We start from the raw sequence: 43,678 nt of genomic DNA, 5'->3' as shown, positions 1-43,678 counted from the left end.
AGCGTAAGCTAGTAAGACCCCTTGAAGAACACGAGGTTGATAGGTCAGGGGTGTAAGTATGGTAACATATTAAGCTGACTGATACTAATAGGTCGAGGGCTTAACCAATAGAGAAATACAAGAATAATTTGAATATATATATGCAATTTTCAGAGAATAATTTCTGAATAATAATCCGCGATAGCTCAATGGTGGAGCACTCGGCTGTTAACCGATAGGTTGGAGGTTCAAGTCCTCTTCGCGGAGCCATTTTTTCGTATTTATTAAGTAATAGATTTTCTATTGCTTTTTTTTTGTCAAAATTAATCGTAAATTGTAAAACACTATGGGTAGAGTCGAGTAGAAAAGTGATGTATAATTTTACTATAAGTTAGTAAATTAGATTAATAGAAAGGTAGCTATAATAATATGAAGCATAGTAAAAAAAAGTGACTGCTAAAATTAAAATCATCATTGTAGCTTATGTAGTAATAATTACCTGCATAGTTATTGAGTCTACAGGCATATTTTGGGAAAAAAGATATAATAATAATACTATTACGACTGGTACTACTGCAGAATTAACTCAAGAGGATAATGAAACAAAGGAACCAGAAAATCCTAACTTAGATAATAGTGGATACTTATCTTTAGCTGATGATCCAAATGCAGAAGATGCATTAAAAGTTAATGCAAGTACAGAAGGATTAATTAAAAAAACTTTGAATTATCCAGTAAGAACGGATTGTAAGAAAGTAGCTTATTTGACCTTTGATGATGGTCCATCATCTAGTAATACACCCGCGATATTAGATGTTTTAAACAACTATGGGATTAAGGCTACATTTTTTGTTGTGGGTAAAGAAATAAACAGCGGAGAAGATGCACAGAGATTTCTGAAAAGAACGGTCAAAGAAGGGCATGCGATAGGAAATCACACTTATGCACATGACTATAGCTATTTATATCCAAATAGAATTATAAATCTTAGCAACTTTATGGCAGATATAGAAAAGACAAATGAAAGCTTAAGAAATGTTTTAGGAAAGGACTTTTCAACCAGAGTAATTAGGTTTCCAGGAGGTTATTGGTCTTGGGAAGGAAGAACTGAAGTGCGACCTACAATAGATGAAAAAGGATATGCAATTATTGATTGGAATGCCTTATCTGGAGATGCAGAATCCAGTATACCTAAAAATGCAGATCAATTAGTAGCAAGAACAAGACAAACCATAGATGATTTGGGACCTAATGCAGATAGCATAGTATGTTTAATGCATGATACTTATGGTAAAGAGGAAACAGTTAATGCGTTACCACGTATTATTGAATTATTTAAAGAGAAAGGTTTTGAATTTAAGAGTATAAAATGATAAGCTCTTATTAACATATTGGTATATAAATTAAACTGTAAAGGAGATAAAGGATGATTTCAAGAAAAATGGCAGAGGCTATTTTAACTAAATGTTTAGTTACAGGTGGAGATTTTGCAGAGATATTTGAGGAAGATAGTATTAGTAATTCTATAGGAATTATTGATAATAAAGTAGAAAATGCTCTAGGAGGACGAACATACGGTGTTGGTATAAGAATTTTTAAAGGATTTAAAAGCATTTATGCCTATACTAATGATAATACTTTAAGTAGCTTAATGGATACTGCTTATAAAGCTGCACTCGCATTAGGAGAGCTTAAAGAGGCGAAAAATATTATATTAAATAATACAGTTCAGTTCAAAAATATTCATAAAATAGAACATTATCCCAATGCAATAGGCTTCGATAAAAAGATCGGAATTATGAAGATTGCTTATAAAAATGCAAAGGAATTTAATTCAGATATATCGCAAGTGAGTGTATCCTATATGGATAAGGATCAGAAAGTTCTTATAGCAAATACTGAAGGTATTTATACAGAGGATAGACGAGTTCGAACAAGATTAGCAATAAGTGCAGTAGCTTCAAAGGAAAATGAAAATCAAACAGGGTTTGAAGGACCAGGAGCATATAAAGGTTTTGAATTATTCAATGATATAGATCCAGCTTATTATGGAAAAGAAGCAGCAAGAACAGCTTATACAATGCTTCATGCTAAGAATTGTCCCGCTGGTAAGATGACTGTTGCTATAGATAATGGCTTTGGTGGAGTTATATTTCATGAAGCGTGTGGACATTCCTTAGAGGCTACATCAGTAGCAAAAGGAAATTCAGTATTTGCAGATAAATTAGGACAACAAATAGCATCGTCAAAGGTTACGGCAATAGATGATGGGACTATAGCAAATTCCTGGGGATCAATAAATATTGATGATGAAGGCAATCCAGCGAAGAAGAATGTTTTAATTGAGAATGGAATATTAAAAGCTTATATGGTAGATAAGCTTAATGGTCGTAGGATGGGTATGGAACCAACCGGAAATTCTCGTAGACAAAGCTATAAATTTGCTCCTACGTCAAGAATGACTAATACTTACATTGCGAATGGTAAGGATACTAAGGAACAAATAATTGCCTCTATTCCAGATGGACTTTATGCAAAAAAAATGGGCGGAGGTTCAGTTAATCCAGTAACAGGTGAATTTAATTTTGCAGTTTCGGAAGGGTATCTTGTGAAGAATGGAGTAATTCAAGAACCAGTTAGAGGAGCATGTTTAATTGGTAAGGGTAGTGAAGTATTAATGAATATTGATATGGTTAGTGATAATTTAGGTCAGGCACAAGGGATGTGTGGGTCATCTTCAGGAAGTATTCCTGTTAATGTTGGGCAACCTACAATAAGAGTGAAAGAAATTACTGTTGGTGGAAGATAGGAGGAGTAATATGGAATTTATAGAATTTAAGAAATTATTATTTAAGAAAGCCTTAGCTAAAGGCTTTGATGAATGTGAAATTTATTATAGTAATAGAGAAAGTCTTAGCATAACAGTGTATGATCAAGAAGTTGAAAAATATAGTTTGAATAAGACATTTGGACTTTCCTTTAGAGGGAAGATAAAAGGGAAAATGGGATATTCTTATACAGAGGTAATGGATGAAGAGGCTGTGGATATGCTTATAGAAAATTCTATAGGAGGTGCTATGGCTATAGAAAGTGAAGATGTTCAATTTATTTATAAAGGTGATAAGGAGTATAGCAAGGTTAGCTCCTATTCAGATAAGTTAGAGAATTTAGATTCACAAGCATTAATTAAGCTTGCATTAGATATGGAAAGAGAGTCTAAATCTTATTCAGATAAGGTTGTGAATATAGGTGGATGCAGTATATCATATGGTAATTCTAATTATGGTATTTATAATACTAATGGGCTTGAGTTAACGAACAAGAGTAATCTTATTTCTGCCTATGTGGTTCCTATAATAGAGGTTAATGGAGAAAAATATGATGGATGTGGATATACAACAGCTAATTGTATAGATGACGTAGATCCTAAAGCCATTGCAAAATATGGAGTAGAAGAAGCCTTATCAAAAGTAGGTGGAAAGAGTATTCCATCTGGAAAGTATAAAACATTAATATATAATGAGGCCATGGTTTCATTATTGGGAGCTTTTGCAGGAATTTTTGATGCAGACGCATCTCAGAAGGGGTTATCTCTACTAAAAGGTAAAGAAGGACAAAGAATAGCAGCAGATATAGTAACATTAGTGGATAATCCTCTTTTAGAGAATGGATTAGCTTCAACACCTTTTGATGATGAGGGAGTTGCAACATTTAAGAAAGAAATTATTTCAAAAGGAAAACTTACAACATTATTCCATAACCTAAAGACTGCCCATAAGGCTGGAATTAAAACTACTGGAAATGGATTTAAATCTTCATATGCATCACCTGTAAGTATAGATCCTACTAACTTTTATATTGAAAAAGGAAATAAAAGTTTAAAAGAACTTACAGAATATATTGGTAAGGGACTAATGGTTGTTGAATTCGCAGGACTACATTCAGGTGCAAATTCTATAACAGGAGATTTTTCTATTGCTGCAAAAGGATTTTACATTGAGGATGGAAAGAAATCCTATCCTGTTGAACAAATAACTGTAGCAGGAAATTATTTTGAGCTTCTAAAAACAATAGAGGAAATTGGAGATGATTTAAAATTCCCAATGAGTAGTATAGGATCACCTTCTTTAGTTGTTAAAGAATTGATGGTGGCAGGTAAGTAGAAATTAAAAATCCCGTAGTAATTTATAATTACTACGGGATTTTATTATTTATCTTTATTAAAATAATCTGATCTTATCATTTTATCTGATAGCTGAAGAATATTTCCAAGTTGTTTATTATCTTCAGAAGTTAAATTTTCTCCTTTAATTGTTCCGTTTGTAGTAATAGCATAACTCTTAGCTGTATTTAAAAGATTTCTACCAAGAACAGTATTTTCATATTCACTATTATCTATACCTAGCATATAAAGCATTGTTGGCATTATATCTATTTGTCCTCCTATAGTATCAAAGGTCTTTCCAGAGGTTAAGCTCTTATCATATATTAAGAAAGGTACGTTTGCCTCACCAGTATCATCATACCAGTCTTCCTTTACGGTTAACTTATCAATACTACTATTATAATATTTATGAACACCAGCATGATCTCCAGTAATAACTACTACTGAGTTATCTAAAATACCTTCTTTATCCAGTAATTCTAGAAAAAGACCAATTTGAGCATCTGTATAATGAATACTTTCAAAGTATCCACCAAGCTCATTTGCATCAAGCTCTGGAGCTAAAGACAATTTCCTTAAGTCATCAGGTAAATCAAAGGGACCATGGCTTGTAAGAGTAATAGTATGAGCATAAAAAGGTGAATCTAAATCTTTAAGCATAGGAACCACTTGTTCAAAGTAGCTTTTATCACTAATTCCCATACCTATCTGATCAGAGGTATCAAAAGCGAAGGAATCAAGAAAGGTTTTAAAGCCTATTCCACCCTTAAGAGCATTTGCATAATTCCAGAATGAACCTTTATCTGGATGGATAGAAATTGGATCATAACCATTTGTTTCGAGTATTAATGGCATTGAGTTATAAGTTGAATTAGGATATCTAAAGAAGGTACTTCCACGTTTAACTGGAAGTAATGAGGTATTAATCATTAAATCAGTATCTGAGCTTGTGCCTTCATTAACTTGCTCATATATATTAGGAAAATATAAACCTTTTTCAATTAAATTATCCATTACTGGAGTGATCTTGTGTCCGTTTATTTCTTTACCAATTAGGAAACTTTCTAGAGATTCTACTTGAATTACAATAAGGTTTTTGCCCTTTGAAACTGAAGCATATTCATTATTAGGAATATCTTTTTCCTTCCATTTATAATAATCATCAATGGAATTCTTATCTTCATTAGTTAAAGTATAAGGGCGTGAATTTTTATAGACTGTATAAAGATCCATAATATGATATCCAACTGGAGAAAAATATTTTGCTGTATTAGTTGGGTCATAATCATCAAATAAATATGCGTTTTTCACGTCTTCATTATTAAGGATATATAAATTAAAGGGTACATAGGCTATAAAAATGATTGGGAGAAAAAGAGTTAATAAAAATGATCTTATAGCTCTTTTTGGAGTTTCTTTATAGCTATTCCTTGTAAAAAACACATATATACCAAGGATGATTAAGTCTATGAAAAACAAGATATCATAGAAGCTTAACATGGAGAGTACTGTTCCACCAAGATTATCTAGGTTGGCTGTTTGAGTTATTATCATAACAGACGGAACAGTTAAAAATCCTCTAAAGTACATAGCATCAAGCAGTGTCAATAGAGTTAGAAATATATCAATTGAAAATAAATAAATTATTCTTCCTCTTCCTTTAAATAATAGTCCAAAACTTAAAAATATTAAGGCAAAGGCTAAATAATATAACAAGAAAGAACTTGAGTTTGAAAAACCAAGTATTAGATCAAAGCTGTAAGGATCTTTGTTTTGTATAACACTTTGAAGAAAGATTCCTTTTAAAATAATTCCTACTAGCGGAATTAAAAATAATCCGAGTTTTATATAAGTATGTTTAGATATAGATTTAAAGTAGTCTTTAAATCTATTAAGTATTTTGTGCATCGAGACACCTCTTTCTAATATAGTCTGTATAGAATACATTATAAGTTAAAATTGTAATCAAAGGTATAAAAACTTTAATAAAAACTATTAAAGTTGCTAGACTATTTCCTTTGATAAAAGTTTCTTGTAAGTGAGATCAATGCCTAAGGCACCTAAGGGCGCTGTTATTAAAATAGCTGTTACAGCCGCAGTTAGAACTATTTGCCCACAACTTAAGCCCATAGCTAAAGGTAGTGCACCAATTGCAGCTTGAACAGTTGCTTTTGGCATATAAGCAATCATACAAAAGGTGCGTTCCTTAGAGTTTAATTTAGTTTTTATTAATGAAGAAAACACACCTGCCATTCTAAATACCAGACATCCTAAAATTAATAAAACAACTATTATTCCTGAGGAAAGAGCATATTTTATATCCACAGTAGCACCAACAAGGACGAATAGAAAAATCTCAGCACCAACCCACAGCTTTGAAAATTTCATTGATATACGATTAGCAAGATTTGGGTAGGTTTTAAGAAGGGTAGCTCCCATACTCATTACAGCTAATAAACCTGAAATTGGAATTATACCCTTTAATAAAGTTTCTAAGGTAATAAATAAGAAAGATACACTAAGAATAATAATTACCTTCATGGAATCCCTAAGGTGAAGATGTTTAAATAGGTAAAATAATATAAGACCTAATAAAATACCTAAAAGTAGTCCAAGAATAATTGAAATAGGTATTTGTAGTAAACTCATCACTGAGAAATCACCACCAGTTGCAAGACCGGTGAATGAAGTAAACAAGACAATAACAAATATATCATCAACAGAAGCACCGGCCATAATTAGTTGAGGTATACTTTGAGCTTTCCCATAACCAGTTTCCATTAGCTTTAACATTTTTGGAACAATAACAGCAGGGGATACTGCAGCAATAACTGTCCCCATAATGGCTGCATCTAGTATAGATATACCTAGTAGTTTAGGCGCAAGAAGTACAAATCCAGCTATTTCAAATAAAGCTGGAACAAAGCACATTAAAATTGCAGGCCTTCCAACCTTTTTTAGATCCTTAATATCTAATGCTAGACCAGCACGGGTTAATATTATTACAAGGGCAATTTGACGTAAGTCAGGAGAAATTGTCAGTATATTAGCATCCAATAAATTAAGGGCATAAGGACCTAAAATAATACCTGTAAATAACATTCCTAAAAGACTGGGTAACTTTAAGCTATTAAATATAGATCCCATCACAAGGCCTAGTAGAAATATAAGAGCTAAACTTGTTAACATATAAAAACCTCCTAGTAAAAATAAAAAAACTGATGATTCTGCAATAAAAATCGCAGAAGTCATCAGCTGTAATAAGCAGTTTAGACAATAGTCATGGGAGAACTTCATTCCCAAAAATCTAAGTAAGTATATCATTAAGGAAAGATTGTTGTCAATTTAAATTTATATAAGTTAATATGATATAATTCATGTAAGAACCTAAAGAATATATAGGAGGCATAAAATATGAATCAATATGATTTGATTGTTGTAGGTGGTGGAATTGCTGGAATGACAGCAACTTTAGCTGCTTTAGATAATGGAATGAAAAATATATTAATTTTAGAAAGAGAAGAGCTCATTGGCGGAGTACTTAATCAATGTATTCATAATGAATTTGGAGAAAAGCTTTTAAAGGTTAGGCTAACAGGCCCAGAATATATTAGCTTTATTGAGGATAGAATTAAAGAACATTTAATAGATATTAAAGTAGATTCTACTGTATTAAATATTTCTAAGGATAAAATAATAACATATGTTTCTCCAATTGATGGAGTTACTGCAGTTCAGGGTAAGGCTATTATTTTATCAACTGGTTGTAGAGAAAGGTACACAGGAAACATTGCTATTCCAACAAATAGTTTTACAGGAATATATACCATAGGAAATGCTCATAGAATAATAACTAGGGAAGGATATATGCCGGGTAAAAACCCTGTTTTAGTAGCAAATAGCAAGTGGGGACTTATTGTGGCTAGACGACTTAGTATAGAGGGCGCTAAAATTAGATCCTTACTATTAGATGAAAATGAGAATTTTATATTTGGTGAAGAAAATGAAAATATTATAAAAGGATTTGATATACCTATTATTAGGAATAGCCATGTTATAGAAGTTTTTGGAAATGAAAGAATAGAAGGTGTTAAAATATTAACTGGGGATACTGGCAATGTTACCTCAATTTCTTGTGATTCTTTGATATTATCTGTAGGTTATTTTCCAGAAGTGGAAATGATTAAGGACCTGAATATTAAAATGAATCCCGATACAAAAGCACCAATGATAGAGAATTATGAAACATCTTTAGAAGGCATATTTGCATGTGGAAACCTTATATATGGAATTAAAGCTTTAAATGAGAGAGATATTGATGGTGTGGAGGCAGGAAAAAGAGCAGCCCAATATTTAAAAACTATTGTCTAACAACTTTTAAGAATTCCTTTAACATTAAAGCGTGCCCTAATTCATTTAGGTGAATACCATCAATATATATGTTTTTATCTAAATTATTATTAGTCAAGACATAAAAATCAACATAATCAAGAGAGTATTTAGTACATAATTTAATCAATTCAGTTCGTAGAAGTGGAAGTGAGTCTTCACAATGTGTATATAGAGTAGATGGCATGAAAATCTTCTCAGCTGTCTCTTTTACTACAAAAGGTGGTATTCCTATATAAGTAGTGCATTTCGATTCTTTTATCATCTCCTCTATATTAGACACAATTGAAGAGACCGTCCTTCCGCAGAGTAGGTCGTTTGTTCCTCCCATTATAAAAAGCTCATAAGGAATATTTAAGGAAACATCTATATAGAATCTATTAAGCATGGAAGCTGTTGTGTCACCATTAATTCCTTTGTTAAGTATAGGAATATGAAGGAAAGAGGATAAACAATTTGCCCAAGAATCCTTAAAATCAACACCATATCCAGATACTAAACTATCACCAAATAAAATAAAAGTTTTGTTCATAGTAACCTCCTAAAAAAGTTTCTTGAAACAATTTCTGCATATAAGAGTTTTTCCTTTATCCCCTGAAATAAAATCATCAGGAGGTAAGATTTTTTTACATATACTACAGCAATTAGGGCTTAATGAATTATTATTAGGTAAAATTTCTTTGTTTTTAGAAACAAGAGATTTTTTTATTGGTGTGTAAAGTCTTTTTTCTCCTATATTTTCAATCTTTTCTATAGAATAGGAAATTGAATACGTGCTTTCTCCAAAAAGCTCTAATTCAAATCTGGGATTTTCTTTATCATAAAATTCCTCCACCATTATTTTTCTTATTTGAGCATCATTTATGATTAATCCACTTTTTTCTATACCATCGAAGATGCTTTTAGTTATGTTAATAGTATCTGGATGACGTTTTTCACTTTTATAATAAACCTTAAGAATGGCTATTAGGCTTTCAGCTAAAACTATATCAGGATTTTGAGACCGTGCAATATAAGCAATCTCTTGCTCATATAAAGCAAATTTATCATGATATTTCCCTGAATTAGAAGGGAGTATTGCTCTACCTTGAGAATTATGTAGTTTAAAATTGGATTTAGTAATAGGTGAACCTAAGACTATAACCTTAGCATATGAAGACATTTTAAAACTCTCCTTAATATATAAACATATTTTTCTAAAAAAACTAACAAAAAAAGATGAATAAAAACTATAATATACTTATAATGAATTATAGAGTACATAATATAAAATATACTCTATAATAAAACTATGTACAAGGTAATGAATTTATATAGAAAGTAATATACAGTATAATACGTATGAATTTATAATATAGAAAAGTTGAGGGATATAATTATGAAAAGTAAATTAATATTAGCTATAGAATCAAGTTGTGATGAAACTTCGGCGGCAGTTGTTAAAGATGGAAGAGAAGTTTTTTCCAATATAATTGCATCGCAAATAGATACTCATACAAAGTTTGGCGGGGTAGTACCAGAGATAGCATCAAGAATGCATATTGAAGCTATTGATGCAGTTGTTAAAGAAGCACTAAATGTGGCACACGTTACATTAGATGATATAGATGCAATAGGGGTAACATATGGTCCAGGTTTGGTTGGAGCTTTATTAGTAGGCCTTGAATATGCTAAGGGCTTAGCATTTGCTGCAAAGAAACCTTTAATTGGAGTTAATCATATAGAAGGACATATATGTGCAAATTATATAGAGCACAAGGAACTTGAGCCACCATTTGTTTCATTGGTAGTATCTGGAGGCCATACATATATTGTTCATGTCAAGGAACATGGAGCCTATGAGGTATTAGGACAAACAAGAGATGATGCAGCAGGAGAAGCCTTTGATAAGGTTGCAAGAGCACTAGGTCTTGGATATCCAGGCGGCCCTAAAATAGATAAACTAGCAAAGGAAGGAAATCCAGAAGCTATTGCATTTCCAAGGGCTAAATTTCATGAGGATACCTTGGATTTTTCATTTAGTGGAGTTAAATCTGCAGTACTAAATTATTTAAATAAAAGTAGTATGCAAAATATTGAAGTAAATAAGGCAGATGTAGCAGCCTCTTTTCAAAGAGCAATTACTGATGTGTTACGGGATAATGTATTTTTAACTTGTGAAAATAAAAATTTAAAGAAGATAGCTATAGCTGGTGGAGTTGCATCAAATTCTGCTTTAAGAAAGGTTCTTATGGATGAAGGCGATAAAAGAGGAATAGAAATATTATTTCCAGAATCTATATTATGCACGGATAATGCAGCGATGATTGGTTCAGCCGCATATTTTGAGCTGTTGAAAAATAATATTTATGATTTAGCTTTAAATGCAAAACCTAATTTAAAATTAGGTGAAAGGTAGGGCTAGAATGAATCTGATACCACATTCGAATGGACTGAAAAAAATAAAAATGAAGAAAGAAAAAACAAAAAGCCAAAGGCTTAAAAATATTGCAAATATAATTGTTGGATTTTTTTTGTTAAGTTTTTTATTTCAAACTGTAAGTAATTTTATAGGAAATGAAAAAATAGAGTCTAGATTAAATTATGCGAAAATTGATAATAAGAAAATGGAATATGAGGTAAGTGGTTCTGGAGATTATACAATAATATTTGATGGGTCTATTGGAGCTAACCTTTATGAATGGAGTGAAACTACTAAAAGCGTTGAAAAGGAGCTTGGAGTAAAAACTTTTGTATATAATAGAAATGGATATGGATTTAATGAAAATGCAGAAATGAAAACCCCTAATGAACAAGCTCAAGATTTAAAAATACTATTAAGGAAGGCAGGAGTTTCGGGAAATCTCATTCTAGTAGGTGAGGAATATGGAAGTTTGGTTATGACGAATTTTGCCAAGTTATATCCAGAATCAATAAGTGGTTTAATGCTAATAAAACCTTTTTCTGAGGATATTATAAAGGATGAGGAGTTTAAAGATAGCATCAAGGGTAAGTATTATAAAAGTAAGGTTGAAAGCATGGGTGCATCAGTAGGCTTAACAACCTTAATGGATAAGTTGAATCTGGCAATTAGTGTAGATGGGTTTGAAGAAAATTTACCTAGGGGAGCAGATGAAGAATTTAGTATACAAAAAAATCAAAAACGATATAGACAAGCAATAAATAATGAATTAGAAGCTTTGTATAAATATAATGAGGAAAGTCAAGTGGAGGGGCTTGTAGCTGGAAAACCATTATATATTATATCAAATGATGGAGCTGATCCATTGTCTAAGCTTGGAAGTTTGGAAAATACCAACATATATGTAACTGAATCTGATAAGGTGGTAATGTCATTGACTGATACTGAGTCAGTTTTTACTGGTATTAGCTATATTGTGAGGGAAGCAAAAAAAATAGAAAGAAAAAATAATAAGTAAAATTCATTAGGAAATTTTTTTGTGACATATACTTGACACAAAAACTGAGTATACTTTTAACTATAGAGTAGATAAGAGTAGCAGGAGGTAAATATGTATAACGATCCAAACAACAATAACAATAATCTAAATAACGATCCTAATAACAATGTGAATCAATACAATAATATGGATACAAATAATAACGTGAACGGAAATAATCCTAATAGGTATAATAATTTGGTTAACCATGATAATTTTGATGAAAAACCGAAAGAGAAGAAAAAGATTATTAAAATCATGGGAGTGATAGCAATTATGTTGATTATTGCTCTAAGTGGTGGAATAATAGGAGGAATTGCTACCTATAAGTTTATGAGTCAAGATGGTAAATTAGTTGAGGATAATAGTTCTTATGTAGCACCTGAATTTACTAGTAGTACGGATGGGTCTCTAACTATTTCAGAAGCTTTTGAAAAAGTAAAACCTGCAGTAGTTACAATATATACAAAAAGCACCAATGCTAATGGTCAAGCTTCAGGTGAAGGTATGGGTTCTGGATTTATAATTAATGAAGATGGATATGTTATAACTAATTACCATGTTATTAGTAATACAACAGAGCTTACAGTTCAGTTGAGCAATGGGGCCGAGGTAGTAGCCGAGGTAGTTAATTATGATGCTGAGCAGGATGTTGCCATGCTTAAGCTTGCGGAGGGAACTGAAATTCCTGGAGTTGCAGAACTTGGAGATTCAGATGCTTTATATGCAGGTCAAGATGTTATTGCAATTGGAACTCCTTTATACAAAGATTTAGCACAAACTCTTACTAAGGGAATAGTTAGTGCAGCAAATAGAACATTAACAACATCAAGTGGTGGAACTACTGTAAATGTTATTCAAACAGATGCAGCAATCAACCCAGGAAATAGTGGAGGCCCATTAGTAAACACCAATGGAGAAGTTATAGGAATTAATTCTAGTAAGCTTGGATCTACAGCGGATTCAGAAACAAGCATAGAAGGAATAGGATTTGCAATTCCTATTAATGAGGTAAAGGATAGACTTGAATCATTATCAAAACCTCTTTTAACAATTGGAATAAATATAATAGAATATGATGAAGTAGCTGCAAAAAAATACAATACATCAGAGGGTCTTTCTGTACAATCGGTTATAGCTGCTTCACCAGCTGAAAATGCAGGGATTAAACCTGGAGATATAATAATTAAGTTTAATGGAACTAGAGTAAAAACTGCAGATGAATTAAGTAAGGCGAAGGCTAGTATTAATTCAGGAGATTCTGTTAAGATAGTGGTTGAAAGAAGTGGTAATGAAGTGACTCTAGATTTACAACTTACTGCAAGTTAACCTTTATTATAGTATAATGAGATTAACTATTTCCGGCAGGAGGTTAATATGAATAAATTAGAGCAAGTTTATATAGAGCTAAGTAAATTAAATAAAGAAGTCAATAGAGGAGTAAATGCATCTGAATTAAGTAATTATATGAATTTGGATAGAGCTAATATTTCTAGATACTTAAATTGTTTATATAAAGGTGGTAGAGTAGATAAAATAGAGGGTAGGCCCGTTATCTACTCTATTTCTATTGTAGAGACAAATAAAAATATACAAAACAAAGAAACTAAAATTGTAGGTGATAGCTTCGATCAAATGTTAGGATCAAGATTAAGTTTACAAGTACCTATACAACAAGCTAAAGCAGCTATATTATATCCTCCACATGGATTACACACATTAATTTTAGGAGAAACTGGGGTTGGGAAGTCAATGTTTGCAGAATTAATGTACCTATTTGCCAAGGAATCTAAAGTGATAAAGGATAATGCACCTTTTATAAGATTTAATTGTGCTGATTATGCTGATAATCCTCAGTTGGTTATAGCTCAGATTTTCGGAGTGAAAAAAGGCGCCTTTACAGGAGCGGACAATGATAAGGATGGATTATTAAAGAAGGCAAATGGGGGAATAATATTTTTAGATGAAGTTCATAGGCTTTCGCCTCAAGCTCAGGAAATGTTATTTACATATATAGATAAAGGGTCCTTTAGAGCATTAGGGGATACGGAAAAGCTTATACATGTTGATGCACAAATAATTACTGCTACAACAGAAGATCCACAATCATTTATGCTTAGGACATTTACAAGAAGAATTCCTATGACAATAACATTACCTACTTTAAAAAATAGAACTATAGAGGAAAGATATTATCTGTTAGAGCAGTTTATAAAGGTAGAGTCAATAAGATTAACAAAGAGCATTTATTTTAATAAAAATGCGCTAATATCATTTCTTTTATATGATTGCCCCAATAATATAGGGCAATTAAAAAGCGATATACAGTTAGCCTGTGCAAAGGCGTTTTTAAATTATAAAGCAAATGGTAAAGATTTTATATTAATTGAACAATCGGATTTACATCAGAGGGTAAAAAAGGGGTTAATGGCTCTTCAACAATATAGGTCTGAAGTAGAGAGTCTATTATCTAATATGGGAGATGTACTAAGGTTTTCATATAAGGATGATAAAAATGTTTTTAATATGATAAAGGAATCTGAGACTGTAAAGGGAGAATATTTTTATGATATCATTGAAAGAAAGCTAGAGGAGTTAAAGAAAAAAGGGTTAGAAGAAAAAGAAATAAATGATATTTTAAATATAGATATAGAAAAATATTTTAAAAGATATATTAGAGATTTGCCAGGAGAATATAGAAAAGAAGAAATATTGAAAATAGTAGATATAGCAATTCTTGACACTGTTGAAGAAATTTTAGCCTTAGCTGCTAAAAAATTGAACAGAAAATATGATGAGAAGGTATATTTTGGATTAGCCCTTCACCTCCAAGGAAGTTTAGAAAGAATAAGTGAAGGAAACAAAATATATCATCCAAAGCTTAATTTTATTAGAGTTCAATATGCAGATGAATTTTTAATAGCTATGGAAGCTGCTAAAATGATTTACGAAAATTTTGGAACACAGGTACCTTTAGATGAAATAGGCTATTTAACTATGTTTATTTCTGCAAAAGCTTATGAAAAAGATGAAAAAAAATTAGGTAAGGTCAGAGTAGTGGTACTTATGCATGGCCATACAACAGCATCAAGTATGGTTGAGGTAGCAAACTCACTAATAGGAGAAGAATGTGCAATTCCTTTAGATATGCCTTTAAGTATGAAAGCTGAAGAGATGTATGAAATAGCTAAGAAAAAGGTTCAAGAGATAGATTCAGGAAAAGGTGTACTGCTATTAGTGGATATGGGATCACTAACAAATTTTGCGGATATGATTAAGGAAGAAATAGGTATTGAAGTGAAATATATAGATATGACAAGTACATTATTAGTAATTGAAGCTGGAAGAAAATCTTTAAATGGGAAAGATCTTGATGATATATATAAAGATTGTATTAATTTAAGCCAAAATGGAATTCAAGGTAAAAAAGTTTTAAATGAAATAAAAGGAAGTATTATAATAACAGCTTGCTTTACTGGAGAAGGATCTGCAGAGAGAATAAAACAAATATTGAAACAGAGGTTAATAAATAAAGATAATATTAAGATAGTGCCCCTTAATATTTTAGATAAAAAAGATTTCTCTGAAAAAGTAAATATGCTCAAAAATGATTATAACGTTGTAGCAATTGTAGGAACTGTATTTGTTGAGAGTGATAATATACCATTCATTCCAGCTCCAGATATTTTAGCGGGAGATGGAATAAAGAGTTTAGATGAATTAATACACAGGGAAGAGGATTATAATAAAATATCTAAATCAATAGATAATCAAATGAAGGATATGGATGGAATAAACCTTGTTGTGTTAATTAGAGAATCTATTTGTGAGATGGAAGAAAGGTTAGAAACTAATGTTCCCCATGAAGTTAAAGTGGGAATAGTAATTCATTTATGCTTCTTGATAGAGAAGATGGTAAATGGAGGCAAAGAAATTAATTTCGAAAAATTGAATGAATATAGAGGAATGCATAGTAAGGAATTTATTATGGTTAAACAAAGTTTAAGAAAGCTTGAATTAAATTATAATATAAACATTAAAGACAATCAATTGGCCTTTATTGTACGGATGGTAACAGAGAATAGTGTAACTGTGCAACCTATAGATACTGTGTAAGAGAAGCTGTGTAATTTAAATTACACGGCTTTTTATATATAAAAAAGCACTATAAAGCTAGTAGCAGTAAGGACTAAGAAAAAAATCTTATGTAAACATTTTTATATTGAAAATTGGCATGATAATTGCTTATACATATAGTATAAAAGTAATTTCAAATTTTGATGTTCATTATTTAAGGAGGAATTTATTATGTTGTGCAGCTGGTATGTCAACAAGTTTATTAGTAACAAAAATGCTTGCAGCAGCTAAAATAGAAGGTGTTGAGGTTTCTATTACGGCGATGAGTGAAGCTGATGTTAAAAACCACGAAAGTGAAATGGATGCATTATTACTAGGACCACAAGTAAGATATTTACTTGCAAAGATGAAGGGTAAATATGAACCAATGGGAATTCCTGTAGATCTTATACCTACAGTTGACTATGGAACAATGAATGGACCTAAAGTACTAGCTCAAGCATTGGCATTGGCTAAAAAGTAGTTTTAAAGGTAAAAGGATTTTTTTGAATATTTAGTTCAGAAATAAAATAGAAATACTTAAAAAGGGAGATTTAATAATGGAAGAACAAATAATGTCACTAATAATCCATAGCGGAGAAGCAAGAAGTTATTCTATGGAAGCTATTGCAGCAGCTAAAGAAGGGAATATAGAAGAAGCAGATTCTTTAATAGTTAAGGCTGATGAAGAATTAGGAGTGGCTCATAATACTCAAACAAGCTTAATTCAAGCAGAAGCTGGTGGAGAAAAGATAGAAATGTCTTTACTAATGGTTCATGCACAAGATCATTTTATGACATCAATGACTTTAAAGGATTTAGCAAAAGAAATAATAGAGATACACGCAAAATTCTTAGTGTAAATACAAAGAACTGTGTAACTGTGCAGGGAATATTTATTGTGTAAGAAGAACTGTGTAGCTATAATTACATAGTGGATCATTTAAAAAATCATTGCGAAGTTAGTATCGGCAGTGGTTGGTGAAAAAAAGAATGTAAACATTTCATTCTGAATAATTGGCATGATAATTGCTTATATATAATAGTGCGAAAGTAAATTAAATTTAATTTAAGAAAAGTATTTTAAGGAGGAATTTATTATGACAAAAATTATATTATGTTGTTCAGCTGGTATGTCAACTAGTTTATTGGTAACAAAGATGCAGAAGGCTGCAGTAGCACAGGGTGTTGAGACTTCTATTCAAGCAATGAGTGAAGCAGATGTTAAAAATCACGAAAGTGAAATGGATGTATTATTATTAGGACCACAAGTAAGATTCTTACTTAAGAAGATGAAAGAAAAATATGAGCCAATGGGAATTCCTGTAGATGTTATTCCTACAGTTGATTACGGTACAATGAATGGACCTAAGGTTTTAGCTCAAGCAATAGCAATGGCTAAAAAATAGTTTCTAAGGATAAAGAAATTTTATTGCATACTTAGTTTTAAAAATAAAATAGGTATACTTAAAAGGGAGAATTAATTATGGAAGAACAAATAATGTCACTAATAATCCATAGCGGTGAGGCAAGAAGTTATTCTATGGAAGCTATTGCAGCAGCTAAGGAAGGGAATATAGAGGAAGCTAATTCATTAATAGTTAAGGCAGATGAAGAATTAGGAGTAGCTCATAACACTCAAACGAGCTTAATTCAAGCTGAAGCTGGTGGAGAAAAGATAGAAATGTCTTTACTAATGGTCCATGCACAAGATCATTTTATGACATCAATGACTTTGAAGGACTTAGCAAAAGAATTAATAGAGATACACGCAAAATTTTAGTGTAAATTTAGAAATAAACTCTAATGGTTTTCCATTAGAGTTTATTTGTTTATACGTGCAATTTATCAAAGGAGCAAATATATATGGAATATATAATAGGAGTAGATGGAGGCGGAACTAAGACAGAAGCTGTTGCTTATGATCTTAAAGGGATGGAAGTGGGAAAGGCCCTAACAGGCTTTGGTAATCTTGTTAATGGAAAAGAAGAAGCATTAACAAATATTATGAAAGCTATTGATAAATTAGTATATTCATTAGGTATAGATGGATTAAGGGGTTTGTATTTAGGTCTTGCAGGAACTGAAGTTGGAAATAATGGGGGAATAGTTCGAGATAGACTTAAAAATAAGTTTAAAATAGATCCTATTATTATGAACGATGGAGACTTGGCTCTAAAAGCTTTGTTAAAGGGTGAAGAAGGTATATTAGTGATCGCTGGTACTGGCTCAAATGTATTTGGAATAAAAGGTAATTGTAAAGGAAGATGCGGTGGATGGGGTCACCTTCTTGGAGATGAAGGAAGTGCATATAAAATAGCAATACAAGCATTTAAAAGAATGATTTATGAAGAGGATTATGGAATTTTAAAAAGTGAATTATCTAAGGCTGTATTGAATCATTTTCATGCTAATAATGTAAATGATATCATGGAATTCATTTATACATCTACTAAGGATGAAATCGCAAAAATAGCTAGTGTTGTATCTATTGCTGCAGAAATGGGTGAAGAATTAGCTAAGTCTATTTTAGAAAAAGAAGGGATAAATCTTGCTAAGGCCACAGAAAGAGTATTTAATAAATTATTATTTGAAGAATGTAAAATAGGGTTGGTAGGTGGAGTTATCCGAAAATCAAAATTTGTTAGAGTGGCTTTTGAAGGATATTTAATTGAAAATATTAAAGTTACAGAATTCGTAGATGATGATATATCTCCATCTAAGGGAGCGTACTACATATATATTAATGAAAATAAATAAAAATATGGAGGTATACTATGAAAAAGGGCATTAACTATGAATCCGTTAATTCCATCAGAAAAGATGGCAAAGATATTATTAGATGAATTATTAGAAGCTCATAAGGAATATTTGCCACAGTTTAACTAAGATTTTAATTATAAGGGGTACTTTTACTTCATATTAGAATAGCAAAGTATGTTCTTGTATTATATAATCATATATAATACAAGAAATATTGGAGGAAAATACTATGAAGTATAAAAATAAGTTAGTAATTGCAATGGTAGCAATTGTAATTATATCTGTTGCTATAGTGAATGTAGTTGATTTAAATAAAGACTATACCCTGCGAGGAACCATAAATATATGGGCAAATGAGAATAGTTATGATTATTTAGAGGAAACTGCAGAAAAATTTATGGATAAAAATGAAAAAGCAGTTATTAATGTGGTTAAAGTAAATAATTATAAAAATAATTTGGAAGATGCTATAACTAGCGGGGACTTCCCAGATATAGTTCAGTTAAATAGCCAATATTTACGAGAATTTGAAGAAAAATATAAGGATTCAACAGCAATAGAACAAAACATAAGTATTATAGATAATTATTCAAGTAGCTTTAGCAAATCAAGAATTGAAGAAATTAATAAAGATGATAAGATAATTGGAATTCCTTTTACATCAAGACCTTTGGTATTGTATTTAAGAGAGGATATGCTTAAAACTTTTGGATATACTTATGAAGATATTTCTACTTGGGATCAGCTTATTAAGATGGGACAAGATGTGTTTGAAAAAAGTGGTGGTAAGATTAAAGTATTGAACGCAGTAGGGAAGGATTATGAGGACCTAGTTTCATTACTTGTTATGCAGGCTATGGAAGAAACTGAGAATGAAGATGAAATAAAGACGATAATTAATGAAAAGCTTAATGAATTAATCAGTAAGAATATTTTAAATAAAGATGAAAATGGAGAATTTCTTTCACGAATATCTTCTATAAATGGAATGGCAGAACTTAAAACTATTGAAGTTGAATGTGAATGGACAACAAATAATGCTCCGGCAAAAATTTTAGGAAGTAATAGATTTTATGTTTCAGAAGGAGATAACTTAGTTGCTATAAAAGAAGATAAAAAAACTACTGCTCTTAAGAATGAATTTATTGAATTTATATCCACTAATGGTAAAGAGGATATAGACAATATTAAAAATGGGAAGTTTTTCTTAAGCTTTCTATCGATTTACAATAGTAAAGAAATAGAGGAGAATGTTAATAATTTTAAGGGAAATAGTCCATTAGTAGTAATGGCTAATATAGCACAAAAAGCACCAAGTATAAATGATTATGATATGTATTTTAAAATCTGTGATGAGTATAGATAAGGGCAGATTTAAAATAGTAAAAGGACACACTAAAAGGGGATTGCCATAAGGTTTTGGCAGTCCCTTTTTTGAGTCTTGAATTAAGGAAAGAAAATCATTTATTATCAAGTATGGATTTGTACGCGCTTAGTGTTTTCTCAGCTGTAAGCCTCCAAGAAAATTCTAAACTTTTTTTATAGCCTATTTCTGCGAGTTCATCTTTAATTGAGGAATTATTTAAAACTTTAAGAAGAGCGTCTTTTAATTGGTCTGTATTAAAAGGATCAATTAAAATTGCAGCATTAGTTGTCACTTCAGGTATTGAAGTTGAATTTGAAGTTATTACGGGCGTCCTACAGCTCATTGCTTCTAGGGGAGGAAGACCAAACCCTTCATATAAAGAAGGATAAACAAAGGCCTCAGATCCGCTATATAAGATGGGAAGTATATTATCTTCTAAATAGCCTGTGAAGATAACTTTATTGCCTATACCCATGGAAAGTACAAGCTCCTTTAAGGATTGTCCCTCATAATCTAAAGAGCCTGTAATTAGAAGTTTATGAGGGATTTTAAGATCCTTTTCAATTGCAGCAAAGGATAAAATAAGATCTCGTACATTTTTCCTAGAGCTAAATCCACCAATATATAAAATATAAGGATTGTCAAATTTAAAGTTGTTTTTTATATAACTCCTGCAATAATCCTTAGAGATGGGTTTAAAGTTAGTATTTGCAGCTAAGGGAGTAACAAAGATTCTATCGGCAGGAAATCTTGGGAAGAATCTTAAGATATCTTTCTTAGAATACTCAGAGACCGTAATTATACCCTTTGCAGAGTCCATTATTGCAGGCATTTCTTTTAAAAATCTATTTAAATATCCTATCCCTACAGTTTCTGGCATTATATATGGAATCAAATCATGTATAGTTACTACAACATTTAAATCCCAGTTAAAGGGGAACCCAATGCCGTTTTGTGGAATATGATAGAGATCCACTTTCTTTTCCTCCATTATAGTAGGAATGTAATTATTTTCATAAAAACCTCCATATCTTCCAGAGGTGTGAATCAGTTCAGTGTTAGATCTATTAAATTCTTTAAATTCATTGCCAGTCCAAACGAGCTCAAAATAAGTTTCAATATTATTTTCTATCAAATTTAGAACTAGATTTTTTGTGTAGGTTCCTATACCAGAGCCAGCGTGAAGATTTACGCTTCTTGAATCTATGCCCAATTTCATAAGGAAAAGCACCCCTAAAAGATTTATATACAATAGCATACTATTTTTATAAGAAAGTGTGAATGGAATCACAAAAAAAGAGTAAGTACATATAATGGAATAAATTAATTTTGAGACGGAGTGTGTTATGGAAGACAGAAATATTAAAAAATTAGTTAGTGAAAATTATCACTTGGATATTAAATCAATTGAGAAAGTTAAAAATACTTATAAGGTAAATGCAAAAGAAGGAATGTATTGTATAAAGGTTATTAAATATGAATTTTCTCATTTTTATTTTATATTATCAACTATATTACATTTGCAAAAAAGAGGTTTTGATAAGATACCAGAGATTCTAAAATCAAAAAAAGGAGAATATTATATAGAGTTCTTTGGAAAGTATGCGTATATAACAAAATGGATTTCGGCCAGAGAGAGCAATTTCGATAATCCTATGGAACTTAATAAAGTATCACAAAAACTTGCAGAACTACATCAATGCAGTGAGGGATTTTCTTTAACAAAGAATATGAAACCGAGAATAGGTTGGTTTTCTTGGATAGAGGTATTTAACACTAGAAAAAATGAGATATTAGATTTCAAGAACAGAATAAATCAGAAGGCGTATAAATCTGAATTCGATAATCTATACCTAAGTTGCATAGAAGAAGAAATTGAGAGGGCGGATAGAAGTATACAAGGACTACAAGATTCAAATTATATAGAGATTATGAAGAAAGAAATGCTGAAGAGGGGCTTTTGTCATCATGATTATGCAAACCACAATATTTTATTTGATAAAAATGAGAAAATATATGTAATTGATTTTGATTATTGCATTATGGATTCTCATATACATGATTTATCTTCTTTACTGATTAGAGCCATGAAAAATGGAAAATGGAGTGTGAAAAAAGGAGAGAATATAATAAATAATTATTCTGCAATAAAGAATGTTCAACAGGAAGAATTAAGTTTGATGAAGGAATTTATGAGATATCCACAGATGTTTTGGCAGCTTGGTATACAGATGTATTGGGAACAACAGCCTTGGAAAGAGGAATTCTTTTTAAACAGACTTAGTAAATATGTGGAGGATAGGGAAGAAAGAGAAACCTTTATTGAAGGATTTTTCCCTGAATAAGGAGGCGGTACTATTAATAATTCAACTTTAAATGATTATCTACTAGAGAAAAATGTAATTATTAAAGGAGAATATTTCAGAAGTAATCCAAGTTATACTGAGGAGGCTACTTTAGAACAAATTAAATTGATTAGTGATGTTCATTCAATTTTGAGTGGGTATCATTATAATGGTAGTTTTAGAATTAATAGTACTATAGGGAAAAGAGTAGAATCTATAAAAGTGTATATAAAGAGATTAAAAAAGGATTTAGAGTGGAGACAAAAAAAGGAATTTTCAAATTCTATGGACAGGTTTTTATTAAGTAAAGGTGGAAATATTATTAAGCAAGGGGAAAGGGCTCTTGAAGAAATCGGAGGGATAGATTACCTAGGTTTGATTAAAAGAAGCATGAAGCAAAATGAGATATGCCTAGGAAGGACCGATCAAGGAAACTTAAGAAAAAATAATGGAATTGAAATAGGGAATATAAAAGGCCTTAGCTATAATCTAATTGAAGAGGATATATATGAATATTTAAAAAAAATAAGAAGGCGTGTAATTAGTCCTAATGAAGAGGCTTATATAGAAAGATATATAATTGAAAAAAAATTAGAAAATAATAGTAAAGAGTATATTAAACTACTATTAGAAATACCCTATGATTCCCTAAGGCAATGGTTAAGGTATTCTGAGGGAAAAAGAAATATGGCTCCAGATGATTATTTTAAAAATATTGAAGAGATATCAAAATATGAAAATAAGGTTATGAAACAGGGAGGCAAAAATGAATAAGCTTAGGTATCCGGAAAAAAAATATCTTTCTACCTATGAACTTACTTCAACCTTTTTTAAAACATTAGGGGTTAAAGTTGTTGATATTATTCCTTTAAGAAAAGTTTTTGTATTAAAGACAGATAAGGGGAATAAAATACTGAAAAAGGTCGATTATGATGGAGAAAGATTAAATTTTATTAATTTATGTGTAGAGAATATCAGTAAAAAGTTTCCCAATATAATTTCCTTTAATACATTTTCTGATGGAAAAAAGTATAAGATGTGGAAGGGAAATTGTTATGTTCTTATGGATTTAATAGAAGGGAGAGAAGCTACTTTTACGAATCCAATAGAATTTAAAATGTGTGGAGAATTATTAGCTAAAGCACATTTAGCGTCCCTGGAATTCGCTGGTGAGAAAAATATTAAAAGCAAAATTGATAAAAGTTTAGTTATAAAATACAGAGAAGCTTTGAAAAATATAGAAGAAGAAGAAATTTTAGTAAAGAGTTTTAGATTTACAAATGAATTTGACTCTTTATTTATTCATGAGTCACAGGGATATATAAAAGAAATAAAAGAAGCCATAAAATTATTAGCCCTTAGTAAGTATAGTGACTATAGGGAAGCTGGAAAGAATATAGTTGTATGTCATAATGATTTAGCAGAGCACAACTTTCTATTTTCAAGTAATGAAATGTACTTAATTGATTTTGATTACTGTTCAATAGATTTAAGAATAATGGATTTAGCAGATCTACTTTTAAATGGAATAAAAAATGTTGCTTTTGATTTTAGTAAGGCTTTAGACGTTATTGATGGTTATAATAAAATTTACCCATTGGAGAATGAAGAATACAAATTACTTTATATATTATTATTATTTCCTAGGGAATTTTGTGGAATGGTAACCTCTTATTATCATAAACAAAAAAGCTGGGAAGAGGAAGTTTTTATAAATAGGCTAAAAATGAAAATCATGAATGAGGATTTTAGGAGAGAATTTTTAGAAAAGTATAGAATAAAATTTAATATTAGCTAAAACTTTATAACTTCTTAACTTTTTAAATTCAAGAAAGTTAAGAAGTTATAATTTATTTTACCATGGTTTTATAAGCCTTAATAGTTTTTAATGCAGTATCATCCCAAGAAAAGTTCAAACTTCTAATCAAACCTTTTTTAATCATATTTAGCATTAGCAAGCTGTCGTTTAATACTCTTTCAATAGCATAGCTTAATTCATCTACATTATAAGGGTCTATTAATAAAGCAGAATCATAGCATACTTCTGGAAGAGAGGTTAAATTAGATGCGATTACAGGAGTACCACAGGCCATAGCTTCAAGAGGGGGAAGACCAAAACCTTCGTAAAATGAAGGGAAAACTAATACTTCTGCGCCATTGTAGAAAGTGGGTAAATCCTCTAAAGGAATAAAGTCTGTAAAAATCACATCGTCTGATAAATTAAGGTCATCAGCTCTTTTTTTATATTTTTCATAGGACAGCCCCTTCTTACCGGTAATGACTAATTTACAGTTTTTTCTACTGCAAGAAGGGATTAAAGAGAAGGCTTCTATTAATCCTAAAATATTTTTTCTTGGACTAAATCCTCCAACATAAAGTACAAAATTATTTTCTATGCCATATTTTTCTTTTAGTATATTTTTGCATACAAATTTACTCATAGGTTGATATATACTTTCAGCAGCAAGGGGAGTTACATATATTTTATCCTTAGGAAAACTAAATTCACGAGCGATATCTTGTTTTGAAAATTCAGATACTGTTATAATCCCCTCGCAGTCTTTTAATAATTTTGGCAGCTCATTATTAAAAATACGCAAATATTTATCACTTACTGTTTCAGGCATTCTTAGAGGAATTATATCATGCAATGTAATAGCTTTAAGGCAATTTATATTTTCTGAAAGCCCAACACCATTTTGAGGAACGTGATAAAGCTCCATATTATGATTGTCAAGTATATTAGGAACGCTTACTTCATCCCAAAAATTTTCCTTCAGGGTAGATTTAACAGGCTCTATATTAAAATTTGGTTTTAAGTTGTCAAGCGAAGAATTTTCAGGTAGAAAAATAAGATAATTATTAGTAGAGTCAACTGAATTCAAACTTGATATTAGCTGATGAGTATAAGTTCCTATACCAGTTCCTCTATACCATTTAGCGGCTCTGCCGTCTATGCCAATTTTCATGATGTATCCTTTCTTATTACTCTTTATTCATTATATTAAATTCCCTCAACTTTTGTTAATAAAAGAAATACTCTTTACATATAAATATAAAAGAGGTGAGGAAGATGATGAGGGAATTCGAAATAGAAAGACAATTTGATATTAAAATCGAGGTATTAAAGGCCAATAAAGGAGTTTATTATTTAAAGACCAATAAAGGTGAGAGATGTTTAAAAAAAATAAACTATGGACCTCAAAAACTATTATTTGTATATGGAGCTAAGGAACATCTTATTAAAAATGGGTTCGATAGGGTTGATAGATATTTTTTAAATACAGAAGGAGAACCGTATGCATTGGTAAATGAGGACTTATACACCCTTTCAGAATGGCTAGAGGGAAGGGAATGTGATTTTCATAATATTGAAGAAGTAAAAATTGCAGCAAAAACCTTAGCAATAATGCATGAAGCATCCAAGGGATATGATCCCCCAGATAACTCGAAATTAAAAACTGACTTAGGAAGATGGACACATCTTATGGCTAAAAGAATTAAGTCATTAGATAAAATGAGAGATATGATAAGAAAAAAAAGTGTTAAAAGTGATTTCGATATGATATATCTAACATCCATGGAATTTTATAAAGATATAGGCAAAAAAGCTCTTACGACTTTAGAAGGCTCAAACTATTATGAGTTATGTGCAGCGGCAGATCAGGAAAAGAGTTTTTGCCATCATGATTACACATATCATAATATTGTGCTTAATAAAAATAATGATGTTCATGTAATTGATTTTGATTATTGTAAAAGAGAGGTTAGAACCTTCGACATATCTAACTTTATGATTAAAGTACTTAAAAGAGTAGATTGGAATATGGATTTTGCAAAAGCAATAGTGCAATCTTATAATTCTGTATCTATTTTAAGTAATGAGGAAATGGAGGTCTTATACGCTTATTTGCAATTTCCACAAAGATATTGGAGGCTTGCTAATAGATATTATTACAATGAGGTAAATTGGGGACAAGGTACATTTGCAACTAAACTTCAAGGAATGATTAATGAACAGGAAAAATTCTTAAAGCTTCTTGGAGATTTCAAAGAAGAATATAAATTATAGGTAAAAGGTGCTCAATAGGAGCATCTTTTTGTCTTTAATCATATAATAGAGAACAGTACTTAATAATGAGAGGAACTTATGGAAATTGGGGACTTAGTAGTTAGAAAATCTTATAATAAAGATATTACATTTAAAATTTTAGATATTAGAGAGGAAAATAACAGGAAAATATATATATTGAAAGGAATTAGTATAAGGATAATTGCAGATTCTTCAAGTGATGACCTTGAAAGTGTAAATGACGACTATGTAGGAGATCAGGAAAAGATTTTAAATAGCAGGGTTAAGAAGGCAATAAAGAATGCAATTATTTTAAGAGGAGATGTTCTTACACGGGTAAGTAAGTCTACCAAAATTACGCCAAGGAAGGAGCTTATGTTTGGAAGGCCTGGTAGGATACTCCATGTAGATGGAGATAGTGAGTACATGGACACTTGCCTTAAGGTGTATAAGCAGTTATCTTTAGATGCTATAGGTAAGGCTATACCGGAGAAACTACAAGCAAGCGTAATAGTTGATTTAGTTAGGGAATTTAAGCCGGATATAGTTGTCCTTACTGGTCATGATGGGGTACTGAAAAATACAAAGGATTATTTAGATTTAGAATGTTATAGAAATTCTAAGTATTACATTGATTCAGTTAAAGCCCTGAGAGATTATAATGCAAGCTACGACGAATTAGTAATATTTGCTGGAGCATGCCAAAGTTGTTATGAATGTATGCTTGATGCTGGTGCCAATTTTGCCTCGAGCCCAAGTAGAGTTCTTATCCATTGCCTTGATCCAGTTTTTGTATGTGAAAAAATCGCATACACTAGAATAGATCAAGTGGTGTCTATAACTGATGTTATTGAAAACACTATAACAGGAATTAAAGGGATAGGTGGACTTCAAACTAGAGGAAAGTATAGAGAAGGGTACCCTAAGTCATCTTATTTATAAGTGAAAGTCCAAAAGGTGATGCTCCAAAATTGATTTTATATTTGGATACTTGAACTTACCCAGCGAGTTCATACGAGTCGGGTTTCCTTTAAAATAAAGAGCTATTCTTTTTAGAATTGGGCTCTTTATTTCAGTATTAAAAAAATTATTTATTTCCAATGAATAAAATTGGATAAATATAAATATTACTAAATGTAAGACTTATTTAGGAGATATATATGGCTAGTTTTAAAGACTGTAGTTTATATTTTGAAGATTCACCTAATTTTTTAGTTGAATATAGAGGGAATTTAAAAGAAGAAATAGATAAGATATCATATGCTTGTGGGGATATAATAACAAGTACTATTGGAGTTATAAGCACGCCATATCAATATTTAAATCAACTTGTACGTAATGTACCCTCCATTATTTATATTAATCCAAGAGGTATGTATGTATTACAAGATATTTCTCCGTCAAATGTAGATTATATAAATAATACAAAAATTAATCCATATTTAAATCTAACTGGATCTGGGGTACTAATAGGTATGGTTGATACTGGAATAGATTATCTTAATGAAGAGTTTAAAAGAGAAGATGGTACATCTAGAATAATGAATATATGGGATCAAACAATTCAGGTAGGGAAAGATAAATCTGTATATATTGGAGATACTTATTCTAATGAAGAGATTAATAATGCAATTAATGCATATAAAAACGGTGGAAATCCTTATGAAATTGTACCTTCAAAAGATGATATAGGACATGGTACTAAAATAGCCGGAGTTATTGGTGCTAGAGGATATAATGGGCAATTTCAAGGAGTTGCACATGATAGTGATTATGTAGTTGTAAAACTTTTTGAATCTATTAACTTTAGAAATAGATTAAAGGCCAATGGGATTGAATATAATCCTGTTTATAATGATTCTGAAGTTTTGGCTGGGATAGAGTATTTAAAAAATTATTCTATAAAAGCTAAAAGACCTATGGTTATATATATAGGGGTTGGGACTACTGAGGGAAGTCATGATGGTAAAAGTGTGATGTCAAAGTATTTAACCTCTATATCAGGTGGTAGAGGTATTGTTATAGTGGCGGGAGTCGGTAATGAAGGAGCGGCGGAAGGACATGCTTCTGGATATATAGAAAATTTAGGGGATATAGCTACAGTTGAATTAAAGATTCCAAGGGAAATAAAATATTTTTCTTTTAATATATGGGTGCAAAAACCTAATAGAGCTACTTTAAATGTTATATCACCAACAGGAGAGGAATCTAAGTTTATTAAGATAGTAAGAAATAGGTTAGCACGAACTGAATTTGTTTTTTTGAATACAACAATGGAGGTTTCATATTTTTCTCCAGAACATTTTACTGGTCATGAGGTTATAAGTATAAATTTCAATGATATAAAACCTGGGATATGGAAATTTCAATTAAGAGGGGATTATGTAACGAATGGTAGATATGACATATGGCTCCAACCTAAAATTACATTGCCAGAGGAAACAAAATTTCTTGAATCAGATCCTTTTATAACTTTAACAATTCCATCTACAGCAAGAAAAGTAGCTACAGTAGCATATTGCGGAAATGAAAATGCTATATTAGCTTCTTCAGGCAAGGGTTCTAAGGCTGCTGATACTCTAGATAATCCTGATTTCACTATTTTAGGAATAAATATCTTAACAACTCAAGTTGGAGGGGGAGTAACAACTGTCTCAGGTAGTTCTGCAGCAACTGGAATAGCAACTGGAGTCTGCGCCCTTTTATTGCAGTGGGGGATTGTTAATGGAAATGATAAAACTATGAATTCTATAAGGGTGATAATTTATTTAATACATGGAGCAGATAGAAGTAATCCTTCGTATAGATTTCCTAATAAAGGGATTGGCTATGGATTCTTGGATTTGTTAGGGACATTTAATGTTATTAATAGAAGCTATAGAGAAAATAGAAATATTGATAAAAATTATACTGAATATTATTGTAATAATTTATTTGTAAGAATTCCAAGGGACAATATGGAGGATTGTAAATGAGCGAAATTTTAGCTAATGAAAATATTTTTAAAGACGTAAATTATCATCAGTATTTAGTTGAATACGAGGGTGATATCCTGGGAGAGAGTTTAAACGCATCAGATTATTATGTGACAATAATTAATGATAGATATGCAATAATATCATTACAAAAAGATTTGGATATTAATCTTAACGATCCATATTTTAAATTTATTATATATATTAAACCTGCAGAATTATATACACTTGAAGACGTTTCACCTATTGAAGCTTCCAAAGTTGGCTTTTTACAGTTAGATCTACCTCTAAATTTAACTGGAAAAGGAGTTGATGTAGCAGTTGTTGATACAGGGATTGATTATCTAAATGAGGAATTTATGGATAATAGTAAAATTACCAGAATTGAATGCATCTGGGACCAAACGATAATTTCACCTGAGAAAGATGAACTTATTTATGTCCCATATGGCACTGTATATAGAAAAGATAAAATAGATAATGCAATAAAAGTTAATAGAGCAGGTGGGTCACCTTATGAAATTGTTCCAAGTAAGGATCAAATCGGACATGGAACGGGTATGGCTGGAATAATTGGTGCTACTGGAAAAAATCCAGCACTAAAAGGAATATGTCCTGAATGTAATTTCGTGGTAGTAAAATTAATGGAAGATATATCTTATCGGGCTCGGTTTGATACTAAAATGCCTATTTTCAATATAACATCAATTTTTTCCGCACTTGAATTTTTGTATCGATATGCATTAAACAGTAAAAACCCAATGGTTATATATTTACCTCTTGGAACTACTATGGGAAATCATAAAGGAACTGGGATTTTAGAAGACTTCATAGAATTAATCTCTGCAAGTAGTGGGATAGTAGTCGTTACAGGTGTTGGTAATGAAAGAGATTCAGGAGGTCATACTTCGGGAATAATAGATGGAGTAAATGGTTTTGCTGCTATGGAAATAGTGGTATCCCCTGAGCAAAAATCTTTGTGGGTCGATACTTGGATTTCGGTACCCGATATAATGTCATTAGATATAATATCTCCTTCTGGTGAGAATACAGGTATAATACCACTTGTAATTAATATAACTAATAATTATACATTTATATTCGAAAAAACATCAATAAAAGTAGATTACTATTTTCCAGAAGAAAATACTGGAGATGAATTTATACGTGTGAGATTCTATAATTTAAAGCCAGGTATATGGACTTTTAGATTAACTTCAAATGCATATTTAAGGGGTATATTTAACTCTTGGTTGCCTCAAAAGGGAATTGCTGTTGGTAATACTAGATTTAGTGCAACTGATTCTTATGGGACTATAACAAGTCCAGCTAGTTCAAATAATGTGATTTCAGTAGCAGCCTATAATCAAAATAATAATAATGTTCTTAGCTATTCTGGGATGGGATTTAGAGAAAAATATACTGATAAAAGGAAATTTTCTGACATGATAGATGTTGCGGCTGGGGGAGTAAATGCATTAACTGTATTTCCTAACAATAAAACAGCTATTTTCAATGGAACCAGTGTCGCTGCAGCCGTGGCAGCGGGAGCTTGTGCTATGTTATTTGAATGGGGAATTGTTCAAGGTAATGATCCTTTTATGTATGCTCAAACCGTAAAAGCTTATATTGCAAAGGGTACAACAAGAAGAATTGGAGATATATATCCTAATCCACGATGGGGATATGGAATTTTAAATATTCTTAAAATGTTTCAGAACATTGAATGATATAAACCTTGAAAAGACTGAAGTAATATTATTTAAAGAGTATTTAAATTGTAATAAGAAAACAAAGAATTAAGTTTATTGAATAAAAGAGAGAATATTTACTAATAATATAAAAGTAAATTATTATTATGTTTATTATAAAAATATATTGACAAGTATAAGGTAAAAATGATAAAATTAAAATTTATGTTGACAAATAAGCATATTCAATATATAATAAAATTAGGAAAGAGGGTGTTATAATGGAAAAAGTAAAAACAATTGCAACAATAAAGAGAGATATCGAAAGACATCTAGGAGAGAAGGTTACATTAAGAGCTAATGGAGGCCGTAAAAAGATTCTTGTAAATGATGGAGTCTTAGAAAGTGCTTATCCAAGTATTTTTGTAATCAGATTAGAGAATGACACCCAGAGGACCGTGACTTATAGCTACTCAGACGTTTTAACAAAGACAGTACAACTAGTCTTTCCTAGTTAGATATAAAACTTCGAGAAAATCGAAGTTTTCTTTTTTTGCGCAAAAATAAGCAAAAAAAAAGAAAGATGGTGGGTTCCATCTTTCAACTATGGTATAAAAGGGTATTGAGAATTTATGAGAGGTTATATGGTCAATAACCAATTACTATGATACGACAAATTAACAATATTGTCAACATGTTATATTAAAAAAGTTCAAAAAATTCACAAGTTAAAAAATAATATTTATTTTCTATAGAATTCTAAAAATTATTGGTATAAAAGATAGGGTAGTTTTATATAAATAAATAATAGGAATTTTATGGGAGGTTTATATGTCAAAGATCGATGTGGTAAAAGAAAACTTACAATTTCAGCAATTATTAAGAGAAAATAGTTCAACAGCTATTCTTAAAGAGGAATATTTAATACCAGATACTCATCCAGATGTTGAAGTCATTTTATCGGTGGAAGCAAGACCTATAATAACTAATAAGGAGATTATTGGTGACAAGGTAATTCTTGAAGGTAGAGTGGAGTATAATGTTTTATATATCCCGAGGGAAGATAATATGATAGTGAATTCAGTAAATTATAGTGAAAAGTTCACTAATTCTTTAGATCTTGATGAAGGAGAACATAAAGTAGTATGCGAGGTTGAGTGTAAAGTTGAACATATTGATGCAACAATCATGAATGAAAGGAAGATTGCGATACAAGGTGTTATTAACTTGAATTGGGAGCTTTATAAAACTACAGAATTTGATTTCGTAAAGGATATTGAAGCAACAGAAGGTATAGAAATATTAAAAAGAATAGAATCAATAAACAGACTTGCAGCTAATAAGGAAGTTGAGTTTATTGGAAAATCCATGCTAAGAATTGGAATGGATAAACCACAGGTTTCAAAGATTTTAAAATGCTCATTGGGTCTTCGTAAGAAAGAAGTGAAAGTTGCAGAGGACAAGATATATTTAGGATGTTATTGTAAATTAAACATTCTTTATTTAGGGGATGAATCTAAGGATATTATATCAATGGAAGATGATGTTTATCTTTCTAAAGAAGAAGAGATACCAGGAATATTCGCAGATATGATTCCATCTATATCTTATGAAATTAAAAATAGTGATATAAGTATAGAAGAGGATGATTTAGGAGAAGCGAGGATAATTAATACTGAATTCTTAGTGAGAGCTATAGTAAAAGTGTTTTCTGATGAAAATATTGATATAATTAAAGATGCCTATTCACCAAAATTCCCTATTGAACTAGTAAAAAACAATTATGAAATTGGGGTCATGCTTGGAACTCAGGCCTCTGAAAATATAGTTAAAGATAGTATATATTTAAAAGAAGCAAATATTAAGCCGGAAAAAATAATAACAGCTTCAGGAAATACTATAGTAACAGAAAAAAATATTTCAAATGATAGAATTACAATAGAGGGTATAATAAAAGTAAATGTAATTTATAAAACATCAGATGATAATATAGGATTTGGACATGTTGAAGGAGATATACCATTTACCATTACTTTGGATATGCCAGGTGCTAAAGAAGGAATGAAGGCAATAGTTAAGTGTTTATTAGAAGGAATAGATGCTAATATTGAAGCAAATACTATTGCAATAAAAGCTACTCTTTCAATTTCGTCAAAGGTCTTCTATGAAATAACTAAAGAATTCATTTCGGATGTCATTGAAAGTGAGGGCGAGGGGCAAAAGAAAAAGGCTAGCATAATTATTTATGTTATGGGTAAGGAGGATACCCTATGGGGGCTAGCTAAAAAGTATAATACTACAGTAAATGATTTATTGAAAATAAATAATATAGAAAACCTAGATAACGTAGTAGAAGGGGAGAAGTTAATTATTCCTGGTAGAGCTATTTTTTAGTTTTTATTAATGAGAGTTAGATTATTTTTAATCTAACTCTTTTTTTTATGTCAACAAAAATGAATAATTACCTATATATTTGGAGAAAATAAAGAATAAATGATTTGAGGTGATTATATGACTGTGAAGCTAAATGGGAATCTTATTATAATTGGAGGAGCTGAGGACAAAGAAGGAAAAAAGAAAATACTTGCAAAAGTATGTGATTTCATAGATAAAGAGAAAGACACAATACTAGTTGCAACAGTTGCGACGGAGTATCCTAAGGAATCGGCTAGTAAATATAATAAAGCCTTTATGGAATTAGGAGTTAGTAATATTAATATATTAGACATCAGTAAAAGAGAGGATGCTTTTAATAAAGAAAATATAGAATTAATTAAGAATGCAGCATTGATATTCTTCACGGGAGGAGATCAACTTAGGATAACTAGTCTGTTAGGAGGCACCCCTATATATGACGAGATTAAGGAGGCTGCTACAAGGGGAATATACATAGTTGGAACATCGGCAGGTGCATCAGTAATGAGTGACACTATGATTATAGAAGGTAATGATGAAGATGCACCTAGAAAATGTACGTTGAAGATGTCTCCAGGAATAGGGCTTATTGAAAATGTTATTATAGATCAACATTTTGATCAAAGAGGGAGAATTGGTAGACTTTTAACTGGTATCGCACAAAACCCTCAGATTCTTGGAATAGGAATTGATGAAAATACGGCTATAATTGCAAATAAAGGCGGGGTAATAGAGGTTATTGGAGAAGGGGCAGTATACTTTATAGATGGAAGTAAGATATCTTACACAAATGTTTCAGAACAACATTCAGATGAAGTTTTAAGTATATATGATGTTAGACTTCATGTTTTAAAGGAAGGAAATAAATTTAGTCTTATAAGAAAGGCACCTTTTGAGGAGGAAAAATCAGAAAATGAAGATTTTAAACCAAATAATATATGAAGGTAAAAATATATACTCCCATAAAAAATGTATAAAAGTAGAGTTAGATTTGTGTGGATATTCAGAAATTCCAAGTAAAGATATTAAAGGTTTTAATGATGAGTTAATAGCAATTATTCCAGAGCTAAAAAAGCATAGATGTGGAATAGATGAGGAGGGTGGATTTGTTACAAGGCTAAAAGAAGGGACTTATTTAGCTCATATTTGTGAACATAGCATTATAGCTATACAAAATAGAGTAGGTATAGATGTTGCTTATGGAAAAGCAAGAGAAATAAAAGATGATAAGTATTATATTATCTTTGAATATGAGTATAGAGTTATAGGAATAGAAGCGGCTAGGCTTGCGGTAGACTTAATAAATGCATTGATTTATAATGAGAAAATTAATTTTTTAGGAAGGGTCAAAAACCTAGAAGAAATTCTTAGCAAGGAATCAATTGGGCCTAGTACAAAGGCTATTAAAGTAGCGGCAGGAAGGCATGGAATGCCTGTATTCCAACTGGAAGATAGTGGATTTTATCAAATAGGATATGGAAAACAAGGCAGAATTATAGAAGCTACTATAGGAGCACAAACTAGTTGTGTGTCAGCAGATATTGCCTCTGATAAGGAGTTAACTAAAGCTCTTCTTATTAATCAGAATATTCCAGTTCCTCAGGGAGCAAAGGTATGTAATGTGATTTCTCTGCTAAAAGAGGGTGAGAAAATAGGTTATCCTTTGGTACTTAAGCCTAGATATGGCTGCAAGGGAGAAGGGGTTATACTTAATATTTCATCTGAAAAGGAGCTTATAAAGGCATATAATAATATGAAAAGTAAGTATAAGGATTTATTAATTGAAGAATATATTGAAGGAAATGATTACAGAGTTTGTATAGTTGCTAATAGTGTGGTGGCGGTATCTCTAAGAAAACCTCCTTATGTTATTGGGGATGGAAAACATGCTTTAAAGGAACTTATAAGAGAACTGAACAATGATTCTATTAGAGGCTATGATCATGAGAGTCCTTTGACCAAAGTTAAAATAGATGATGAATTATTGAATTTTTTAAGCAAGCAGGAATTGAGCTTAAATAATATTATTTTAAGAGGAGAAAAAGTAGTTTTAAGGCAAAATGCAAATTTATCAACAGGTGCTATAGCTATAGATTGCACTAATGATATATCAGAAGAAAATAAGCAAATATGCATAAGGGTAGCAAAAACTATTGGATTAGATATATGTGGAATAGATATTAAGACTAGAGATATTAATGAGCCACTATCTAAAAATGGAGTTGTTATTGAAGTTAATGCAGCTCCAGGTATTAGAATGCATCTTCATCCATTTAAAGGAAGAATGCAAGATGTTGGGGAAGCAATATTAAATTTACAGTATAATGGTAAACCTAAAAACATCCCAGTCATATCAATTACAGGAACTAATGGAAAGACAACTACAACCAGACTTATTTCACATGTTTTCAGACAAATGGGATATAACGTTGGTATGACTTCTACTGATGGAATATATATTGATGGTCAGTGTATAGATAGTGGAGATGATACTGGCTATTGTAGTGCAAAGACTGTTTTATTAAATAAGGAAGTAGAGGTAGCTGTATTAGAAACTGCTAGGGGTGGATTGATAAAAAAAGGCTTAGCATATGATTTGGCGGATATAGCAGTAATAACAAATATAACTGAAGATCATATAGGAATTGATGGTATCAATAATTTAGAGGAACTTGCATTTGTAAAGGTTTTAGTTGGAGAGGCTGTTAAGGAAGATGGATATGTAGTTTTAAATGCAGACGATGAATGGAGCATAAAAATTATTAGTAGGATTAATGCGAAAAAGATTTTCTTTTCACAGAGTAAAGATAATGAACTCATAGAAAAAAATAGAATTCAAGGGGGCATTGCTGTATATTTAGATAAGAATGCTTTGTGGGTAACTAATGCGAATAAAGAATACAAAATTTTAGATGTGAAAAATATTCCTATAGCGTTAGGAGGAAAACTAAAATTCAATTTGGAAAATGTTATGGCAGCTTGTGGTGCGCTTGTGGCGGCGAAGATTGATTATTGCATGATTGCTAAAAGTGTTAAGAGTTTTAAACTTAATGAACAATTTAATTCTGGAAGATTTAATATATATAGTGTTGATGGAGTTGAAGTTATTTTGGATTATGGCCATAATATAGGAGGATATAAGAGTGTGCTTAAATCTCTTTCAGCAATGAAAAAAGAAAGAATTATTGGAGTAATAGGGGTGCCTGGAGATCGAAGAGATAAGGATATATGTGAAGTGGGGTCTATGTGCGGAAGGCTAATGGATGAGATTATAATCAAGGAAGATATAGATAAAAGAGGACGTAAAAATGGGGAAGTTGCAGCTCTTTTAGAGAAGGGAATTAAAGAAAGTAATAACCAAAAGTATAATATATGCTTAGAAGAAGTTAATGCATTAAAAGAGGCACTAAGAATTAGTAAGACAGGAGATTTGATTATAGTATTTTATGAACAATTGGATCCGTTAGTTGATATAATTAATGAATGCAATACCACACGAGATAGTCTTAACTTAGTAAATCTATAAAATAAGGCTAGTGCTTTTGCATTAGCCTTTATTAATTATTATTCCTATGATAAAATTATAAGTAAAGATATAAGGCATAATAAAAAAATAACACAAAATACACATCACATCTTTGGTATGTTATTTTCTTTCATATGCCTAAATTAATAATTGAAAGGAAGAATTTTATGAAGGGGAAAGCCTACGGGAAAATTAATATTTCCTTAGATATAGTTGGGAAACGGGAAGATGGGTATCATCTATTAGAAATGATAATGCAAAGTATAGAACTTTATGATGAGATAGAAATTGAAATTATAAAAGAAGGAATAGAAATAAAGTGTGATAAACATTTTATTCCTACAGATAGGAGAAATTTAGCATATAAGGCAGCAGAAATATTTATTGAAAAATATAATATAAATTCTGGAGTATCAATTAATATAGTAAAGAATATACCAGTAGCCGCAGGGCTTGCAGGTGGAAGTTCGGATTGTGCTGCAGTCCTGAAAATTATGAACAAGCTTTTCAAAATCAATGCTTCAGAAGAAGAGCTAATGAGCCTAGGAATAACGTTAGGCGCAGATGTCCCTTATTGTATAAAAGGTGGGACAGCCCTCTGTGAAGGAATAGGAGAAGGAATTACAGTTTTAGATTCTTTTCAAAATCATATTGTAGTTTTAGTTAAGCCTCCTTTTGGAGTATCTACAAGAGAAGTGTATAAGGGTTTTGATATAAATAAGGCTAAAGTTCATCCAAATACAAAAGAATTAATTAGTAAAATGAAAGTAAATGACTTGTATTATGTAGCAAATAATATGAAAAATTTATTGGAAAATGTAACTCTAAGAAAACATAAAAGTATTTATAGTATCAAGGAAATTATGATTTCTAAAGGGGCATTGGGATCAATGATGAGCGGTAGCGGGCCTACGGTATTTGGATTGTTTGATGATATGCAATTAGCTCAAAAATGCTATGATGAAATGAAAAAGAAATATAATGATGTATTTTTAACTAGAACAATTTAATTTTTAGTGAATAGAAAATCTCTTTGTGGAAATAATTTATTCTATAAGGGGGTTTTTTTATGAAAAGAATTATTGTAAGACTGTTGTTACTTTGTATTTGTACAAGTATCTTTGGAGGGTGTACAAGCACTCTAAACATTGATGCTGGAAAAACTTATAATTATGAAGATGTAGAGGATGTATTAATTAGATTTCACGTTATAGCAAATAGTGATACTGAAGAGGATCAGAATTTAAAATTAAAGGTAAGAGATAAGGTTATAGAATATATGTATCCATATTTAAAGGAAAGTAGTTCACTAGAGGAATCTAGAAATATAATTATTTCTAAAGAGGTTGAAGTTGAAGGACTAGCTTTGAAAGTAATTAAAGAAAATGGATATGGATATTCTGTGAAAACGGAGCTTTCTAGAGAGAACTTTCCAGAAAAGGCCTATGGTAATATAATATTACCTCAAGGGGAATACGAAGCTTTTAGAGTGATTATAGGAAATGGAGAAGGTAAAAATTGGTGGTGTGTAATGTTCCCCCCATTATGTTTTATTGATGTAACTAAAGGACAAGTTCAAGAACAGGAAAGTGAGAATCAGCTAGATGAACAGATTGAGCAAAGTAAAGAAACTGAAAAAATTGAAATGAGCAAAAAAGAAGATGCAGAAGATGAGGCCCCGAAGGTAAAATTTAAAATTGTAGAGATCTTTAAGAATATTTTTGATTAAATCGTTCTTAGGCACAATAAAAAAATTACCTCTTGATAAAAATTAATATTAATCATAAACTATAAGTTATAATATTAGTTTTAGGAGGACAATTTATGACTAGAGCATTAGCCATGATATCAGGTGGATTAGATAGCACTTTAGCAGCTAAGCTGATAAAAGATATTGGTATAGAAGTAATCGGGATATGTTTCAAATCATATTTCTTTGGAGAAGAAAATGCAAAAAAAATGTGTAAGCAAATAGGAATACAGCTCGAAGTAATTGATTTTTCAGAAGACCACTTTGAGATGGTAAAGAAACCTAAGTATGGATGGGGAAAAAATATGAACCCATGTGTAGATTGCCATGCAATGATGATGAGATATTCAGGGGAACTTTTAAAAAAGTTTAATGCAGATTTTATTATTACAGGCGAGGTGTTGAATCAAAGACCTATGTCTCAAAATAAGCAAGCTTTAAATATAGTAAGAAGTGAATCTGGATTCGGAGATAAAATTTTAAGACCACTTTGTGCCTTGAACCTAGAACCAACTGAAATGGAGCTAACAGGACTAGTTGATAGAGATAAGCTTTTAGGTTTTTCTGGAAGAAATAGAAAACCTCAAATTCAGTTAGCAAAAGAAATGGGAATTACAGATTATCCTTCACCAGCAAGTGGATGTAGATTGACAGAGCCTAATTATTCTATAAGATTAAAAGAGGCTTTAGTTAGAAAAGGTGACTTAACAAAAAATGAAATAACATTGTTAAGATATGGGAGACATTTCTTAACTATTGATGGAACTAAAATAATTGTTTCAAGAAATGAGGAAGAAGGAGAAATACTTAAAAAGTTACTTACTAAAGAGGATATAGTATTTTTACCATCAAGTCATTTAGGGTCAATGGGATTAATACATGGGAAAGTGAATGATGAAGATAAAATTCTAGCAGCAAAAATAATAGCTAGATATAGTAAAGGCAAGGATGAAGATTTAGTTACATTGAAATTTGGAATATTCGGAACTGAAATTAAGGATATAATAGATGTAAAGCCATCAACAGATGAAGAAATAGCTGAAATTTTAATTCAAGACAAATAGCGAGGAGGACTTATGGACAAAAAAGCAATTATAAGTATAGTAAGTAATGCAATGTTAGATGAGATGGAGGATGCTATAGAAGTAGTTTCTCCAGGAAAATTTATAAAATTAGATAATGGATATAAAGCTGTATATGAAGAAACAGAAATATCTGGTATGAAGGGGACTACTACAACCTTAACTATAAATGATAAAGAAGTGGTTTTGGAAAGAGAAGGAACTACAAATACAAAGATGCGATTTAATCAGAAGGAGCCTTCTGTAGCGATGTATCAAACTCCTTATGGGTTATTAGAACTTGGTATATACACAAAAGGATTATCCGTTGATATGAATGAAGATGGTGGGAAGTTGGAAATTGATTATTCAATGACCATTGCAGGAGATGTTTCTGTTGATACTAATTTATCTTTGAAAATAAAAACTCAAAACGCAATAAGTTAAACTAGATAAAAAGTTACTATTAATCTTTAATTATAATTATAGCTATGTTTATAAAATATAGTTTAAGTCTATACTTAAGCCAAAGGGTTTTCCCTAAGGTGGTGTGTAGAATGAATTATAAGGACAGGTATATAAATATATTAAGAGGAATTTCGTTGTATTATGGTATGGATGAAAATAATTTCATTCAACTTTTAAAGGATAAAGAAAAGAGATATCTGTTATTATTATTATTAAAGAAATATAAGTGCATGGATAAGGATAATATAATGGATGTATTAAATTATAAAAGCAAAAAGAGCATCTTATGTAATATAAAAAGAGCTGAAGATAAGTTATTGATTAATACAGAATTTAGAGAAAAATTTTTTGAAATTGAAGAAAACTTGTTAAAATAGGCAATAATCGTTATAATTATTTGTAGAGTTATGAATACATATCTATTTTCATTTCAAATGAATTCAATTATATTTTCATAGTATTTTAAATATTAAAGTTTTTGGAGGTGTCATTTTGACAAAGGAACAATATGAAGGCATGACCTTAGTAGCGCTTAAAAATATTGCTAAGGACTTAGGTGTTAAAAATATTTCTAAGTTTAAGAAAAGTGATTTAGTAGAGGAAGTTTTGAAGATTAAAGAAAATAGTCTTGAAAAGGATGGAGTATACCTTAAAGAAAAAATAGCTCCTAAAATTCAAAGCATTAATAAAGAAAATACAGAAGTGCGATCTACAGAAATAAAAACTATGGAAGTAAGAGCTGTAGAAAAAAAAGAAGAATTAAAAGCTTTGATAAATGAGTCGAATAGTACCAGGGGAATATTAGAAATGCTTGAAAATAATAATTTTGGATTTTTAAGATGTAAAAATTATTTAACTAGTAGTGATGATATATATGTTTCTCCATCACAAATAAGACGATTTAATCTCAAAACAGGAGATGAAGTAGTTGGAAAAGTAAGAGAAGCAAAGGAAATGGAAAAATTTAAAGCCTTACTTTTTGTTGAAATGGTTAATGGAGAGAGCCCTGATAAAGCAACAAGAAGAAAACCATTTGAATCTTTAGTTCCTATTTATCCAGAAGAAATATTAAGACTTGAAACTAATAATTCTTTAGATATATCTTCAAGACTTATGGATATAATTTGTCCTATAGGAAAGGGGCAAAGAGGCATAATAGTTGCACCACCTAAAGCCGGTAAGACAACTTTATTAAAAAAAGTTGCGCAAAGTATTACTACAAACTATCCAGATGTAGTATTAATTGTACTTTTAATTGATGAAAGGCCAGAAGAAGTAACAGATATGCAAAGAAGTATAAATGGAGAAGTAATATACTCAACTTTTGATGAGGAACCACAAAATCATGCTAAAGTTTCTCGAATAGTCCTGGAGAGAGCTAAGAGAATAGTTGAGCAAGGGCGCGATGTTGTTATATTACTAGATAGTTTAACTAGGCTAGCACGAGCGTATAATTTAACAGTTACTCCATCAGGAAGAACTTTATCAGGAGGATTAGATCCTGCTGCATTAATAATGCCTAAAAAATTCTTTGGAGCAGCTAGAAATATCGAGAATGGTGGAAGCTTAACAATATTAGCAACTGCTTTAGTAGATACAGGGTCAAGAATGGATGATATGATTTTTGAAGAGTTTAAGGGAACTGGAAATATGGAAGTTCACTTAGATAGAAAACTTCAAGAAAGAAGAATATTCCCAGCTATTGATATATATAAGTCTGGAACAAGAAAGGAAGAATTATTACTTTCTCAAGAAGAAAAAGATGTATCTTCTACAATTAGAAATACTATGTATAGAGATGGTAATATAGAAAGCATAACTGGAAATTTAACGAATATGTTGTCTAAAACAAAAAATAATAAAGAATTTATTGCAACCTTTGAAAAAAATAATATATCAAAGAGGTAATAAAAAAATAGCTAGTTGTAAAACTAGCTATTTTTTATTAAGTTATTTGCAATATCTATAACTGATTTTAATGAGTATGATGAAGCTAATATATGGAGCTTATCTTTCATTTCTATTAAATATTTAGGGTTATCAATAAGTTTATCGACTACAGAATTAATAGATTTAAAATCTTTAACATAATAAGCGTAACCATTAGAAGTTAAAAAGTCGGTGTTATCCATTTCTTGACCAGGAATTACAAAAGGAATTATTAAAGGAAGATCCTTAACTATTGCTTCTGTAACTGTAAGTCCACCGGGTTTTGAAATTAATATATCTGAATACTCCATAAAGGATGCTATATCATTAGAAAAACCAACTATATGAAGCTTTTTATCACGATATGTTTGTTCAGCTTTTTTTTGTAAGGATTTTAAAAGCTGCTCATTTGAACCACAGACTACAGTAATTCTAAGTTTATGAGTATTTGTTAATAATTCATCTAAAACATAGGATATATTCTTAAGTCCCATACTTCCACTCATTAGAAGAAGATTAAAATAATCTTTATCCTTATATTTAAGTTCGGGAATAATAATATTCTTACAAAAAAAACTTGCTCTAATAGGGATTCCTATTGGATATATTAAATCTTCCTTAATACCTCTGTCTATTAAAGAGTTTTTAGTATACAGGCTACCTGTTATATATGCATCAACTAATGGATTAACATAAGTATAATGCGCTTTAAAATCTGTAGTAACAGATATAAAAGGAGTTTTCAGTCCTCTTTTCTTTAAATTGCTTATTATATTCACAATGAAAGGATGAGTTCCGATAATTAGTTCAGGTTTTTCCTTTTTAATAAGCTTAGATAATTTTCTAGTCGCATTAGCAAATAGTAAAGAATTTAATTTATTAATATATGCACTGTCTGTAAATTCATAAAACCATCCATATATACTAGGAAATCTTGAAGCTGATATTTCGTATCCCCACACAACAAGATCATTTAATACCTTATTGTTATTAGCCAAGAAGTCATGCTTAATGCAATTAAATCCATATTCAGTAAAAACTTCAACTAATGAATTGGCAGCTTGGTTATGACCTTGTCCTGTAGATGTTGTCAATATTAAAACTTTTTTCATTCAATCCACTCACTTCTATTTTAAATAAGTCTAAATATATTTTATCATTATTTATATTAAAAATCTAAAAATTTACAAAAATAAAACAAAGAAAAGGGAAAGACATGGTCTTTCCC

General features: G+C 30.7%; 38 protein-coding genes, 1 tRNA gene, 1 rRNA gene and 1 riboswitch. Of the genes, 33 read left to right on the top strand and 7 right to left on the bottom strand.

All coding sequences use genetic code 11. The features are described from left to right. From CLVI_RS06190 to CLVI_RS06170, 5 genes are all read left to right on the top strand, one after another. Positions 1–108 (top strand): 23S ribosomal RNA (locus tag CLVI_RS06190); the annotation flags it as partial. 66 nt (positions 109–174) lie between these two features. Beyond that, positions 175–249 (top strand) — tRNA-Asn (locus CLVI_RS06185). A 179-nt stretch (positions 250–428) separates the two neighbouring features. Continuing rightward, positions 429–1,352: a polysaccharide deacetylase family protein gene (locus CLVI_RS06180; protein WP_242980581.1), complete on the top strand. Its 924-nt coding sequence runs from the start codon at positions 429–431 to the stop codon at positions 1,350–1,352. 53 nt (positions 1,353–1,405) lie between these two features. Further along, a complete protein-coding gene (locus CLVI_RS06175; protein WP_106059241.1) occupies positions 1,406–2,788 on the top strand; it encodes a TldD/PmbA family protein in 1,383 nt (460 codons plus the stop codon). A 10-nt stretch (positions 2,789–2,798) separates the two neighbouring features. Next, a complete protein-coding gene (locus CLVI_RS06170; protein ID WP_106059240.1) occupies positions 2,799–4,142 on the top strand; it encodes a TldD/PmbA family protein in 1,344 nt (447 codons plus the stop codon). 44 nt (positions 4,143–4,186) lie between these two features. On the opposite strand, the gene CLVI_RS06165 is transcribed toward CLVI_RS06170, so the two are convergent. Beyond that, the gene (locus tag CLVI_RS06165; RefSeq protein WP_106059239.1) at positions 4,187–6,052 is read right to left on the bottom strand and encodes an LTA synthase family protein; all 1,866 of its coding nucleotides are present in this window, start codon (positions 6,050–6,052) and stop codon (positions 4,187–4,189) included. Between the two features lie 96 nt (positions 6,053–6,148). Further along, positions 6,149–7,333: a cation:proton antiporter gene (locus CLVI_RS06160; RefSeq protein WP_106059238.1), complete on the bottom strand. Its 1,185-nt coding sequence runs from the start codon at positions 7,331–7,333 to the stop codon at positions 6,149–6,151. A 46-nt stretch (positions 7,334–7,379) separates the two neighbouring features. Then, positions 7,380–7,454: riboswitch (Fluoride riboswitch) on the bottom strand. Between the two features lie 104 nt (positions 7,455–7,558). Between CLVI_RS06160 and CLVI_RS06155 the strand changes: the two genes are divergently transcribed. Beyond that, a complete protein-coding gene (locus CLVI_RS06155; protein WP_106059237.1) occupies positions 7,559–8,515 on the top strand; it encodes an NAD(P)/FAD-dependent oxidoreductase in 957 nt (318 codons plus the stop codon). Here CLVI_RS06155 and CLVI_RS06150 read toward each other — a convergent pair. Together CLVI_RS06150 and CLVI_RS06145 are read right to left on the bottom strand one after the other, a co-directional pair. Next, positions 8,505–9,065 (bottom strand): GDSL-type esterase/lipase family protein, encoded by a 561-nt coding sequence (locus CLVI_RS06150; protein WP_106059236.1) that lies wholly within the window; start codon positions 9,063–9,065, stop codon positions 8,505–8,507. The two genes, CLVI_RS06155 and CLVI_RS06150, sit on opposite strands and share 11 nt — an antisense overlap. A gap of 9 nt (positions 9,066–9,074) precedes the next feature. Further along, positions 9,075–9,695: a RusA family crossover junction endodeoxyribonuclease gene (locus CLVI_RS06145; protein ID WP_106059235.1), complete on the bottom strand. Its 621-nt coding sequence runs from the start codon at positions 9,693–9,695 to the stop codon at positions 9,075–9,077. A 216-nt stretch (positions 9,696–9,911) separates the two neighbouring features. Here CLVI_RS06145 and tsaD point away from each other — a divergent pair, with 216 nt between their 5' ends. The 10 genes from tsaD to CLVI_RS06095 all read left to right on the top strand — a co-directional run bounded on the left by tsaD (position 9,912) and on the right by CLVI_RS06095 (position 20,218). Beyond that, a complete protein-coding gene (gene tsaD / locus CLVI_RS06140) occupies positions 9,912–10,931 on the top strand; it encodes a tRNA (adenosine(37)-N6)-threonylcarbamoyltransferase complex transferase subunit TsaD (protein WP_106059234.1) in 1,020 nt (339 codons plus the stop codon). A gap of 7 nt (positions 10,932–10,938) precedes the next feature. Beyond that, positions 10,939–11,952 carry an alpha/beta hydrolase gene (locus tag CLVI_RS06135; RefSeq protein WP_106059233.1) on the top strand — a complete coding sequence of 338 codons (1,014 nt, stop codon included), beginning with the start codon at positions 10,939–10,941 and terminating at the stop codon, positions 11,950–11,952. A gap of 93 nt (positions 11,953–12,045) precedes the next feature. Next, a complete protein-coding gene (locus tag CLVI_RS06130) occupies positions 12,046–13,302 on the top strand; it encodes a S1C family serine protease (protein WP_106059232.1) in 1,257 nt (418 codons plus the stop codon). Between the two features lie 48 nt (positions 13,303–13,350). Beyond that, positions 13,351–16,089 carry a sigma-54-dependent transcriptional regulator gene (locus CLVI_RS06125; protein ID WP_106059231.1) on the top strand — a complete coding sequence of 913 codons (2,739 nt, stop codon included), beginning with the start codon at positions 13,351–13,353 and terminating at the stop codon, positions 16,087–16,089. Between the two features lie 118 nt (positions 16,090–16,207). Continuing rightward, positions 16,208–16,573 (top strand): PTS sugar transporter subunit IIB, encoded by a 366-nt coding sequence (locus CLVI_RS06120; RefSeq protein ID WP_106059230.1) that lies wholly within the window; start codon positions 16,208–16,210, stop codon positions 16,571–16,573. A 76-nt stretch (positions 16,574–16,649) separates the two neighbouring features. After that, positions 16,650–16,952: a PTS sugar transporter subunit IIA gene (locus CLVI_RS06115; RefSeq protein WP_106059229.1), complete on the top strand. Its 303-nt coding sequence runs from the start codon at positions 16,650–16,652 to the stop codon at positions 16,950–16,952. Between the two features lie 237 nt (positions 16,953–17,189). Further along, complete coding sequence (locus tag CLVI_RS06110; RefSeq protein ID WP_106059228.1) at positions 17,190–17,498, top strand: PTS sugar transporter subunit IIB; 309 nt, start codon at positions 17,190–17,192, stop codon at positions 17,496–17,498. Between the two features lie 77 nt (positions 17,499–17,575). Beyond that, entirely contained in the window at positions 17,576–17,872 is a 297-nt protein-coding gene (locus CLVI_RS06105; protein WP_106059227.1) for a PTS sugar transporter subunit IIA, read from the top strand. 83 nt (positions 17,873–17,955) lie between these two features. Further along, complete coding sequence (locus tag CLVI_RS06100) at positions 17,956–18,849, top strand: BadF/BadG/BcrA/BcrD ATPase family protein (protein WP_106059226.1); 894 nt, start codon at positions 17,956–17,958, stop codon at positions 18,847–18,849. 232 nt (positions 18,850–19,081) lie between these two features. Beyond that, positions 19,082–20,218 (top strand): ABC transporter substrate-binding protein, encoded by a 1,137-nt coding sequence (locus CLVI_RS06095; RefSeq protein WP_106059225.1) that lies wholly within the window; start codon positions 19,082–19,084, stop codon positions 20,216–20,218. Between the two features lie 94 nt (positions 20,219–20,312). Here the strand turns inward: CLVI_RS06095 and CLVI_RS06090 are convergent, their stop codons facing one another. Beyond that, entirely contained in the window at positions 20,313–21,437 is a 1,125-nt protein-coding gene (locus CLVI_RS06090) for a glycosyltransferase family 4 protein (protein ID WP_106059224.1), read from the bottom strand. A 127-nt stretch (positions 21,438–21,564) separates the two neighbouring features. Between CLVI_RS06090 and CLVI_RS06085 the strand changes: the two genes are divergently transcribed. The 3 genes from CLVI_RS06085 (at position 21,565) to CLVI_RS06075 (ending at position 24,361) form a co-directional block, all read left to right on the top strand. Continuing rightward, positions 21,565–22,563, top strand: coding sequence for a CotS family spore coat protein (locus CLVI_RS06085; protein ID WP_106059223.1), 999 nt, complete (start codon positions 21,565–21,567; stop codon positions 22,561–22,563). 126 nt (positions 22,564–22,689) lie between these two features. Then, positions 22,690–23,337 (top strand): spore coat protein, encoded by a 648-nt coding sequence (locus tag CLVI_RS06080; RefSeq protein WP_106059222.1) that lies wholly within the window; start codon positions 22,690–22,692, stop codon positions 23,335–23,337. Then, entirely contained in the window at positions 23,330–24,361 is a 1,032-nt protein-coding gene (locus CLVI_RS06075) for a CotS family spore coat protein (protein ID WP_106059221.1), read from the top strand. Before CLVI_RS06080 ends, CLVI_RS06075 begins: the two co-directional genes overlap by 8 nt. Positions 24,362–24,413: 52 nt before the next feature. On the opposite strand, the gene CLVI_RS06070 is transcribed toward CLVI_RS06075, so the two are convergent. Continuing rightward, the gene (locus tag CLVI_RS06070) at positions 24,414–25,532 is read right to left on the bottom strand and encodes a glycosyltransferase family 4 protein (protein ID WP_106059220.1); all 1,119 of its coding nucleotides are present in this window, start codon (positions 25,530–25,532) and stop codon (positions 24,414–24,416) included. Between the two features lie 104 nt (positions 25,533–25,636). Here CLVI_RS06070 and CLVI_RS06065 point away from each other — a divergent pair, with 104 nt between their 5' ends. The 14 genes from CLVI_RS06065 (at position 25,637) to rho (ending at position 42,429) form a co-directional block, all read left to right on the top strand. Then, entirely contained in the window at positions 25,637–26,635 is a 999-nt protein-coding gene (locus CLVI_RS06065; protein ID WP_106059219.1) for a CotS family spore coat protein, read from the top strand. Positions 26,636–26,713: 78 nt separating this feature from the next. Further along, positions 26,714–27,577 carry a sporulation peptidase YabG gene (yabG, locus tag CLVI_RS06060; RefSeq protein WP_106059218.1) on the top strand — a complete coding sequence of 288 codons (864 nt, stop codon included), beginning with the start codon at positions 26,714–26,716 and terminating at the stop codon, positions 27,575–27,577. A gap of 218 nt (positions 27,578–27,795) precedes the next feature. Then, positions 27,796–29,610 (top strand): S8 family peptidase, encoded by a 1,815-nt coding sequence (locus CLVI_RS06055; RefSeq protein WP_106059217.1) that lies wholly within the window; start codon positions 27,796–27,798, stop codon positions 29,608–29,610. Next, positions 29,607–31,340, top strand: coding sequence for a S8 family peptidase (locus CLVI_RS06050; protein WP_106059216.1), 1,734 nt, complete (start codon positions 29,607–29,609; stop codon positions 31,338–31,340). The genes CLVI_RS06055 and CLVI_RS06050 overlap by 4 nt, the downstream gene beginning before the upstream one ends. A 242-nt stretch (positions 31,341–31,582) precedes the next feature. After that, complete coding sequence (locus CLVI_RS06045; protein WP_106059215.1) at positions 31,583–31,819, top strand: Veg family protein; 237 nt, start codon at positions 31,583–31,585, stop codon at positions 31,817–31,819. Positions 31,820–32,132: 313 nt separating this feature from the next. Next, a complete protein-coding gene (locus tag CLVI_RS06040; RefSeq protein ID WP_106059214.1) occupies positions 32,133–33,695 on the top strand; it encodes a DUF3794 and LysM peptidoglycan-binding domain-containing protein in 1,563 nt (520 codons plus the stop codon). A 117-nt stretch (positions 33,696–33,812) separates the two neighbouring features. Beyond that, complete coding sequence (locus CLVI_RS06035) at positions 33,813–34,658, top strand: cyanophycinase (RefSeq protein WP_106059213.1); 846 nt, start codon at positions 33,813–33,815, stop codon at positions 34,656–34,658. Continuing rightward, complete coding sequence (gene cphA / locus CLVI_RS06030) at positions 34,630–37,242, top strand: cyanophycin synthetase (protein ID WP_106059212.1); 2,613 nt, start codon at positions 34,630–34,632, stop codon at positions 37,240–37,242. Before CLVI_RS06035 ends, cphA begins: the two co-directional genes overlap by 29 nt. Positions 37,243–37,409: 167 nt before the next feature. After that, positions 37,410–38,252: a 4-(cytidine 5'-diphospho)-2-C-methyl-D-erythritol kinase gene (gene ispE / locus CLVI_RS06025; RefSeq protein WP_106059211.1), complete on the top strand. Its 843-nt coding sequence runs from the start codon at positions 37,410–37,412 to the stop codon at positions 38,250–38,252. A 59-nt stretch (positions 38,253–38,311) separates the two neighbouring features. Then, the gene (gene spoIIR / locus CLVI_RS06020) at positions 38,312–38,971 is read left to right on the top strand and encodes a stage II sporulation protein R (protein WP_106059210.1); all 660 of its coding nucleotides are present in this window, start codon (positions 38,312–38,314) and stop codon (positions 38,969–38,971) included. 95 nt (positions 38,972–39,066) lie between these two features. After that, on the top strand, positions 39,067–40,056 hold the full coding sequence (locus CLVI_RS06015) for a tRNA 4-thiouridine(8) synthase ThiI (protein ID WP_106059209.1): 990 nt from the start codon (positions 39,067–39,069) through the stop codon (positions 40,054–40,056). Between the two features lie 12 nt (positions 40,057–40,068). Continuing rightward, positions 40,069–40,500 carry a YwiB family protein gene (locus CLVI_RS06010; protein WP_106059208.1) on the top strand — a complete coding sequence of 144 codons (432 nt, stop codon included), beginning with the start codon at positions 40,069–40,071 and terminating at the stop codon, positions 40,498–40,500. 110 nt (positions 40,501–40,610) lie between these two features. Further along, positions 40,611–40,898, top strand: a complete 288-nt coding sequence (locus CLVI_RS06005; protein WP_106059207.1) for a hypothetical protein — start codon at positions 40,611–40,613, stop codon at positions 40,896–40,898. A gap of 115 nt (positions 40,899–41,013) precedes the next feature. After that, positions 41,014–42,429, top strand: a complete 1,416-nt coding sequence (rho, locus tag CLVI_RS06000; RefSeq protein WP_106059206.1) for a transcription termination factor Rho — start codon at positions 41,014–41,016, stop codon at positions 42,427–42,429. A 23-nt stretch (positions 42,430–42,452) separates the two neighbouring features. On the opposite strand, the gene CLVI_RS05995 is transcribed toward rho, so the two are convergent. Then, complete coding sequence (locus tag CLVI_RS05995; protein ID WP_106059205.1) at positions 42,453–43,562, bottom strand: MGDG synthase family glycosyltransferase; 1,110 nt, start codon at positions 43,560–43,562, stop codon at positions 42,453–42,455. Positions 43,563–43,678: the final 116 nt, after the last annotated feature.

This window comes from Clostridium vincentii (genome assembly GCF_002995745.1).
Classification (GTDB): Bacteria; Bacillota; Clostridia; order Clostridiales; family Clostridiaceae; genus Clostridium; species Clostridium vincentii.
The sequence above is the reverse complement of the archived record's forward strand: the minus strand, read 5'-3'. Positions and strand labels throughout refer to the sequence as shown.

Coding starts and splice junctions, on each gene's coding strand:
- CLVI_RS06175 (WP_106059241.1), top strand. CDS start 1,406: ATGATTTCAAGAAAAATGGCAGAGGCTATTTTAACTAAATGTTTAGTT.
- CLVI_RS06170 (WP_106059240.1), top strand. CDS start 2,799: ATGGAATTTATAGAATTTAAGAAATTATTATTTAAGAAAGCCTTAGCT.
- CLVI_RS06165 (WP_106059239.1), bottom strand. CDS start 6,052: ATGCACAAAATACTTAATAGATTTAAAGACTACTTTAAATCTATATCT.
- CLVI_RS06160 (WP_106059238.1), bottom strand. CDS start 7,333: ATGTTAACAAGTTTAGCTCTTATATTTCTACTAGGCCTTGTGATGGGA.
- CLVI_RS06155 (WP_106059237.1), top strand. CDS start 7,559: ATGAATCAATATGATTTGATTGTTGTAGGTGGTGGAATTGCTGGAATG.
- CLVI_RS06150 (WP_106059236.1), bottom strand. CDS start 9,065: ATGAACAAAACTTTTATTTTATTTGGTGATAGTTTAGTATCTGGATAT.
- CLVI_RS06145 (WP_106059235.1), bottom strand. CDS start 9,695: ATGTCTTCATATGCTAAGGTTATAGTCTTAGGTTCACCTATTACTAAA.
- tsaD (WP_106059234.1), top strand. CDS start 9,912: ATGAAAAGTAAATTAATATTAGCTATAGAATCAAGTTGTGATGAAACT.
- CLVI_RS06135 (WP_106059233.1), top strand. CDS start 10,939: ATGAATCTGATACCACATTCGAATGGACTGAAAAAAATAAAAATGAAG.
- CLVI_RS06130 (WP_106059232.1), top strand. CDS start 12,046: ATGTATAACGATCCAAACAACAATAACAATAATCTAAATAACGATCCT.
- CLVI_RS06125 (WP_106059231.1), top strand. CDS start 13,351: ATGAATAAATTAGAGCAAGTTTATATAGAGCTAAGTAAATTAAATAAA.
- CLVI_RS06120 (WP_106059230.1), top strand. CDS start 16,208: ATGATAATTGCTTATACATATAGTATAAAAGTAATTTCAAATTTTGAT.
- CLVI_RS06115 (WP_106059229.1), top strand. CDS start 16,650: ATGGAAGAACAAATAATGTCACTAATAATCCATAGCGGAGAAGCAAGA.
- CLVI_RS06110 (WP_106059228.1), top strand. CDS start 17,190: ATGACAAAAATTATATTATGTTGTTCAGCTGGTATGTCAACTAGTTTA.
- CLVI_RS06105 (WP_106059227.1), top strand. CDS start 17,576: ATGGAAGAACAAATAATGTCACTAATAATCCATAGCGGTGAGGCAAGA.
- CLVI_RS06100 (WP_106059226.1), top strand. CDS start 17,956: ATGGAATATATAATAGGAGTAGATGGAGGCGGAACTAAGACAGAAGCT.
- CLVI_RS06095 (WP_106059225.1), top strand. CDS start 19,082: ATGAAGTATAAAAATAAGTTAGTAATTGCAATGGTAGCAATTGTAATT.
- CLVI_RS06090 (WP_106059224.1), bottom strand. CDS start 21,437: ATGAAATTGGGCATAGATTCAAGAAGCGTAAATCTTCACGCTGGCTCT.
- CLVI_RS06085 (WP_106059223.1), top strand. CDS start 21,565: ATGGAAGACAGAAATATTAAAAAATTAGTTAGTGAAAATTATCACTTG.
- CLVI_RS06075 (WP_106059221.1), top strand. CDS start 23,330: ATGAATAAGCTTAGGTATCCGGAAAAAAAATATCTTTCTACCTATGAA.
- CLVI_RS06070 (WP_106059220.1), bottom strand. CDS start 25,532: ATGAAAATTGGCATAGACGGCAGAGCCGCTAAATGGTATAGAGGAACT.
- CLVI_RS06065 (WP_106059219.1), top strand. CDS start 25,637: ATGATGAGGGAATTCGAAATAGAAAGACAATTTGATATTAAAATCGAG.
- yabG (WP_106059218.1), top strand. CDS start 26,714: ATGGAAATTGGGGACTTAGTAGTTAGAAAATCTTATAATAAAGATATT.
- CLVI_RS06055 (WP_106059217.1), top strand. CDS start 27,796: ATGGCTAGTTTTAAAGACTGTAGTTTATATTTTGAAGATTCACCTAAT.
- CLVI_RS06050 (WP_106059216.1), top strand. CDS start 29,607: ATGAGCGAAATTTTAGCTAATGAAAATATTTTTAAAGACGTAAATTAT.
- CLVI_RS06045 (WP_106059215.1), top strand. CDS start 31,583: ATGGAAAAAGTAAAAACAATTGCAACAATAAAGAGAGATATCGAAAGA.
- CLVI_RS06040 (WP_106059214.1), top strand. CDS start 32,133: ATGTCAAAGATCGATGTGGTAAAAGAAAACTTACAATTTCAGCAATTA.
- CLVI_RS06035 (WP_106059213.1), top strand. CDS start 33,813: ATGACTGTGAAGCTAAATGGGAATCTTATTATAATTGGAGGAGCTGAG.
- cphA (WP_106059212.1), top strand. CDS start 34,630: ATGAAGATTTTAAACCAAATAATATATGAAGGTAAAAATATATACTCC.
- ispE (WP_106059211.1), top strand. CDS start 37,410: ATGAAGGGGAAAGCCTACGGGAAAATTAATATTTCCTTAGATATAGTT.
- spoIIR (WP_106059210.1), top strand. CDS start 38,312: ATGAAAAGAATTATTGTAAGACTGTTGTTACTTTGTATTTGTACAAGT.
- CLVI_RS06015 (WP_106059209.1), top strand. CDS start 39,067: ATGACTAGAGCATTAGCCATGATATCAGGTGGATTAGATAGCACTTTA.
- CLVI_RS06010 (WP_106059208.1), top strand. CDS start 40,069: ATGGACAAAAAAGCAATTATAAGTATAGTAAGTAATGCAATGTTAGAT.
- CLVI_RS06005 (WP_106059207.1), top strand. CDS start 40,611: ATGAATTATAAGGACAGGTATATAAATATATTAAGAGGAATTTCGTTG.
- CLVI_RS05995 (WP_106059205.1), bottom strand. CDS start 43,562: ATGAAAAAAGTTTTAATATTGACAACATCTACAGGACAAGGTCATAAC.